Consider the following 57,671-nt stretch of genomic DNA (forward strand, 5'->3'; position numbering starts at 1 on the left):
TGACCCAACAAATAGTGGACGAGCACTTTTGCTTTTTGAACAGGCTGGTTTGATCACGCTTGAAGAAGGCTTAGGCGTGAATGCAACTGTAAATGACATCGCTGAAAATCCAAACAACTATGAGTTTATCGAACTTGACCCTGCACAAATCCCAAGACAACTTGGCGAAGTTGATGCAGCTGCAATCAATTCAAACTTTGCTCTTGAAGCTGGACTTGTTCCTGGAGAAGACACCATTTTCATTGAACAGGATTCCACATTCGTTAATCTGATTGCTGTACGGACTGAAAATAAAGATGATGAAATCGTTCAGCAATTTATTGACCTTTACCAATCCGATGAAGTAAAACAATTTATTGAAGAAAACTTTAATGGTTCTGTTGTACCCGGTTGGTAAAAATTAATTTAACTCAAGAAGAGAGCGGATTTCTAAGTGATCCGCTCTCTTCTATTTTTTATCCGTAATATACGCATTCGGTGCTTCACCGTTCTCGGAATTATAATTCTTATATGGGCTTTTTCTCCCGTTTCGCTGCTCGCCGGAGTTTCCATTCTCTTTAAACTGGTTGTTCTGCTTCTTATCCTTATTGCTCATCTGTTCGCCTCCTCATACCTTACTATCTTTAGTTTTATCGAAGCGAGTTGTTTTATTCGCTCTGAATAGAAATAGATACACAAAATCTCTCTAACCAGCTTACAAACGAAATTCTTTACCCCCGAATGCAAATTCATTTCGATACTATCTGTGAGGGGGTGGAAAAGTCGATATAGCCCACAAATAGGCTCATTGTACAAACCAATCCCCCTTAAACCATATATTATTTATCAGGAGGAGAACTACATGAAACTTTATTTGGATCCTGGTCATGGTGGTAATGACCCAGGTGCCTCGGGAAATGGTTTAAAGGAAAAAAATGTTGTTTTGGACATTGCCTTACGAATTCACGACATCATAACGGCAAACTACGAAGATGTAGATGTAAGGATGAGCCGAACAGGTGACAGCACAAAAAGTCTAAAGCAGCGGACAGATGGTGCTAACGTTTGGGGAGCAGACTATTTCTTGTCGATTCATTGCAATGCATTCAATGGTGCTGCAAATGGGTATGAAGACTTTATTCACAACAGCCTCTCTGACAATTCACAAACTGCAAGATACCAGGATATACTTCATGACGAAATCACGAAAGTAAATCAATTACGAAATCGCGGGCAAAAGAAAGCAAATTTCCATGTGCTTCGTGAATCCAACATGCCAGCATTTCTCTCTGAAAATGGATTTATCGATTACTCTGGTGACGCGGCTCTGATGAAACAGAATACATGGAAACAAAACGTTGCACAAGGTCATGTAAATGGATTGGCTAGAGCTTTTAACTTAAAACATAGAGAAAGTTCTTCCGTTTCCGGCAATATGTATCAGGTTATTGCGGGCTCCTTCAGTTCAAATAAAAATGCTGATGAACATGTGTTATTTATACAGTCAAAAGGAATAGATGCTTTCGTCGTAAGTGCGACTATTTCAGGACATTACTGGTATCGTGTTCAGGCTGGAGCATTCGAAAACCGTAAACGCGCAGATAGTCATGTTAGATCATTGAAAAACATCGGAGTAGATGCTTTTATAGTAGCTAATGAACAGCCCCAGTAATATTGGTGGAAAAAATATATACCGAAACAAAAGGTGTCGACATAAAAAACGCGACACCCTTAAAAATTTTCACCCTAATTTCTGTCGTTCATTCTTTTTTAGAAAATAGGAGCTTCTGTAAATCAGCCACCCATAATTATGTCATGAACGGTTCTGTTCTACGTTTGTTTCCTCTATCATGTATCGTTTAAGGACATGCAGGTAATTAAAAGTTGAGGCTCTTCTTTCAGCTATCCACGCAGCACAGAGATTATTTTTATACAAAGGAATTCCGCTCACTTCTGAAAAACAGTGCTTTTTCAGGGTGATCTGTAATAATTGTATTTACATTCAAATCCAAAAGTTGCTTGATCTCATCATTCTCATTTGCTGTCCAGACACGTAGCTGTTCAACTATATCTTTATACTGATGTGCGTGAATCAACAAAACGCCCTTATATAGATGCAATGCCTCCAGCTGAAGCGTTTCTAAATAGTCCTTCGGTTGAGGAATACACTGATTCAAAATCCAGGCAATTTTCGCCGACGAATTTAATGCTTTTATCTTTAAAATGCTCGGTAAATGAAAAGAGGAGTAGATTACTTTCCTCCCATTTCCATATTGTTCTACCACAGAAAGCACTTTCGCTTCCATTCCTTTATATGGATACATAAATGTCTTGAGTTCGATATTCAGTTCGGTATCATAGGGAGCAAGAAATTCAAGCACTTCCTGTAATGTTGGCACCCGTTCAGCTATCCATTGATTTCCATCATAGTTTGGAAAGGTGGAATAATTAATGCCAGCACTATATTTTTTAATTTCCGCTAGTGTAAGATCTCGAATGAGACCAGTTCCATCTGTTGTCCTGTCCAGAGCATCATCGTGAATGACAACAATTTCACCATCTTTTGTCATATGTACATCCAATTCCAGCCCATCCACACCAGCATTAATCGCCTCTTTGAATCCGAGAAGCGTGTTTTCGGGAAAACTCCCCATCCAGCCACGGTGTCCGAATACTTTCGTTGCCGACATCATAACACTCCCTTTATCTTCATTATAAAATTTATCCCCACGTTCTCATTTAAGCATATTTTTTTATAAAGATTTAGATATTTACTGAAAGCTTACATTGAATTTAAGAGAAATTCATACATTTAATATTTTTGTAATATTCAGTCACGAAGTAAGGCTATCATGTTGATCGAATTCTGTTGCTGCATGAAAGTTAGCAATAGGTAACACATTTGATGCGATACAGAGGGGTTCGTGCTTCAACTAATACAACCTTAAAAACCACTTACTTGGAACTAGAATATCCATAGTGAAAACATGAAACAGGACTAATTTCCTTTCTTATTCTAGCTTCTAAGCCAAATGTTCTGATTTTTCAATTTTTGAAGGAGAACAACGTGAGTAAAGCGAATGTTACACCATGGACTAAAATTTAACTTAATTCAGAAAGGAGTTATTAACAAAACGACCAAGAGGAGGATTTAAATTTCAAGAGTTGTTCGTAGCTTGCTTAAAACACTTTACTAGGAGGAAAAGAATGAAAAAAATTTTTAAGCAGTCGGTCATCGCATTTATTGTCCTGTTACTCGTCATTGGAACTCTTCCGGCAAGTGGTTTTGCAAAGAATTATGAAACAGATTATGAAAAGTATGATTTAGTTGCAACAGCGAATGGGGGTATGGTCTCTACATCACATGCCCTGGCCTCCCAGGTTGGAGCCGATATATTGGAAAAAGGGGGGAATGCCATCGATGCAGCGATTGCCATTCAATTCGCATTAACTGTTACGGAACCGATGATGTCCGGAATTGGTGGTGGTGGTTTTATGATGGTTTACGATGGGGAAACGGCGGAAACTACCATTGTTAATAGCCGCGAGCGGGCTCCAGCAGGGGCAACACCCGATATGTTTTTAGATGAAAACGGAAATCCCATCCCGTTTAGTGAGCGGGTAAGACATGGAACCTCCGTCGGCGTACCTGGTACTTTAAAAGGACTGGAACAAGCACATGAAATGTGGGGTTCACGTCCGATGCCGCAATTAATTGGTCCTGCTGTCAATCTTGCACAAAAAGGCTTTCCAGTGAATAAAAATTTAGCAGATTCCATTGCATCCAATCGGGACAAACTGTTGCAAACTGCTGCTGGAGATATATTTGTACCTAATGGGGAAGCCCTTCAGGAGGGTGACATGCTCGTCCAGGAAGACTTAGCAAAAACATTAAAACTTATCCGTTCCCATGGGGCTGATGTATTCTATAACGGGGAAATTGCCGATGCATTTGCTGCGACAGTCCAGGATTTTGGAGGGTCGATGACACCTGAAGATTTGGCAAATTATGATGTCACCATCGATGAACCTATCTGGGGAGAGTTCAATGGCTATGACATTGCCAGCATGCCACCACCAAGCTCAGGAGGGGTATTCCTTTTGCAAATGCTAGGAATACTGGATGGATTTAATTTATCTCAATATGACTCTCGATCCGTTGAAAAATATCATTTATTGGCAGAGGCGATGCATTTAGCATATGCAGATCGTGCTGCTTATGCAGGCGATCCAGAGTTTGTCGATGTTCCTGTACAAGGATTGCTGCATCCGGATTACATTTCAGAAAGACAAGCATTAATTGATTTGAACGTTGTAAATGGTAATCCAAACGCTGGAGATCCATGGCAATATGAAGATGTCGAACCTGATTACGAGGCGACTGTCCAGCCGAATGACCGGCAGGATGGTGAAACAACTCACTTCTCTGTAACTGATAAATGGGGAAATGTTGTATCCTATACAACAACGATTGAACAAGTTTTCGGTAGTGGCATTATGGTACCAGGATACGGATTTATGCTGAACAATGAGTTAACTGACTTCGATGCTGTTCCAGGTGGCGCAAATGAAGTACAGCCTAATAAGAGACCATTAAGCAGTATGACACCAACAATCGTATTCCAAGATGGAAAACCAGTATTAACGGTCGGGTCGCCAGGGGGGGCAACCATTATTACAACCGTGCTTCAAATCATTATTCACACACTTGAATACAATATGGACCTCGAGGATGCGATATCAGAACCTCGCATCTATACGAACAATCTCAATTCCTATCGCTATGAAGAGGATATTCCTCCAAGTGTACGAGCTGCATTGAATGCAATGGGGCACTCATTTGGAGCAAATCCGACAACAATTGGTAATGTACAAAGCATTCAGATTGACCATGAGAATGGAATCTTCACTGGTGTTGCCGATGACAGCAGAAATGGCGCTTCGATTGGGGTTGATTTGAAGGGAAAAAAATAAACAACAAAAGAAAACAATGCGGACTTGTTGTTCCGCATTGTTTTTCTGTTACATATCCAGCTCTTGTGGTGGTTCCCCTTTTTTATTCATTAACCGCACTTGAAGTGGCTCTATTTCCAAAATCAAGTATTCGGGATCGTCCGGACCATCAAAATAAAGCTTCATATCATCATTCCAAAATTCCTTTTTAAGTTCTTCCGAATGATTGAAGGAGACTTTTCCCTGGTATTCCACATATTCATCTCCAAATCCCTCTCCTTCGTAACCGATCAGAATATGCGTATATGGGTTCTCTTCAATTTCTTCCGTCTTATCCGTATCTTTATTCGTAGCAGTGTACAGTTTCAATCCCCTATGGAAAAACAGCATATATCGCGAATGAGGCTTATTTCCTTTCACTGTTGCCATTGTACCAACCGGACTTTCTTTAAAAATCTTCTCAACGGTCGATTTCATTTTTTCCTGACTCAAAATAACACACTCCTTTTTTTCATATGTTTTTATTATTCCTTTTCCGTGTAATATTAAACAAATAGGTAGGAATTGACTTTCATTAGTGCTTTCCGAGCGGAGGCTTTTCGACTGGGGATAGGGATTTTAGCTACCGTATTGACGGGGTGCGCTCTCTCGTTTGGACCGGGTCCTCTCCCGTTTGGACGGGGGGCTCTCCCGTTTGGACCGGGGGCTCTCCCGTTTGGACGGGGGACTCTCCCGTTTGGACCGGGTCCTCTCCCATCCTGCAGGGGTGATCGTATACAGTGTATAGATATAAATAATAATTTGTCGAAATAAAAGGATTTCACTATTCTTTTCTCGAATCTTATAAGTAATACACCCAAGGAGTGAGCTTTATGATTCTATATCAGATACCATTACTCATTTTGACAATGGGGCTTGTTTATATTTTCATTGCTCCATCAGAACCTTATATTTTTAGTCTGTTCTTTAAACTCGTACCAATGTTTTTAATTCTTATCTATGCTTTTAAGCGGTTACCAAGGAAAAAATCTAACATACATTGGTTGCTTATTTCGGGACTAATTTTCGGTATCGTTGGTCATGTTACAGCTCATTGGTTTTTAGTCGGGCTCTCTGCTTTTTTTGTTGGGCATCTTTTTTATATGGCTGGATTTTTATCGGTGTGGAAGTTTGGTAAGGTGCGTTTTGCTATGATTCTGCCTATTTCGGTATACGGCTTTTTTATGGGAAATGAATTGTTAGTGGCTTTAAATACAAGTGGCAATGAGGTATTAATCATCCCTATAATCCTATATTTGATTGTTACTTTACTAATGCTCTGGTCCGCAATAATGACTGGAAACAGATGGGCAATCTTAGGCAGTTTATTATTTGTCATCTCAGACTCGATCCTCTCATTGAATATATTTATCGCATCTGTGCCTAATTCTGAAGCACTTATTATGTCTGCTTATTACGCAGCACAGTTCTTCATTATCCATAGTCTCGGGACGATAGTAGGAGAGAATAAACGGATTGTTTGGTGATGAGTCTGATTTACATAATAGAGGCGTGAAGCAAAAATCCTAGCTAAATTTGAATAAAACCCCGAAACCAATAAAGGGTTTCGGGGGATTTATTTGCAGGTAAGAAATTATAAAATTTACCTAGCTTTAGGGTGCTTGAGCTTCTATACTAACAAAACTGATCTGATTTTTTCGGGTTCATCATACCAAATAAAGGTCTTATAAACAAGGCCAGGCCAGTGCCAAGCAGTGCCATGATAGCCCAGACCCATCCATGAAGGCTGAATGATGCAATTCCACCAAAATAGGCGCCAATATTACAGCCGAAAGCTAGACGGGATCCATACCCCATCAGAAGTCCTCCAACGATAGCTGCTCCGGCAACACCTGGTTTGAATTTTTTCGGTCTGAATGTCCCTTGTGCGGTTGCGGCAATAAACGCTCCAAGTATAATACCAAAATTCATCACACTTGTTGAATCGGCCAACACGGTTTGGGATAATGCATCTCCAGTCGCACCTGCAAAATAACCCCAAGAAGAAACATCCACACCGATTGCTTGCAGCGTTTTACCACCCCATAAAGCAAATGCAGAGGTGATTCCCCATGGTTGACCTCTTACTGTCAGCGTTAAAGCATTTAAAATTGCCAGTATGATCGCTGCTGTAAATAATGGCCATGAGCCTCTAAAGATTTTCTTCCAGCCACTTGTAGTTGGTAGTGGTTTCATGGATGGAGGATTTTTTCTTTTTGCAATTTTAATGGTTATCCCATAGATTAGAGCAAATAAAGCCATTTGAACGAACCATGCTCCAAAAAAGCCCAGTCCTGTTGATTCCGCCAATGATATCGGCGGTAATGAAGGGGTGTCCATCCAAAAGGAAAAATGATACGCACCAATGGTTGAACCGATAATAAAGGCAATCAGCGTTAAAACCATGGAAGAGGCACCACCACCAAAATTATATAGTGTACCGGACGCACAACCATTACCAAGCTGCATCCCTATACCAAAGATAAACGAACCAAAAATTACACTGACTCCAACCGGAGAAACATAACCTGCAGGTGTGACTCCTGTAAAACTAAAACCGGTGCTTAATATAATTGCAAACAATGTTGTAGCTACTGCAAACATGACCATATGCGCCTGAAGCCCCTGAACATTCCCCACTGAAGCGAGTCTGCGAAAAGCTGACGTGAAGCCAAATCTAGCATGAAGCAGTGTAACTCCTAAAGCCAAACCTATCATATATAAAATACCTTGCACCCAACCGGATGTCATCACAACGGATATCAATAAAGCAATAGCTCCAATGATTCCCAATGTCATGAGTGGTTTTTGCATTGGATTGAGTTCTGAAATAATTGTTGTTGCCGGTTTGAGATGAAATCTTTTTTCCGTCATAACAGATTGTTCCACTAATAAAACCCCCTTATCATATTAACTTAGTAGGAATTAAATAATAGTAAATCATTATGCACAAAATGTAAATAGGAAGTTCGGCATATGCCACCAAACTCATATAGTAAGTTGCATTTTTTAGCCGATCAATGGTAAGAATAAATGTATTAGCTGATCAAGGAGGTGCAGACGTGGACAGGACAAGTGATTTTGTAAAGAAGTTTAATGACACGAAAGAGAAAGACCAACAGAACAAAAAGCGCCAAGGTCACGGAGACCCAGCTAAAAAGTTACCTAACAAGCGACATTGATATAATTGCAGGTAGTTGGCCTTGAGAAGAAGCTTATAACAACATCCATGGAGGTTTACTTATATGAATATACAAAGAGCAGAAGAAATTGTAGAATCACCAGAATTAGTTAATGTCACTTATAACGGGAAAATGATTTACATTCAACATGTTGATGAAAACAACCAGATTGCACGCATTTATCCACTCGATGACCCTCAAAACGAATTCGATGTTCAACTTGATCAGCTTCATGAAGAATAGATATAGAAGTATGTTAAATTAATTCGAATAAAAAAGGATGTCGATGTCGACATCCTTTTTTAGTGGTATTATCTTAATGAATTAAATGCTCCTGTCCAGGAAATAACCTGGTCAAGCATTTGATTTGCATTGGCTTCATGGTAATCAGCAGGTTTGAATTCGCTCATGTTCACGAAGTCAGTCATCAGTGAGAATGTTACTGCTGTCTGAACGTCAGCAACCTGAAGTTCACCTAAGATAAGGCGTAGATTTTCGTGTGCACGTGTACCACCTAGGCTACCATAACCAACGAATCCAGCCACTTTATTAGCTACTTCCGGTTTTAAGAAGTCTAGAGCATTTTTAAGTGCTCCACCTGCTGCATGATTGTATTCTGGCGTTACAAAGATGTAACCATCAAAAGAAGCCATTTTATCAGACCATGCTTTTATAGCTGTTTCTGAACCGACTTGATTTGCTTCCGTCAATTCTTCACCTAGCAATGGCAGATCGTATTTCGCAAGATCGACAATTTCATAATCTACATTATCATTGCGTTTTGTTGCGAAATCGTACATCCAATTAGCAACAGCTTCCCCATTGCGTCCTTCACGTACACTACCCTGAATGATAGCTATTTTTAAGTTATCAACTTTTACAACCGCATCTTCTTCTTTTTTATTTGATTTACCAAATAATTTATCTAAAAAACCCATTTTAGCACCACCTGTTCTTATTTTAGTTAAATGATAGTAAAAAGACAGCTACCCCAATAACAACCATGCATAGGCGCAATTGTCACCCAGGGTAAACTGCCCTTTTTATCCCCAGAAAAAGCATATGAACCATATGATTTCTTAGGACTTTTTCTAAGGTTATTTTAAAAGTGATCCTCGTCTTAAGGCATCACTATTTACTCGAAAGATAATGTTCTTATCGAATTGTTTTTAATGCTTTACTCCATGCAACTACTTGATCAAGCATACCGTTAGCATTTGCTTCATGGTAATCAGCAGGTTTGAATTCGCTCATGTTAACGAAATCAGTCATCAATGAGAATGTAAGCGCTGTTTGAACATCAGCAACTTGCAATTCACCTAAGATTAGACGCATGTTTTCATGTGCACGAGTACCACCTAAGCTACCGTATCCAACGAATCCAGCTGCTTTGTTAGCTACTTCTGGTTTTAAGAAGTCTAATGCATTTTTAAGTGCTCCACCTACAGCATGGTTGTATTCTGGTGTTACGAAAACATAGCCATCAAAAGAAGCCATTTTTTCAGACCATGCTTTGATTGCTGTTTCAGCTTCTGCTTGTCTGTCTTCCGGAAGTGCTTGACCAAGGAATGGCAATTTATATTCAGCCAAGTCCACAATTTCGTATTCTACACCGTCATTACGTTTTGTTGCAAAATCATATGTCCAATTTGTTACAGCTTCTGCATTACGTCCTTGACGAACACTACCTAAAACAATACCTATTTTTAACATGTATAATTCCTCCTATGTTCTCTTCTCAATTGTTATTAATTAAATATACTTTAATTACTTATAATATAACATGGTTTTATCGCTATTGCAACACATTTGATTCTTTTTTATTATATGCTTATAAATAGTAACTAACAAGTAATATGACTCCTATGCAAAACAAAACTTCTTATTTCCTACCTGAGCCGGGGAAAACCCCATAGCCTATGCTTGGGGTTTTTGAATTTCAAATGTTTCTATAACGTTAATACTACCTTTTACTGATTGGACCATAGAGCAGTTTTTTGTTGAGAGTTCAAGTGCTTTTTCCACTTTGTTTCCATCGATGTCATTTCCGATAAGCGTAAAATGCAATTTAATTTCTTCGACACGGTTAGCCTCTTCCGGAACTCTTTTCACATCGGCAGCAATTCTAATGTCATCATAATCGATGCGCATTTTAGTAAGAACTTTCTTCAATACACCCCCGCTGCATCCAGCTACGGACGATACTAATAAAGCATACGGTCTAAATCCAAATTCGTCATTACCGGAAATGGTTAGCTTGCCAAAATCAAATTCAGATTCGAAGCCATTTTCATGCATGGTAAATTCCATTATAATCACCCAACTCCTTTTTTTACTCTTATTATAGAGAAAAATCGTTTGAATGAATAAACATACGCTTCAGATCAAATTTCACATTCTTTCTACATCCGTCATATTGAAAAATTGATACATCTCCAAATTAACATGGCCTGTCGTACTGACTGCGATTCCTTCATCTTCCAGGCGTAGTTTCTGTTCCATCCACGTTTCGCTATCTTTTATCGCAATGCGACCTTTGGCATTAAGTACACGATGCCAAGGCAGGCTGTGCTTTCGGCTCATGGAATGTAGAATTCTGACGACCTGTCTTGCTGCTCTCGGACTTCCTGCCGCTCTGGCAATTTGCCCGTATGTCATGACTTTTCCTGCCGGGATATTTTTTATTATATAGATTACTTCTGCAGTAAATGGTTTCATTTTACACCTTTTCAATTCAGATTAGCGAGGATACAAGAGACCATACTCGCGCACGTTTAACCTGGTAGCTATTCAGCTGGTTATTATTGATGAATTCCGTTCGAGTAATTTTTGTTGCTTTAAAAGCCTTCATTTTCTGTGAACTACGAAGTAACTTAATTAATTACAATTAGATTTAATATAAGCTGTGACGCGGGATTAAGCAGCTTCGACTATCGCTTTGGGAAATACACTGCGAGAATAGTACATCTCCAAGCCTCCTGTAAAAATCAAAAGCCTAAAGTGTTTTCGACTGGTGAAACTGATGTTTATGAATGTTGTCAATTCCACTTTGCTAAGTCTTTAGTTATTATTGATTAAACTATGTAAAATTTACTTTGTATATCCTCCTATAGTAATACAGAAAATAGTTCTACAGCCACTTATAAAGAAGGAGGGGCTTCATGGATAAACAGCGGGCACAGGAGATTATGGATTCCATCGCGATGATTAATGTGAACTACCATGGAATTCCAGTTTATATCCAATCATTGGACCCAAATAGTGAGACAGCAACTGTTTTTCCACTGGATAATATGAAACATGAGCAATCCGTAGAATTGGCTGGATTGAATGAAGTACCGTTAGGAGAATAATCATATTTTTTTGCATGGATTTGCATTGTTATACTTTAGCCAAAAGATGTGTACTCAAAGATTTCGCCTGAAACCAGTCCATGCAAACGATAGAAAAGAATGCTCTATTCTTAGAGCATTCTTCTTTATAACCGTTCACGATATATATAAACCCTTGGAACACGTTTACCTATTAAACATGCTGCTTCGTAGTGAATTGTATTCATTTGGTCAGCCACAATACCAAGTGAAATAAAACCATCTTCTGGGTCGCCGAAAAGTGTAATCACTTCATGCTTGTCCAACGAATCGAGGGACGATACATCAATCATTGTCTGGTCCATGCAGATTCGCCCAACAATTGGGACATCCTTACCTTTTACAGTGACATTTCCATTATTCGAAAGCTGTCTGGAAAATCCATCCGCATAACCAACAGGCAGGGTGGCAATGGTGGATTGTCCTTTGGCAATATACGTACATCCATAACTGATTGGTTGGCCTGCATCCAATTTTTTTATCATAACTGGCTTCGTTTTAAAGCTCATTGCTTGTTTTAATTTTATTTTATCGTGCAGTTGATCACTTGGGTAGAGCCCATATAAGCTAATACCGACACGAACCATGTCCAGGTGCATATCTGGAAAGGCGATGGTTCCGGCGCTATTACAGCAATGCTTTATTTGGATGTTTACATCATGTTTTTCCAAATAGCTAATGACTGCGGTAAAATTCTCAAATTGCTTATATGTATAGGTTGAATCCAGATTATCTGCGTCAGCAAAGTGCGTGAAAATGCCTTCCAGAAGTATTTCTGGGGAATATAAAGTTTGGCAAATCCTTAACGCTTCTTCTGTATCCTGAATGCCTATCCTATTCATTCCACTGTCTATTTTCAAATGAACTTTTGCTGTTTTTTGGAAATCATTAGCCGCTTTTTTTAATTCTGGAACACTTTCATCTGTGTATATAGTGACGGTAATATCATGTTTGACGGCTTCCCGAACAGCAGCCGGCGATGTATAACCCAAGATCAAAATGGGAGTCGTAATCCCTGCCTCCCGTAATTTCAGGGCCTCATCCAAAAAGGCAACTCCCAGATAATCCGCACCTGTTTCAATGGCAGTACTTGCCACCTCTACCGCTCCATGACCATAGCCATCAGCTTTTACAACTGCCATTAATTTTGTCTCTTTCCGGATATGATTCTTAAAGGATATTACATTGGATTTAATGGCATCCAAGGATACTTCTACCCATGTATCTCGATAGCTATCCTGATTCATGAAGTTTTCCTCCTTAACAAATAGAATTAGAAAGCGTGGCTGTCAGCTAGTTTTCGGTGCCAGCCTTGATTGCAATGTTGCATATAGGAAAGCTATCCTTCTTATATGCCAATAGAATCATTTTACCACTCAAAAACATCAAATTACAGATATTATGATATAATATTTACATTTCCTTCTCACATATAGCCCCATGCAAGTATCCAAAACCATTCATATAGATAAAGTGCGATATTATTCGATATACTTACTTAAGACACGCATCTTTGAAAGGAGACAATCAGACATCATGAAGAAAATTTTTCAACTGGGAAGTGCATTCGTCGGTGTTATTGTCGGCGCTGGTTTCGCCTCCGGACAGGAAATACTGCAATACTTTACGAGTTTTGGGTTGTTAGGGACAGTTGGAGCTGTAATTGCTACCGTGCTTTTTGCCTATCTTGGAATGGTCATTATGCGACTTGGCAGCCGGATGAGGACAACCTCCCATAAAGAAGTTATTTATAAGATCAGCGGTAGATTTCTCGGAACCATTATTGACTATGTTATCATCTTCACTCTATTTGGAGTTGGCGTGGTGATGATTGCAGGTGCAGGGTCCAATCTGAATCAGCAACTCGGACTCCCTTACTTTGTTGGAACAAGTATCATGTTTGTGCTCGTCCTTCTCATAGGGATGCTGAATATCAATCATGTTGTCAATATTGTTGGGAGTATTACACCTTTTTTGATTCTTATAGTCATCATTATCTCGATATATAGCTTGGTCACGATGGATGGTTCACTTACAGCCCTTGACAGTATCGCGAAAGAACAACCAACAACGTTACCAAACTGGATTGTAGCTACCATAAATTATGTCTCCTTTAATATAGCAGTGGGGGCCTCGATGGCACTGGTTATGGGTGGTTCGGAGGAAAACGAAAAAACAGCGGCTCTCGGCGGATTGACCGGTGGACTTGGGATAGGGATTCTTATCTTGTTAAGCCACCTCGCTATATTCTCAACGATTGATAAGGTGCAAGGCTATGACATGCCAATGCTCCAATTAGCCAATATCATATCTCCATTTATTGGTATTGTGATGGCTATCGTACTGTTTACGATGATTTTTAACACAGCGGCAAGCATGTTTTTTTCATTCAGTGCACGGTTTACAGAGTTGGGAACCGGAAAGTTTAAACTGTTCCTCCTTATTTCATTAGTTGTAGCATATGCATTGAGTTTCTTAGGCTTTACAGAACTTGTCAGCTATTTCTATCCACTTATAGGTTATCTTGGTCTAGTTCTCATAGGAGTGCTAATTTTCACTTCTTTTCGAATGAAGAAGTTAGAACGACAAACAGAAAAACAGTAATTTTTAAGGCGATACAGCATTGGAAACTGTATCGCCTTTTCTATTTGCTGCTCTTTTCCGCTTCCTTTTTTTTGGGTGTTCGTAAATGGTTTGTCTTCAGCTGGTCAGATCCGGAAATCAGGCTCAGAATATAGGATGATGTCTGCTCTATTTTTTCGGACAAATAATTCGTTCGTTCAAATACAAGACTTCGGAAATAATCCATCTGTCTAACGAGCTTTTCCATCAAAGCTTCTTGATTGTCCAGGCGCTTTGTTACTTCATCATTAGAGGTATCCTGTGCAGCCATTTGTTCAGATAGTTGCTTTTGCTGATTCGTCTGCTCCTCTATTTTCAAATCAAGTTGTTCATTTGTACGAGAAATATCCTCCAGAATTCCCCTGAATATCTCCTGGGAAGCTGTTAACTGAGATAATTTTTCCATTGCTTTTTCACCAGATAACCGATCTTCATCAAAAATTAAATCCAGTCGTTGATAATCTGCATCGAGTTTCTTTAATTGGCTGGAAACTTGATTTTCCATCACTTCATGCTGTTCATTCATTTTCCGAAGTTCTGCTAATTGGCTGCCAATTTTTTCCCATCTGGACGTATTTTTATATTCCTGCTGTTCATACCGCTGTGAAATTTCGTGAAGAGAACGCTGCAATAATTTATTAATTTGTTGTTGTTCATGAATCATTTCGGATAGATGGTTCTTTACGAAATAGCCTTGATTTGGCTCCTTTATTTTTCCATCATTCTTATAAAGGTTCTGATGAATTGAATCATTCATATATAATCCCATCGGTTTGCCTCCTTACCTATTGATGTATTATCCTATGCAGTTTGTAAAAGCCGGGGACTAATGACCATAGAGAAAAAGCACAGCCATCCATTTCCGGCTATGCTTTTAAATCTTTTTAATTCAATTTTGTTGTTTTTTATTCTCCTTGTTGATGTAAAGTGCTACGTTAAATTTTAACTTTGGGCTGCGGTTGCCCTGGAAACATTCTTCCATAACCAGCGCTACAGATTTTGCCATAGATAAAATTTACGTCGCACTTAACATATTTTGTGAGGGGTAGCAAGGTGACTATTCGTAATAGATATTATAAGTTAAAAACAGTTGCCTTTTCGACTTATTGTAATGGTAAAAGAAATTGCATAGAAAGTTACGTTAGACTTAAAAATGAAGACTATTCGCTGAAAAACGAATAAGAAATACAACTATTACTGTCGCCCTTGCTTATGGATGATGGAATAGCTATCAGTAGATGGTTTTGTGCGTTGCTTACACGCCTCTCTCACTGTGTGGCAGTGTTTTACGATATTCCTTGAATGCCTCGACAAAAGCTTCGGGAGAGGTTTTTACTATATAGGAATAGACCCCATAATTCGTATGTAAATATAGTAATCCACCATCTCCTCCTATAAAACGATAAGATACATCCAACACATCATCGATGGAAAATTCTCTATGCTTTGTCACGATTTTTTCCTCATATAAATACATCTTTCGTTTGTGTTCCACATCAATTTGCTCAATGCTGCTTACTTCACGCACAATCTTTATGTACGGCTGTTCTGCTATCAGATTCATCTAAACCCTCCACTACATGACAGCTTATTATTTCACTTCCCCTTGAGATTCCTAGCTTTCTGCGAGACTGAGATGATTTGATCTCCATTGCAGCCATTGATATTCCCGGGTCTTTCTTGGAAGGAACTGACGAATATCATCTTCATGATAGCCAACCTGAAGCCTTTTTTCATCAACCATTATCGGACTTCTTAACAGCCTAGGATATTCTTGAATTAATTCCATCAGCTCTTGTAATGGCAAAGCTTCAATATCCAGATTCAAATCTTTATAAACTTTTGATCTTGTAGAGATTATTTCATCTGTTCCCTCAACTGTCATTCTTAAAATACTTTGCAGTTCATGAACTGTCAATGCATCCTTCATCACATTTCTTTCCACATAATCAATGCCATGCTTTGTTAACCATTGTTTTGCTTTTCTTGTGGACGAACAGGCAGCCCCATAAATTGTTACTGTCATTTATCATACCCCATTTTCATATTTATAATTTACTTACTTAGTCCTTTCCTTAACAGGTTCATCTCAATCATAAAGTTTTCCAATGCTTCTTCATCGGAAATATCCCTTGAATACTTATCCACCAGATTTCTGAATGTTACGGATGTCAGGATTTGCATAATATGAAAGAACTCTTTCTCATCCGAAATATTTAATTTTTCTTTATCGATCATATTTCTAATTTCAATAAGCGAACTTTTGCCTGAATCCTTTATCGTGAAAATTTTTGTAAACACATCCTCTATCTCATGTGTCACATTCATTAGTGCATTTTTTAAAAAGTTAAGATTATCCTCTTCACCAAGTTCCTTCAGCATCAGACAAAACAAATCCTCAATTGCCGCAAGGATATCGCCATTATTTTTTTGAAGGGAAATAATAAAGAATTCTTTCCTTTTGTTCGTTTGCGCTTCCAAAAGATAATAAAAAGCATCTTCTTTATTCTCAAAGTATTGATAGAAGCTTCCTCTTGGTATTCCAGCTGCCTTTACAATATTTGCAATGGATGCCTGTGATAATGGAACCCTCGAAAATTCCTCTTCTGCCGATTCTATCAATTTTTCCCTTTTATTATCTGGCAGGTTAAAAAATGTTTTTTTAGGCATTTTCTCCCTCCATATTCCCCGTAAATGACACCATGTCATGTGTCTACTTCCATAATAAGTGACACAATGTCATAAGTCAATAATTTTTAATGACATTGTGTCACTTTTCAATAGGAAATTTGTCTATTTTATGAATGCAACCTATATGTTCATAAAACTAGTAATTCCTTTTTTATCATTATCATGTATAATTATTTGGAATATTAATGGATTGAGACGCCATTTATTCAAGGTTTAAGCAGGAATTAGCATGATTTAATTGCCAGTTACTGTATTCCCTGTTTTTCATACTTTAATCCACACAAAGTATTAAATTTATTCATAAGATATTTATTTATAAAGGAGATTGCTATGACTACTTCCGCTATTATTCAATTTAATAATGTCACCAAAAATTATGATAATAATCCCCCAATTCTAGATGAGGTCAGCTTCAAAATAGAACGTGGCAAATTCTACACATTATTGGGACCCTCTGGTTGCGGGAAAACGACCATCCTCCGATTGATTGCCGGTTTTACGGAAGCAACCTCAGGAGAAATTTATTTTAATGGCAAAAAGATAAATCATATACCAGCCAATAAACGTCAAGTAAATACCGTTTTTCAGGACTATGCATTGTTCCCTCACCTGAATGTCTATGAAAATGTTGCATTTGGATTGCGTATTAAAAAGATGAAGAAACAAGCCATTGATGCAAAGGTTAAAGAAGCACTCAGCTTTGTTAACCTTCATGGCTATGAAGAACGGGAAATAAAAAATATGTCCGGTGGGCAGCGCCAGCGTGTGGCAATCGCCCGAGCAATCGTTAATGAACCAGAAGTCATTCTTTTGGATGAGCCGTTATCAGCGCTTGATCTGAAGCTCCGTTACCAAATGCAGTATGAGCTAAGGGAATTGCAGCGCCGACTCGGCATTACATTTATCTTTGTCACCCATGACCAGGAGGAAGCGCTAGCAATGTCCGATGAAATATTTGTTATCAATAAAGGGAAAATTCAGCAAAGCGGAACTCCAAACGATATCTATGATGAGCCAATCAACCGTTTTGTGGCTGATTTTATCGGTGAGTCCAATATTGTTAAAGGAACAATGATAGCCGATAATCTCGTTGAATTTGGCGGAAAAAGATTTGCATGTGTGGATCGCGGGATGGACCCAAATGAGCCTGTAGAAGTCGTGATCCGCCCGGAAGATATGGAAATAACAACAGAGGAAAATGGCATGTTGAATGTGACGGTGGATTCCCAGTTATTCCGTGGCGTTCATTATGAGATTGGTGGTCGTGATCAGGAAGGAAATGAATGGCTTGTCCAATCCACTAAAAAATCAGTCGTTGGTGAAAAAATAGGTTTGCGATTTGACCCGGAATCGATTCACGTGATGCGTTTCAATGAGACCGAGGAAGATTTTGACCGCCGATTGGATTCGTACTCGGAGGAGGAAGCTAATGGAAAATAAATTATCGCGCAATTTGTTTATGATTCCTTATGCGCTATGGATTATTTTATTTGTTGTTTCTCCCATTCTTCTCGTCGTTTATTTTTCATTCTTTGATATCGAAGGTAATTTTTCATTCATTAACTATAAGAATTTCTTTACCCCTGTTTATATGCAAATGACGTTCAGTTCGTTCTGGTATGCATTTCTGATTACCGTATTATCCTTACTGGTTGCCTATCCAACAGCATACTTGGTGACACGAACAAAGCATAAGCATTTATGGCTGTTACTGATTATCGTACCATCGTGGATTAATTTATTATTGAAAGCATATGCTTTCATCGGTATTTTTGGCACGTATGGTGCAGCGAATAGCTTCCTGGAATTTATTGGTATTGGTTCAAGACAGCTCTTATTTACAGATTTCAGCTTTGTCTTTGTTGCCGTATATATTTTCATTCCATTTATGATTCTGCCCATTTTTAATGCGTTGGATAATTTGAATCCCTCGTTCGTTTATGCCGCCAAAGATTTGGGCGCATCCAAATGGGTTACATTCAGAAGAATCATTCTTCCACTCACGATGGATGGAATAAAAGCTGGATGTCAGGTTGTTTTTATTCCTGCATTATCCCTTTTCATGCTCACTCGTTTGATTGCGGGAAATCAGGTAATTACCTTGGGGACAGCAATCGAACAGCATTTCCTTGTGACACAGGACTGGGGGATGGGTTCAACCATTGCCGTGTTCCTCATCTTCATTATGTTTATTATTATCGGTCTGACCGGTTTTAGAAAGCGGGGTGCTTAAAGTGGAAAAAAAATCATCTCCGATAGCAAATCTATTTTTGATGATTATCTTTTTCATCCTGTATGCACCAATATTTTATTTGATTTTCTATTCCTTCAACAGTGGTGGTACGATGAATAACTTTGAAGGATTTACATTGGAATGGTATAGGGAGCTTTTCCATGATACAAGGCTGTTGATCATTGTTCTGAACACATTGGTCATTGCCTTATTGTCTGCGCTCATTGCAACGATTATTGGCGTACTTGGCGCTATCAGCATCGGTAACTATAAAAAAAGACATTCTCAAAATGCGTTGCTTGCCGTAAACAATGTATTAATTGTAAGTCCGGATGTCATCATTGGTGCATCATTCCTGATTTTGTTTACGATGGCAGGAATTCAGCTCGGATTTTACTCTGTTCTGCTGTCTCATATTGCATTCAGCATTCCGATTGTCGTATTGATGGTGCTTCCGAAGCTGCTGGAAATGAGTCCTACATTAATCGATGCGGCGCGTGATCTCGGAGCAAGTCGCTGGGATGTACTGACAAAAGTAATTTTGCCGTATATCTCCCCTGGAATCGTTGCCGGGTTCTTTATGGCATTGACCTATTCACTTGATGATTTTGCAGTTACTTTTTTCGTAACCGGTAATGGATTTTCCACACTTTCCGTTGAAATCTATTCCCTTGCACGACGAGGCATTTCGTTAAATATTAACGCACTGTCGACAATTATGTTCCTTGTGACAATCATGATGGTCATTATCTATTACTATCTTACTCAGCGCAGTGGCACGAAAGGAGTTGGCTTTAGAAGATGAAGAATCTCATGAGAGCATTCCTTAGCGTGTTATTTGTTTGCCTGATTCTTATTGTCGTAATCAATCGTCTAAACACTGTGGCAGGATTTTCTGGCGGAAATACGTTGACCGTTTTTAATTGGGGAGATTATATTGACGAAGAGCTGATCGACCTTTTTGAAGAAGAAACGGGAATAACGATTGTTTACGAAACGTTTGACTCCAATGAAGCGATGATGACAAAAATTCAGCAGGGCGGTACGACGTATGATGTTGCCGTTCCATCTGAATATATGGTCGAAAAAATGGTGGAAGAGGACCTGCTAATCGAATTGGATCATTCCAAACTGCCGAACATGCAGTATATGGACGAGAGATTTATGGACCTTCCATTTGATCAAGGAAATACCTATTCTGTTCCCTATTTTTGGGGCACCGTCGGAATCATTTTCAATCCGACATTATTACCTGAAGGCGAAGTAATTTCTGGATGGAATGATTTATGGGACCCAGCGCTTGAAAATCAGATACTTCTTATCGATGGGGCACGGGAAATTATCGGAATGGGCCTAAACAGCCTTGGATATTCCTTGAATGACACGGACCCACAGCATTTGCAGCAAGCATTGGCAAAGCTTAAAGAGTTAACACCTAATGTAAAGGCCATTGTCGGCGATGAAAATAAGATGCTGATGGCGAATAATGAAGCTGCCATTGCAGTCGGATGGTCCGGTGATGCAGCAGATATCATGTGGGAAAATGAAGCTATTGACTACGTTGTTCCTGAAGAAGGTTCTAACTTATGGTTTGATAATTTTGTCATTCCAAAAACCGCACGAAATGTCGATGCCGCACATGTGTTCATTAACTTCTTGATGGACCCTGAAGTTGCAGCACAGAACACGGAATATGTGAGCTATTCCACACCAAACAAAGAAGCACTCAAGTATATGCCAGAAGATATGGTTCATGATGAACGATTCTATCCTGAACCGGAACTGACGGAAAGGCTTGAGGTTTACGAAAATCTCGGCCAGCGGAATCTGGCACATTACAATGAATTGTTTCTGCAGTTTAAAATGCATTGATAATCAGAAAGCTAAAAATCCCCTTGCCAGAATAATATAGTCAAGGGGATTTTTAAAACTTTATTAAACCATTACTTTACAAATATCATTCGTAAATTCGATAGGATCGTTGATTGGCAGTCCTTCGATAAGAAGTGCCTGGTTGTACAGCAAGTTTGTGTACAGTTTTAGTTTATCTTCATCCTGACTTTGAGCATTTTTAAGTGTCTCGAATATTTCATGGTTGACGTTGATTTCGAGAACTTTATCAGCTTTTATATTTTGATCGTCCGGCATTGCATTGATGATTTTCTCCATTTCAAGAGAGATTTCACCGTCAGCAGTCAGGACTACCGGATGTGATTTCAGTCGTTTGGATGCTCGTACATCTTTAACTTTATCTGACAAGATGCCCTTCATTGCTTCGAACAGATCTTTGTTTTCCTTTGCTTCTTCCTCTGTAGAATCTTTATCGTCATCCTCAATTCCCAAGTCACCGCTTGAAACGGATTTGAATTGCTTTTCTTTATAGTTCATCAGCATTTTGATTGCAAATTCGTCAATCTCATCTGTGAAATACAGGATTTCATAGCCTTTATCTGCAACAAGTTCTGTTTGCGGAAGCTTTTCTATTCTTTCATTGGAGTCACCGGAAGCATAGTAAATATACTTTTGGTCCTCTGGCATTCTGGAGACATATTCCTCGAGTGTTACGAGTTTCTTTTCTTTGGATGAATAGAACAGCAACAGGTCTTGCAGCAGTTCTTTGTTTTGGCCGTAATCACTGTAGACGCCATACTTCAATTGTTGGCCAAAGGATTTATAAAATGTTTCATATTTTTCTCTTTCATCACGCAGGAGACTGAGCAATTGTGTTTTTATCTTTTTGTTGATATTTTTGGCAATAAGCTTCAGTTGTCTGTCATGCTGCAGCATTTCTCTGGAAATATTGAGAGAAAGATCCTCAGAGTCTACCATCCCTTTTACAAAGCTGAAATAGTCAGGGAGCAGGTCAGCACTTTTTTCCATAATTAAAACGCCGTTGGAATAAAGCTCGAGCCCTTTTTCATATTCTCTCGTATAGTAATTATGTGGAGCATTCTCAGGAATATAAAGGATCGCATTATATCGTATCGTTCCATCAACATTAATATGAATATGCTTTAATGGTTTATCAAAACCATAATGTTTTTCGTTGTAGAAGTTTTCGTAATCCTCATCTGTAAGCTCGCTTTTATTCTTTTTCCAAATTGGTACCATCGTATTTAGCGTCTGTTCTTCAATCACATCTTCGTATTCATCTTCGCTGTCTTCTTTCGGCTTGCTTTCGACAATGTCCATCTTAATTGGGTAGCGGATAAAGTCGGAGTACTTTTTGATAATCTGTTTCAGGCGATACTGCTCCAGAAACTCGTCGTAGTTCTCATTCTCGCCATTTTCTTTAATATCAAGGATGATTTCCGTTCCTACATCGCTCTTTTCTGCAGGTGTAATCGTATAGCCATCAGAACCTTTTGATACCCATTTAAATGCTTCATCACTATCGATTGATTTACTGATAACTGTTACTTTTTCAGCCACCATGAAGGCAGCATAAAAACCAACACCAAATTGACCAATAATATCATGGCCATCCTTGATTTCATTTTCAGATTTAAATGTGTGTGATCCACTTTTTGCAATGACACCAAGATTACTTTCCAGATCCTCTTTCGTCATTCCGATACCGGTGTCTATAACCTTCAACGTTCTGGTATCTTTGTTTGCATCGATTTTTATGTAGTAGTCATCTTTATTGAACGTCAGATTATCGTCAGTCAATGCTTTATAATAGATTTTATCAATGGCATCGCTGGCATTGGAAATAAGCTCTCTAAGGAATACTTCCCGCTGCGAATAAATGGAGTTGATCACCATATCCAATAATTTTTGGGACTCTGCTTTAAATTTTCTCTTACCCATTTTTTACTCTCCTCCGTAATATTAGTTAATCTTTTAGCACTCTCACACTAAGAGTGCTAATCCCTATATTCTTAATAACATATCCACTTTTTCATGTCAATAATAATAGCTGTGTAAACGGGTATCATTGTATAATAAAACCAATCAACAGCTGCGGAGGGAATACCATGTTGAAAAAATATCTAAATGAAGCGCATTATACCGTTGTCTTTACCGGAGCAGGGATGTCGACGGAGAGTGGACTACCTGATTTCCGTTCTTCCAACAATGGTTTATGGAAGAAAAAGGACCCGAGTAAAATTGCCAGTACAGATGCATTGAACAACAATGTAAAGGAGTTTACGGCGTTTTATCGCGAACGTGTCCTTGGCGTGAAGGAATACAAGCCACATAAAGGACATTTTATTTTGGCTGAGTGGGAAAAGCAGGGGATCATACAGTCCATCATCACCCAAAATGTAGACGGCTTTCACCAGTTGGCAGGCAGTAAACGGGTAGCAGAGCTCCATGGCACATTGCAAAAACTGCATTGCCAAACATGTGGAAAGGTTTTTGACAGTAAGGAATATATTAAAAATGAATATCATTGTGATTGCGGCGGTATCCTGCGTCCATCCATCGTATTATTTGGAGAAACATTACCTGAGGACGCTTTCCAGGCTGCATTTGAGGAGTCACAACGAGCCGATTTGTTTATCGTCTTCGGTTCGTCCTTAAGCGTTACTCCAGCGAATCAATTTCCGCTGATTGCAAAGGAAAATGGTGCCCGTTTAGTAATTGTAAATCAGGAAAAAACGGGAATGGACTTGTATGCAGATTACGTCGTCAATGACGAAAAGATTGGAGATTTGTTAGAGGAATTGGATAGATAGATGAGTGGGCTCTACTGTGGGAGTGGGTGGGTCTCCCGAGTTTGGAGATGGGCTCTCCCGTTTGATGGGGCGTGTCTCCCGTTTGATGGGGCGTGTCTCCCGTTTGATGGGGCGTGTCTCCCGTTTGATGGGGGCTCTCCTTGTGAGAGCCCCCAAACTCGTTATTTTAAGCCATCCACTTCGGTGGAGTATTCTTTTCCCAAAAGATTTCTCCAAGATTGTAATGTTCTTTAAACCCGTCGTTGCTTAGATGATAATGAAAGTTAAAGTAATAGCCTTCCAATGGTCGATTATCGCGGCGCACGTGGAATTTTGCTACATCTTCATCTTTCTTGTTATCATACACATTAAAAATACGTTCCCCATAACCTTTCGCGGGTTCCTCTGTGATTGCAAAATAAGTATAGTCATCGGAAGCATTCTCTTCCACAATCGTTTGCAGTACGGATTCGATATTTGGAAGAATGATAGAAGTAAATTCATCTTCCACTCGATCAGCAATTTTGGGTCCAAATTTCGTAATGGTTTGTTCTTTCGCTTTTTCAGTAAGCTGATTGACAACATAATCTCTGCTGGCAATCTCTTCATGAGCTATATTAAAATCAATCTGCTCTGCTTCCGAAGACTCGGACACAGTTTCATTAACATCCGCATTTGAGGAAAAAGTATCCTCACTTTCATCCGTATTCATTTCCAGCAGGGCGGTCGGTGTATAAATGCCCAATGTAGCAATGGTAATAAGGACAACTGCTATTTTTCTCATCCAGAACTTCATAGAAACCCCACCTTCCTTGCTATCTCTCTATATAAATTTTACCATGAACGAAAAATAAGTCTATTATATTTTAAACTTTTACTTAAGTTTTACACAATTTCGTTCTATCTTCCTATCTTCTTGGAAGTTCATATAAAGTTATTGATTACGCTTAAAACATGAACAAGCGACCCGTTTCATTTAAATGGTAATAAAGTAAAAGAAGTATCTCTAAAAAAAGGAAATTGAACTATTTCATAGAATTAATAAATAGATATCATCTATAAAAGGAGTGTCTCTAATGAATCGGTTAAATTTAATTACGTTAGGTGTCAAAGATTTGGTTGAATCTATTCAATTTTATCGTGATGGTCTAGGGTTTGATGTTGTGGTCTACGGAGATGAAACAAATCCCGATTTCGTTTTCTTTAACAATGGTGGATCGAAAATATCACTTTTTCAAATGGATGAGCTGGCGAAGGATATCAACGCAGAGGAACCACCTGTCATTACCGAAGGATTCGGTGGCATTACACTTGCCTATAATGGGAAATCAAAGGAAGAAGTCGATGAAGTGTTTGCATTGGCTGAAAAGGCCGGGGCTAAAATTGTGAAACATCCCCAGACCGTCTTCTGGGGTGGATATAGCGGTTATTTTCAGGATCCGAATGGTTTCTATTGGGAAGCCGCGTATGGGGAAATGTGGGAATTCGATGAGAATGATATGCTGATTATTAAATAAATGTATTTGTAAAAGTGGGGCAGTTTCTGCTGACGGGCCCTGTTTTCAAGTGGAAAATAAAGGCGCTACAAACAAAAAGAAAATGTTGTGAATAAAAAAAGAAAGTCTACAAAGGCCAGTGACCAGCAACCTTTGTAGACTTTTCCCTATTCTAATAAAACTATTAAATAATAACTTTAATTATGCTTTAACAGTTAACTCTACTAAACGTTGTGCAGAAGCTTTTACTTCTTCCATTCCTGCAGCGATAATTTCTTGCACTTGATCAGGCTTCGCAGCGTGACCTTCGATAATCACTTCATCAATGATTTGCATACCGAAGACTCCACCGAATACGTTGCGCATATAGTTAACTGCCATTTCCATTGGAGCTGCTTCTGGTGCGGAGTAAGCCCCGCCACGAGCGTTTAGGAAAATAGCTTTTTTATCAGTCATTAATTGAATTGCGTTGCCCTCAGCGTCATATTTAAACGCAAATCCTGCAGCATAAATATAATCGATAAATGTTTGTAATTTAGCTGGAATGGTTAAATTCCATAATGGGAATGCAAATACGACTACGTCTGCAGCTGTGATTGCATCCATTGCTTTTTGTTTTGCAGCTAAAAGACGTGATTCAATGTCTGTTAACTCGCCACCATTTTCTACTTTTCCGAAAGCGTTAAAAAGATCTTGTCCAAGGTAAGGTGTGTCTTCTTCAAACACATCGTAAGTTGTTACATTTACGTCTTTACCTTCTAATTCAGTGATAAACGTTTCGTACATTTTACTAGAAATTCCCTCTGTTGACGGGCGGTTATTTGCTTTTACTACTAATATATTCATATTTAAAAAATCTCCTTTTTTATGCCTAGTATCTTCTCGTTGACTCCTAGCACCTAATATTAAATCAATAATCTTCATTTAGAAATATATGATTTAATTGTATTTTAATACATTAAAAATTATTATCAACTAATATGCTTCAACCATTTTCTTTTTCACTCATCAATAGGATTCAGAGTTCCTTCAATCTCTTTACGACGTTCTTCTAAAAATGGTGGTAAATCAAGCTTCTCTCCCAAATGTTCCACCTCTCCATCGATCGTAAAACCTGGTCCATCGGTGGCAATTTCAAAAAGAATACCATTCGATTCACGGAAGTATAAGCTCTTAAAGTAAAATCGGTCGACAATTCCTGATGAACTGAATCCATGTTGCTTCACTTTTTCTTCCCAATAGAGTAACTCACTCTCGTTTTGAACCCGTATAGCTAAATGATGAATACTTCCGCGCCCTGGTCTTTCTGTTGGACCGTCTAAATACCTTACAACGATTTCACCAAAAACCTCTCCTTTGATGGATTGAAAAATCGCTTCATGATTCTTTCGACTTATTTCTGTATAGCCAAACATGTCTGTAAGGGTGCTGGCAAGTTTATCGAGTCTTCTTACTGTTATTTCCACGGAACCCATTCCTTGAATTTGATGTTCGGCAGGCACCTCAGATTTTTCCCATGTTTCCCAATGTGCAGCTTTTTCACCGTTAGAAACAAGTAGTACCATCTGTAAACCTTCTGTATCTTCAAATTTTAGAGCTGGATGATTAGCATAAGATGTAATCTCCCCATGTTGTACACCATGCTTCTCAAAACGTGCTTTCCAGAATAATAGGCTTGCCTCTGACGGAACAAGTAATCCGATTCTCGTTATCGCATTTGTACCGCGATATGTCTTTCCTACTAGTGGCATTTCAAAAAAGGATAGTTCCGTACCTGGGCTGCCAATTTTATCCCCATAAAATAAGTGATACATCGATGGGTCATCTTGGTTCACCGTCATTTTCACCCGGCGTAAACCAAGTACATGACGGTAAAAGTAATTATTTTGACTTGCATTTTTTGTAATCATTGAAATGTGATGATGTCCTGGAATTTGATACATTGATAACTCCTCCTTCATCTTACTAGTCAAGTGATAGTTTAAAAAAATAATAGAATGTCATTTGTGATTCAAACGTTTAACTTTCTATTTTATTTTCTGTATTTTTTTGTAATTTACTCATGAGCATATAAAGTGTTTTCTGCTCTTCTTTTGTCAAGCACTCATTGACAATAGTCGTTTGGAAATTAAGTTGGTGTTCAAAAACTTCTTGTATTTTTGCTTCTCCCTTTGAAGTAAGGGTAATCCATTTGGTTTTCCAGTCCTGTTTACGCTGAATATATCCCTCTTGCTCAAGTCGAGTGAGCATACGTGAAATCCCGCCCTCTGACACCGTTACCTTCACGGCAAGTTGACTTTGCGTAATCGGCTGATACGTAGAGATTTGGATTAATACATCAAACTGTGCAGCCGTAATATCAAACTGTTTCAAGAAATGATTCGATAGTAAATTACTTTGATGCGTAAATCGAGTGATACGTAGCCAAATTAGGGAACCGAGTGTATTTTTTTTCAAGTAATGCTCACTTCCTTTCGTTACTATCACTTTACACCTCAATTGAAGAAAATGCAAGAAAAATTATCTTTAATTAAATATATCCTTTATAAATCTCTAATTTTCATGCGGACCTATTCTTCTTTTTAACCCTAAAAAATCAACTTATATCGGGATTTCCAGAGGTCTCTGTCAACCATTAACGCACTGTCTAAAGTAAGGACTAAAAATAAGCGTTTTAATAAATCTTGATGTAACACCAAAAAGAAAGAGTCTGATACTTCGATTATATGTTTTAAATGGAGAAGTCCATTCTTGCAGAAAACTATGATGCTGACCCCGAATAAACTATAAATTATTTCGCGACCTAAGTATATTGGTTTAATTTCATAAAAAAGGAAAGAGTCAAAAATCTTTCATCAAAAGAATGATAAGTAGTCCTGCGACATATTTACTCTTTGAACAAAAGCCAACACAGCCGCGGGGGCCGATGTTGGCTTTTCCTATGGGATCATCAATGACGTTGCTTATTTCCATACTTTTGCATATTTCTTTTGATACTTCGGATCTTGCTCTATCTGTATCAATTCGTGGGCGACTTGTTTTATTTCTTCCTTCTCCGTCGCATCATACAGGTTTCTTAGTCCTTGAATAATGTCAAATCGAATCAGTGTATGATTTTTTTCATCCTGGCAATTTTTGAATCGGTCAGAAACATGCTGAATCACCATTTCTTGTTGTTCATCACCAGCCAGTCCAACCTTCCATATGGATTGCAATGCGTGCCTTGCAGTAACGAATTTCTCATCCTTAGTAACTTGCCAAAGAGCTGGAAAATCTGACATAATCCGTTTATCAGGATCGCTTTTAGCCAGTCCAGCCAAAAACTGTGCACATCGTGATCGCTTATGGTTGTCCGATGAACGAAGACCTTTTACAAGCTCATCCCACACTTCATAAGCCCATTCAACCTTATGGTCAATTTCTTTCATAATATGGTTGTACGCTTCATATTGTATGTTTTTATCTTTTACTTCAAGATTGTCGAAATCGTTCTGTATGTTATTATCCATAATAGATACATCTCCTTTTTGCATATCATTTAACCCCTTACGTACGCATAGTATTCTATCTAAAATCATACCATATGTTCGTATGGCCGGCATTTTAGTTCATTAGTTTTAAAAAAATGCGCAGAATAGAAATAAAATATCCTCATAATTACTGACAGAAATACATTTTTCGGATAATATATATAATCTATTGGTTTGAAAACTTAGCTAATCCCTTAGCTGCACTTATGCAACTAAGAACACAAAAAATCCTCTCTCTTCATAAGTAAATCACATATTTCAGGAGGTATACGTATGGTTAAAAATCTTATGGTTATCATTGGTTCACTTATTATTGCATTCGCGTTTAATTTTTTCCTTGTACCTTTTGAAATATTAAGCAGTGGTATTAGCGGGGTCGCGATTTTGATTGGGATCCTTACCCCATTTAATATAGGTATATTGAATTTCATTCTGAATATACCATTACTTATATTAGGCTACTACAAGCTTGGACGAGAAATTACGATCAATACATTGGTCTGTGTCATTACACTTTCGTTCTTCTTATATATCCTGCCAGTAGTCTACTTAACAGACAATATTTTGCTGGCAGCAATTTTCGGTGGGGTAATTAGCGGAATCGGTATTGGTATGATTTTGAAGTATTCGGGTACATCAGGTGGATTGGACATTATCGCTATTATTATTTCACGTACTAGTAATGTCAGCGTTGGCCTGCTTCTAACGGCAATGAATGGTGTTATTGTGCTCATTTCCGGTTATGTTTTTGGATGGGATATCGCATTATATACGCTATTGTCTATCTATTTAACCGGACGGATGATTGATAAACTCCATACCAACCATATTAAATTGACCATGCAGATTGTAACGACAGAAGGGGAAGCCATCCGTGAAGAACTTTTACATTCCATCTATCGGGGGATTACCATTACAGAAGGGTATGGCGGCTACACGAAAGAGTCAAAACAAATCCTAATGATGGTAGTGACCCGCTACGAAACATTGCAAATTAAACAAATTGTTCGCTCACATGATCCGAAAGCATTTATAAATGTATTCGAAACGGTGGAAGTTGACGGTGAATTTGCCAGGAATTAAAAGAGAGAGAATCCAAATGTTGATGGATTCTCTCTTTTCTATGTTCACTTAAATTTTAAACTGGCGAACCAATCCATTCAGTTCTACTGCCATTTTAGATAGATGCGCAGTACATCATGCTATTGCATCCATGGAATTATTTGCTGTTCTGTAGATGCAGCAATTTCCTGTACACCTGCAGCCGCTTCTTTTGAAACAGAGGCAATTTCTTCAATTGCTCCACTCATTTGCTTGAGAGTTTGTCTATTGAATAGTCGTTCAACTTTTTCGGTCTTTTTGTAGACTCCAGGTTCCATCAACTTTTTTACTTATTGGCCTCATAGACTTTCAGCTGCTTCCCTTTTACGGTTGTCGTTTTCATCATCTTCAACACGAGTGGGCCTTTACCATTTAGTATTTCCACATAGGAATTTGTATCCATAATCGTAATGATACCAATATCATCAGCAGTCACACCATCAATCTTAGCAATTGTTCCGACGAAATCGACCGCTCTAAGTTTCTTTTTCTTGCCGCCATTAAAATATAATTTCATAATTTGTTTATTTAATTGATCAATTTTTGACTTTTTAACTGCTTGATACAGGTTCATCTTTTCCTGAAAGGCAGATCGTTTTCGAGTTACTTCCTCTTTTGATGGAGGTGCGACTTTCGGTATTCCGAAACCAATATAGTCTTCAATTTCTTTCAAAAACCGGTCCTCAAATGGGGTAACAAGTGTGATTGCTTTTCCCTTCTGACCTGCACGTCCTGTCCTCCCGGTACGATGGACATAACTTTCTTTTTCTAAAGGCAGGTCATAATTGATCACATGTGTAATCGAATCGATATCAATCCCTCTGGCAGCTACGTCTGTTGCAACTAAATAGCGAAATTCACCTTTTCGAAAGCCATTCATGACAACAAGTCGCTCATCCTGTTCCATTCCGCCATGGATTTTATTACAGCTGTAGCCTTTTCGTTTCAACTGATCTGACACCGTGTCCACCCGATCTTTGGTACGGCAGAAAATGATACAGCTATCCGGATTTTCCACGATGGTTACGTCTGTCAGTATCTTGAATTTATCCACTTCTGGAACCTCATACAGGGTATGCTCTATTTTTTCTGTTGTAAGTCCAGTTGCTTTAATCGCAATATCGGTAGGTATTTTCATATACTTATGGGCTAATTCCTTCACGGCCTCCGGAAGTGTTGCCGAAAATAGCATGGTCACGCGGTTTTTTGGCAGCTCTTTTATAATTGCTTCGACTTGTTCGATGAAGCCCATGTTAAGCATTTCATCCGCTTCATCAATAACCAGATAGCTAATTTCATCCAACAGTAAGGTACCTCTTTCAATGTGGTCGGAAACACGTCCCGGAGTCCCAACGACGACATGTGTTTTTTGTTTTAATTCCGTCTTTTGAATGGCAATCGGTTGTTTCCCATAGAGTGCTGTGGCCTTAATCCGTTTGAACCTTCCAATATTGGTGAAGTCCTCCTTCACTTGAATAGCAAGCTCTCGTGTCGGTGTTAAAATCAATGCCTGTGGTTTATTCTCTTTCCAATCGACCAATTCACAAATTGGAATGCCATAGGATGCGGTCTTTCCACTTCCAGTTTGTGATTTTACAACAAGGTCTTTCCTATTTAATGCAAGTGGAATGACTCTCGTCTGTACCTCTGTCGGTGTATTGTATTCTAATCCTTGTAATGCTTTTATTATTTCTTCACTTAATGGATAATCTGTAAAAATTGGTTCGCTCATATTTTTGCCTCATTCTTTAACGTATTTTCCTTATTATTCACAGTGATATTGTTTCATTATACAAGTTAGAATGAACTGGTAACCATTCTTTTATCCAAAAATTAACCATTACTAAATACGCAGGGAGTTTAAATAAAATATACAACCTTGCATGTCTACTGCACTTTAAAGAAGCTTTCACTACATCTAATTCCCATCATAATCTTTTCTGCGCAATACTTCTTTAGGAACTTCAATTCCTTTGGCTCCTCTTACATCGATATCCAGTTCTTCTCTTGGATAGAAAATGATGAAACTCTCCGGTTTGATTACCGCTAATTGCTTCGGTAATTCTTCCAGCTTCGGATGCCAGGCAACCGTTCCTCTTCTGGCACTTAATATGATGACGAGATCATCTTCCTTCAAGTCACCTGAATAGTTCTCCTGCAATGCTGTCCAGCCCTCCACTCGTTGTACAATCGTTGGGGGGTTCGGCTTAACTTCCTTTAAATGCCGTTCGTAAATAGATTCCGAGCCTTTAATAACGTATACCAGTAAAGTGGCACTGAGTTTGGTTGTAAGCATTTTAATTCTTCGGAGTGCTTCTTTAAATCCCGGTTTATGGTCCGCACCAAAAGGAATAATTAAAACTACTCGGCTAGTCATATTCAATGGGTGATCAAGCTTCGTTACCAAGATCGTGTGGTTTGTCTGTTCAATTAGCCGATCAAGAACACTTCCAAATAGTTTGTTGGAACTCCTTTCAGCGTTCCAGCCCATAACAATCGTATTAATACGCTCTTCTGCAATGGCTCTGATAATTCCATCTGTTACATTATTGTCTACTTTCGTTACTAACCTGACCGGAATCTCAGCACTTGATGCGTGTGTTAACGCATGCTCAAGCATTTTTTCCGCCTTTGCAACTTCGGCTTCCACCGACTTCACATTTTTGGATACGACTGTTAAAGGATATAAGGGCTGATCTTCCCCATTTGGTTGTTTAATCATAAATGACAAACTCATTAACGACTGGGCAGTTTTCGGATTGGAAAGAGGGATTAAAATACGCTCAGGACCCTGTTTAACTTCAAATTCTTTTGTATCTTCTTTTAATGCAAGGTTACGGCCATGTTTTTCGACCAGGTATGGGCCAATAAAACAGGTTATCAGAATCATAATAATAACACCATTCACCGTTGCCTGATCAAGAAGGCCGACTTCAAAACCAACCAATGTGGATGCCAGCGTCGCAGCCGCCTGCGGAATCGTGAGCCCGAAAACGACTTCTCTTTCCGTTTGGGAATAGTTGTAAATCTTACTGATTAAAAAGGACGCCAACCATTTTCCGATAAATACCGAAAGCAATACACCTATCGTAACAAGCCACGCCTTTGGATTGGAAAATAATACGCTTAAGTCCATCAGCATACCGACAGATAATAGAAAGAACGGAATGAACAACGCGTTTCCAATGAAACGAATACGATTCATCAGTGTTCCATGATCAAGTACAAAACGGTTTAAAGCCAATCCGGCAAGAAACGCCCCTATAATCGGCTGCATATTGATCAGCACTGCGAAACAAGCTGAAATGAATAAAATCACCATGACAAATGTAAAGTTTGCAACCCCATCATTCAGAGAGTTACGGAAATACCACCTGGATATGATTGGTGTTCCCCAAAGTACAATAAACACAAACACCGTTAAAGAAATGATCATCTCGATCCAGAACTGATAGGATAACTGACCCTGCGCGGCACCGGTAATGACAGCCAACACCAATAAGGCAAACGTATCCGTCAATAATGTACCACCGACTGCGGTAGTTACTGCCTTATTTCTCGAAACGCCGAGTCTGCTTGCAATCGGGTAAGCTAACAACGTATGAGAGCCGACAATCGAACCGATGAGGATAGAGGCAAGTAAACTATACCCGAGCATCAGACTTACTGCTGTACCCAGGATGAGTGGAATATTGAAGGATAGTGACCCGAACAGGATGCTTCTATTTCGATATTTTTTAAAACCATCCAGGTCAAGTTCAAGCCCTGCAATGAAAATAATAAACAAAAGCCCTACCGTGCCTAATAAGACAATGGTTTGATCTCTTTCCAAAAGATTCAACCCATTCGGACCAATAATTACCCCAGCCAATATAGGACCGACAATTCCCGGAATTCGAAGTTTATTCATTAATAGAGGTGATAAGAAAAAGATTAACATTGCTATAGCAAAAATAATCACTGGCTCTTCAATTGGAAATTGGATCATACATGGTCCCCTTTCTCCTGTTTGCACAATATGTATTAGAGTTTAAACATTACCTTAATATTTTTCTATAATCAATAGTAAACTAAATTCCACGATTTTGCGCTCGACAAAATATTAAGATTGTATTAATTCATCTTCCGCGCCGATAGAATAAGTTCAAACAGGTAACTGGGCTGCGACAGTTGGAGAAGTAGTGTTCACATTTAATATGATTCTCCATTGATTGCTAACTATGAGCACAAAAAACCCTTCATCCAAAGATAGATGAAAGGTTCCATTTTATATTGATGCTGTTATGGTGACCAACAACTTATGAAGTAAGCAAGACAGGTTCTTTTTCAACTAGACTAAGTGTATCTTGGATAGATGCTTCTATTTCTTTATAAAGCGCTGGATTTTCAGAAAGCGCTACGCCATACGAAGGTATCATTTCTTTGACTTTTGGTTCCCAATCTTTCAGTTGTTCTGGGAAGCACTTTTCCATTACTTCGAGCATCACATGTACTGCAGTAGATGCTCCTGGAGACGCACCTAATAATGCAGCAATCGATCCATCTGCAGCACTTACAACCTCCGTACCAAATTGAAGTGTTCCTTTGCCGCCAGATTCTGTATCTTTGATTACTTGCACACGTTGACCGGCTACGACAATATCCCAGTCTTCACTTTTCGCATTTGGAATGAACTCCCGTAATTCGTCCATACGCTTTTCATTGGATAAAACAACTTGCTGAACGAGGTATTTCGTCAACGGTACCTCTTTCAAACCTGCTGAAAGCATGGTTAGGAGATTATTCGGTTTTACAGAAGTTGCTAAGTCAAGCAAGGAGCCGGTCTTTAAAAACTTCGGTGAGAAGCCTGCAAAGGGGCCAAATAGCAATGATTTTTTCCCGTCGATAAATCGTGTATCGAGATGCGGAACAGACATAGGTGGAGCACCTACTTTAGCTTTCCCGTAAACTTTGGCATGATGCTGTTCGATCACTTCCGGATTATTGCATACCATAAATAGTCCACTTACAGGGAATCCACCAATTTGTTTCGATTCCGGAATACCTGTTTTTTGAAGTAGATGTAGACTTCCTCCGCCACCACCGATAAAGACGAATTTGGAAGTATGGTATTCGATTTTTCCGTTCTGCCTATCATGGACTTTTACTTCCCATACCCCATCGCTGTTACGCTTGATATCCTCTACACTGTGCTTGTAATTCACATCCACACCTGTGCTCTGTAGGTGTTCAAACAGGATGCGTGTTAAAGCACCGAAGTTTACATCTGTTCCTGAGTCGATTTTAGTTGCAGCAATCGGTTCATCTGATGTACGGCCATTCATGATGAGTGGCATCCATTCCTTTAGTTTTTCCTCTTCATCGGAAAACTCCATCCCCTGGAATAATGGATTAGTTGATAGCGCTTTAAAACGGTTTTCTAAGAAACGAACATTTTTCTCTCCCTGCACCAAACTAATATGTGGCAAGGCTTTAATAAAGTCTTGTGGACTATGAATCAAGTTGCGGTTGACCAGATAAGACCAAAACTGTCTCGAAATCTGGAACTGTTCATTAATTTTTACAGCTTTAGAAATGTCGATAGATCCGTCCGGTTTTTCAGATGTATAGTTAAGCTCGCATAAAGCTGAATGACCCGTACCTGCATTATTCCATTCGTTAGAGCTTTCTTCTCCAGCTTTGCTTAGTTTCTCAAACACTCTGATTTCCCATTCTGGTGCTAATTCTTTCAGTAATGATCCTAATGTAGCACTCATCACTCCAGCGCCAATTAAGATAACGTCTGTTTGCGTGTGTTTATTACTCATTTTATCCTTCCTTATCCCCTAAATTTACGAAATGATTAAACCGTCTTGCTTCGGAGTTATCCAAAGACAAGTGTAAGAAAAATACATAACCCCTTATCTATTAATTATAAACCTATTGTGGAAATTTTTAAATATCAATAGAGTAAAAGCTACTATTTTGTTCTATAAACTAATGAGAGACGGATAAAACAGCAATTTCTTTAAGTATGAAAACAAATAAAAAGCAGAGCCTTCATTTTTTTGGTTTAACACGGGTAGTGGGATAATCATTGAGTCTGGGACAGGTTTACTGTCTCAGACAGTGTCCGGCCAACCTCCCCGTCCCTCCGTCCTCACGTCCCCACATCGCACTACAAATTCATTCGTACCCGTTCGATTGCACTTTGTGAAAAGCCGTTCGAAAATACGCCATCTACTCTTACTGCACTTCCAAAGTGATACTGCTCTGCACCTACCGATTGATGGATGTCGGCAATGTTTTCTGGTGATAGACCTGAGCCTGGCATGATACTCGGACCGTGTTCTACGTTAGATAATTTTACTAGTTTTGCCAGTTGCTCTTTGCCTTTTTCACAAGTTAGTTCTCCACCTGATGTTAATATCCTTCTTACATGCTGCTTGTATTTGAGCAATGTATGATATGCCGCTTCCTGTGATTGCACCTCATCAAACGCCCGGTGGAAGGTTATATCAATATATGGGAATTGCCGAATAATTTCCCTAAGCATGACCTCATTTACCGTACCATTCTTATGAAGTGCTCCGAAGACAATTCGTTTGCCACCAAGTTCCACAATCATCCGGATATCTTCACAAATCACCTGAAAATCGTCTTCTGAATAGCAGAAATGATAGCCATGGGGTCTGACCATGATTTGTACAGGGATTGTCACACTTTCTAGCACCTGTTTAATCGTTCCATAGCTTGGTGTGAGACCGCCCTCTTTCATTGCGGATACCAGTTCCAATCGGTCCGCTCCTAGTTTTTCTGCTTGAATCGCATCTTGCTTATTTTGAATGATCAATTCCAATTTCATATTCTTCATCAACCTCTTCCCAAAATTTTAGCTTAGCCATCGTACCGTTCCATCTTTTACAATGAGCAAAAGAGACAATCTCTTAAAATTGTCTCACATGTTGAAAAATAAGTTGCTTTCTAACGTTTCACAGATGCTGCCATTCTGACATAAGTATGCCGTCTCCCGCGAATAGCGATAGAATAGGTCATAATGTTTTCTGGGACCGCAATTCCGTAATAACCTGTATCTCCAATATGATAAATATCTGCACCAGCCATTTTACTATTAAGCGCAATTTGGCGTATCGTTGCCTCGTCTGCCCCTTCTTGGCTTGTGCCAATGGTGAGCATCGCCAGCGCACCTTTTGAATGAACAAAACGAACATATTTTTGGGCTGTATCCAGGGTGATTCCAGGTACTGTTCCAGGAGCAGGCATTAAGATAACATCAGCACCCGCTTCAACAAAACGAGCTAGAGCATCTTCTGAAACAATGCTACTCCCTGTTTCGTTTGCAACACCAGCACCATGCATCTTTCCAGCTATAATTAATCCTTCATCACCAAAAACCTCACGAGCCTTCCTAATGGCAACGACTGTTTCCTCATTGGTCACACCCGTTTTTGGATTCCCTGTTAAGCAAATAAAATCAAATCCTAATTTTTTAGCTTCTCTTAATGCTTCTTCCGTAGCCAATCTACCATTTGAAACTGCATCTAGCTGTTCAATTTGCTCAGCATTAAGGTCAACTGGTTCCAAATTTAGACCAACAGGGCGCCCAGTTAATTCTTTCATTTTTTGTATAATGGACTCATTCTCATTACATTCGTACCCCTCAACAGAAGGATGAAAAACGTCAAATACATTCAATAATAATAAATCAGCACCAAATGCAGCTGCAAGCTCAGCATTTGTGACACTAGGGATTAATGGTGCTACAGAAGTCATTGTCTCTGATAGCATGACCCTTCCTTCACATGCTCGGATTGATTGTTTTAAATCTTGACCATTCATTTTTTGAAAATCAGAAGCCTTACAATCTAATAGTCTTTTCACTAAGATTTCTCCTTTACACCACATATATGCTATTAACTCCATGATACTTCTAATTATAACACTTATTATTACAGCGCATATCCGTATAAACAGGGCAATATAATGCTAGGAATGACAGTCAACGTTTATAAAACTACTTTCGTATTTAAAAATTACATAAAGAAACCCGAGACAATAGTACTAGTTTTGTTGTCAGCTGATTCTGATTATCCATTTTATAGAATTGAATTGAAACTTTATACGGTGCTCATTCGTATATAAAATAGCAAAAATAATATGGGTATTGGGAAAGGGGGGGAGTTTAATGTACAAATGGTGAGAATGTAGAATAAAGCAGTCAATCAATTACTGTGATTAACGATAATTCAATATAGATCTTAAGGGGATGTGAGATAAATCGCATATAATGTAAGACCAGAAAGGCTGTCGATTCTTATCATTTTTTATCGGAGTCTTATGGCGTAAATTAGCAGATTATTGTGGAGGAACTTTATCTCTTTGATTTTATCTATTTTATTAGCAATAGGATAAAAACAGAATGAAGCGACAGACGTATCCAAAAAATGTACTTGGATAAAAGTTAACTATCATATAATATAAAAATAGGCTCATTTTTTTGAAAATTAAAACAGGGATGAATTTTTAGTGAGGGGGTTTGTTATGAATTTTATTAAACGTGGCTTTTTAAGTATTACTAGAAAGAAAGGGAAATCATTAATTTTACTTGCCGTTATTTTTATCTTAGGAAATTTAATATCAGGAGCAATTTCTATTCAACAAGCAACGGGTAATGTGGAAACGAATATTAAAGAAAGGCTAGGAGCCGCCACGACAGTTGAACTTGATTATGAAGCATTGGATGCTCTAAGCGAAGCAGATTGGGAAGGGTTCGAGATTCAAGACATAGGCGTGGATCTGATTAAACAAATTGGTGAGCTTTCCTATGTAAAATATTATGATTATAGTATGTCTACATACTTAGGATCAGAAGCAATCGACAGCTATCAGGGGGATATGGAGGAAGACTATATTCACCATGGACCAAGCATGGACTATATGTTGAAAGGAATTAACTATGCTCCAGTTCTTGATTTTGAAGAACAGAAGGGTAAATTAGTGGATGGTCGCGTTTTTACCCAAGAAGAAGTGGATAACGGTACCTCTGTTGCTATTATTTCAAAAAAATTAGCAGAGAAAAACAATCTTCATGTTGGAGATACCTTTACGTTAGCCAATGCGGTCTATACTTATGATAACGAGACAGGGGAAGAGGAATTAGTTACTTCGCGTGATGTCGTATTAGAAGTCATTGGATTATTTGAATCTCAATCAATTAGAGAAGATGCAGAGGTAGATCCAAGTCGTGGTATGTTTGATTTTATGGATATAGAATATCAAAATACCGTGTATGTGCCGAATGAGATTGTCATCAGTGAAACAGAATACCATTGGCAAGAGTACATGAAAGCGGATGAAGAACTTGCAGAAATGATGGAGGGGGAAGAGCAATCTTTCGAATATTACACCCCACTGTTTGTCTTAAATAGCCCTGAAGATAGTGACGCATTTGAGGAAGAGGTAATACCACTCTTGCCAGAACTCTATACAGTAGTCAGCGCTACGGATCAATATGATAGCATTGCTGGGCCGGTGGAATCGATGGCCAATCTATCAAAATATGTTTTGATAGCTGCAGTAATTGCAACGGTGCTGATTATTGGTTTAGTAGTTTTACTATTCCTCCGGGATCGAAAACGTGAATTGGGTATTTACTTATCCTTGGGAGAAAGCCGGAGCCGTGTTGTCGGGCAAATACTAATCGAAGTTATGGTCGTTGCGTTAATTGGTATTACTTTATCCTTATTTAGCGGAAACTTCTTAGCTGGACAAATATCTAATACGATGATGGAAGCAGATCATAATACGTCTTATGAAGAAGTTATGTATTATAGTCAAATTCAAACAGATGTGACAACAGCAGATGTCTTAGATTCTTATGAGGTAAAGCTTAATTCAAGCTATATTCTAGTCTTCTATGGAATCGGTCTGTTAACGATATTACTTTCAACGGCTATTCCGCTTATTTATATTGTAAGGCTAAATCCGAAGAAAATACTGATGTAATCGAAGTTGTACAAATAGAGAGGTGAGATGATGATATTAGAAGCGAAAGATTTAAATTATTATTATCAAGATGGCGAGGAGCGTCGTTATATTTTAAAAGATACATCTGTCTCTTTTGAGAAGGGTAAGTTTTATACGATTTTAGGGCAGTCCGGTTCAGGGAAAACCACCTTGTTATCATTACTTAGTGCCTTGGATTCGCCGCATAGTGGAACCGTTTTATTTAACGAGGAAGATATTAAGAAAATTGGCTATGAAAAATTTCGCCGTAATCATGTCGGGATTATTTTTCAAAGCTATAATTTAATCCCGACCTTTACAGCTGTGGAAAATGTACTGATTCCAATGTCGATTACGGAAAATGAAATTCCGGATGATGCAATGACAGTAGCTTATAATTTACTAGATTACATCGGGATTGTAAAAAACAAAGCAGATCGACCTGTTAATAAGCTTTCTGGGGGAGAGCAGCAGCGCGTGGCTATTGCCCGCGCGCTAGCAACCAATGTGGAATTAATTCTTGCCGATGAGCCGACAGGAAACCTTGATGAAGAGATGGAGCAGGAAATCATTAATATCTTTAAGAAATTGGCACATGAACACGGGAAATGTGTCATTGTGGTAACACACTCCAATGAGATTGCTTTGCAGTCTGATCAGGCTTTCCTTTTGAAGAAGGGTGTACTGTCTTCCCATGAGTGATTTTTTATCAAAATTTAATAAAGACAAGTACGAGGACCTGTTGAATGAACAAGAAGACAAAAAAATAAAAGATGGGAAAGATAAGAAAACGGAGAATCAAGAAGAAACAGAACCGCAGCAAAAGTTGGAAGAACAAGCTTCTGCTGCGGAACGGGAAGAAACAGTACCAGAGCGTGATATCCCGCATCATCCACAGTCTTCCTTTTCTAGAAACAGCCGACAACGGGATACGGAAGAAGAAGTAGAGATTGATCCGGAGTATCGAAGGAAAAAGCGACGTCAGCTATGGCTGATTATTTCAGGAGCTATCTTAGCTTGTATGTTGATTTTCTTCATTTACTATATGCTTGTCCATGTGAAGGTTGAAGATTTTGTGGGACAGCCTGTTGCAGAAGCTCGGGCTTGGGCGCAAGAAAATGATGTAGAGGTTGAATTAGTACAAGATTATCATATGGAACACGATGCAAATCAGATTATTTCACAAAGTGTATCTGCTGGAGACAAAATCAGAAAAGGGAAAACGCTCCAATTGATAAGCAGTTTAGGTGCTGACCCAGAAGAGATTATTCCACTTGCGAATTTTTCAGAAATGAGTCGAGTAGAAGCAGAGAATTGGATTGGTGAAAACAAGTTAGAAAACCTGCAGATGGTCACAGAGTATAGTGATGATATTGAAGAAGGTGCATTTATTAAGATTACTATCAGGGATAGTGGAATTAATGAATCAGAATACCAACGTAAACACAGTGCTGCCGTCTATTATTCAAAAGGGAAAGAAGTCTTCGAAAGGAATATCACGATACCTGAATTTACCGGCAATGCCAAGGAAGAAGTCGAAAAGTGGGCAGAAACCAATGAAATTGAGATGACGTATGAAGAGGCGGACTCTGACAGTATCGAAGCGGGATATATTATTAGTCAAAGTGAAACAGCAGATGGAAAAATCGCAAAAAGAGACAAGATGGAAGTTGTAGTATCTGTAGGTAAAGCGACAGTAGTTCCAAATTTTGGGGAACTGACTGCGGAGGAAGCTGCTACTGGTTACCCTGATTTAGACGTGACAGTGAAACAGGTATTCCACGCAGATGTTTCTTACGGAAGACTTATTTCACAATCTGTTGAGGCAGGTACAAAATTAACGGAAAAAGATGATCAGAATGTTACAGTTACTTATTCGCTAGGGAAGCCGTATTTAGGCGATTTTCGTGGACAATTAGAAGGTGAATTGCCAAGGTTATTTTTCGATCAATATCAATCAAAAGGTGCGGATATTAAATATATTGTTAAGTATGTCTATTCCCCGGAAGTAAAGGGGACAGTGATTGGCATGGGTAAATTTAATGAATTTGTACCATTGACTCATACAGTAGAGATTAGTGTTAGCAATAATGCTTCAGCACCTCCTAATCCACCAGCCTATGTCGAGGATGAACCAGACGGACCTATAGAAGAGGAAGATTTTGAAGACTATGTAAAATAAACATCATCGTGTGTTCAAAAAAGAATAAGTTCTGGTTAACCTTATAGTACAAACAGGTCCAAGTAGTTCTGTACTACGTTAAAAGGTTTACAAGAACTAAGTAAATTAGTAAATTATAGGTTAATGTCGAAATATAATATCATAGGGAAAGAGGGATTGAAAATGGATGTAAGATACCCAATTGGCAAATTACAAGTACCGGAAAAGGTAACACTTGAAAATATCCAAGAATGGTTAAAGCAAATCGAAACGTACACGATTCGATTAAGAGAAACGGTCGACTCATTAAGTAATGAGGAATTAAGCAAAACTTATCGTGACGGTAGTTGGACAGTTCGCGGGCTTGTTCATCACATTGCAGATTCTCAGTTGAATATGTTTCAACGTTTGAAATTAGCTTTAACAGATGAGAATCCAACAGTACCAAATTTCGATCAAGAAAAATGGGCTGTTCAACCAGATACAAAGCTTCCTATAGAAAGTTCTATTAAAATACTGGAAGGCATAAATGAGCGCATCGTATCTTTAGGAAATAGCTTAACTGAAGAACAATTAAATCGCATCTTTACTCACCAGATAAACGGTAAAATAACAGTTTCTACAAAGATTGCAAAATTAGCTTGGCATGAAGAGCATCACTTGGCTCATATAAAACTCGCATTATCAAAATAATATCGTTTTTTCAGGAATTGGCTTATCAAATATCGGTAAGCCAATTTTTTTATGTTCCTACGCTCCTGTTACTCCCTAAAACTAGATATTATATTATTTACATTAAGTAGTAGAAACCTTGTTGCCAACAAACCTTTCGGGTGACAACCTTAACCACAATGATGAAGCTTTTTTCAATTATTGTTTATTTATCAAGGATAATGGTTATATGTATACTATTATATTGATAGAAATAAGGTGAATGGTAAACATGGCTCCTCGTAAATCATTAGAGGTCCAAGTTGAGCAGTTGAGAAATAAGATGTACGAGGCATACAAAAATAATGAAAGCTATGACCGCATCATCAAGATTTCTCAAGAATTGGATAGATTGCTGAACAGACTGGAGACTCCCCGAGAATCGAAATAGACAATCGAAAAATAAGCGGCTTCCCTTGAGGAATGCAGCTTATTTTTTGTGTTAACAAAATGTAAATTTTTCCTTTTTTATTGTATTCCCTCTATAAATTGTAAATTTTTCATGTATAATATATCCAAAAGATATATATCATAATGATAGGTGATGCAGATGAAGAATAGTCATACGAAATACGCTATTATGGGCGTAATTACCGCCGGCTGTCGGACTGGATATTCGATTAAGCAGATGATGGACCAGAGCTTAACTCACTTTTGGAAAATCAGCTATGGCCAGATTTACCCAACATTAAAACAGCTCGTTGAAGAGAGGTTAGCTACTGTAGAAGACACGTTTCAGGATGGAAAACCGGATAAAAAGGAATACCGCTTAACGGAAAAAGGAGAAAGTGAGCTTCACGCGTGGCTGCAGGAACCGATAGAGGCATTGCATCAAGAGAAAAATGAGCTTTTGTTAAAACTGTTTTTCAGCGGAAGACAGAGCAAAGAAAGCACCCTTAACCATCTGACAGCCTACAAAGAGAAGCTGGAAGGAAGGCTGAACACGTATACCTCTATTGAAAATGGAATCCTGGCTAATGGTGAGGGTCTGGAGGATGCACCGTACTGGCTGTTTACGTTGGACTACGGAAAACGAGTGACACAGGCTGCGATGGATTGGTGTGACGATACAAGCAGCAAATTAAATCAATAATTGGAGGGGAAGAACGATGGGGAAGTTTGTTTTTCAAGGGAGACATACGACAGATAATGACAAGGATATGGTTGTATTTTTAATTGGCATGAGGATTAATAAACGACGCGCAATCAGCAAGTGGCTGCCCGTCATAATGGCAATGCCGCCAATGATCCGAGAACTTTATGAGAATAAAGAAGATCTTGGCTTCCTATCGACGGAAACTTACTTTGGCCTTCGAACGACCGTGATGATTCAGTATTGGCGTTCTGTGGATGATGTTCTTTCCTATGCCAAATCAGAAAAGCATTTACAAGCATGGAAGAATTTTAATAAACAGGTGAGGGGCAATGATGCTGTCGGTGTTTATCATGAAACCTATCAAGTAGAAAAAGGAAATTATGAAGCGATTTATGTCAATATGCCTTTATATGGCCTAGGAAAAGCAGCAATCCACCAACCGGTTACTCCAGAGACAAATTCAGCTAAGAAACGAATTTCATCGGAAAAAAATCTCTCCAAAAGCTAAAAGCTCCGTCCCCAGCTTTTTTGAAGAACGAAAGCCTTGGGGGACGGACCCTATTTTCCCATTTCCATCGTACTTGGCAAAAATACTTTTTATTTCACCTCATACGTTTCTCTAGCCGCTTCCTCAATAAATCTGCACGGCTCTCCGGGAGATATCATCGTCAGCGCATGCATTGCTCTTGTACATGCCGTATAGAAAAGCGTTCTGTCCGCTTCCTTGCCATAGTGCGTTCCGGAAACGTTAGGAATTATAACTGCGTCAAATTCGATTCCCTTTGCTAAATATACCGGAAGAATGAGGAGACCTTTTTCAAACGCATAGGTTTCTTCATTTATTTGATTAAATGCCACTTTCCCTTTAAGAATATCAGCTATTTCATCACTCTCACTAAGTGTTTTACAAATGATGGCCGTCGTTTCATAGCCTTCTTTCATAAATTCCTCCACACATGGAAGCAATGTTCCAGTTAGATCATCATCATGAATAAGTACAGGCTTACTCCCCTCCCGGTTAAATGGCTCAATCATATCTCCTCCAGGGGCAAAATACTTCGTAAACTCGACAATCTGTTTTGTCGAGCGATAGCTTTTCGTTAGTGTAATCCGTTCTTGTGTTACTTCCTTATCCGTTGGCATGAGTGGATTTTCCTTCGTTGTATTTGTATAAATCGCCTGATTAATATCACCAAGTAACGTCATTCGTGTATACGGGAAAATATGTCTCATGTAAGCAAACTGGAATGCAGAATAATCTTGTGCTTCATCGATAATCATCTGACGAACCGCACGATCCGCATTATCCCCGAGAATGCGCCCTTGAAAATATAAATACGGTGTTGCATTTTCCCATGTCAAATACCGTTCCTTTAGCTGTGCTGCAATGTGTTTAGAAATCTCCTGCCAATCCTGTGGAGCATTTCCTGAATCCCATTCCGTGAACAGCGCTTGATAGGTTGCAGGAATATGAACAAATTCAAGATTCCTTACACGTTTTTTCAATGGTGCAAAAACACGCTTGACCATGTTTGAACGCAGAATTTTTTCCTCATCCTGTACAGTCGTCCACGCTTCTCGATCCTCAGACTGGTGATAGGCATTCGTATAATCTTCCTTATCAAGCAATTCGACCTGTTCCATAACCCAGTCCTTCGTCAATTCTAACTTCTGCTGTGTCCGAATTTCCTCAAGTAGCCATTTGGAAACTAATTCCAACTTGTTTGGAATCGCAATTTCCTCACCAAGCGCATAAAAATAATCATAAATCTGCTGCTTGGAAACAATCGTTTTCCCCCGAAAAGCAATCTGTTTAAACTGGAGACCAGCTTCATTTATGCTTTCTACAAAATGGTCAACCCTATCTTTAAACGCCAGACTGGCCAAATAATCCATGCTTTTCATCCGTGTTGTATAGTCCTTGCTTTTTTCTTCAGTCAAAACGTACTCCATTTGCTCAAATGGAGACTCCACTGTAAAGTTGCCAACAATCCGTTCCTTTATAAAATCCAGAAAAGTCGTTTGTCTCACATTCGTCTCACCAAGCTCTGGCAATACATTCGAAATATAGCTGCTGAATAACGGGTTTGGCGAGAATAGCATCACATTATCCACATTCAAATCCTCGCGATAGCGGTACATTAAATAAGCAATTCGCTGCAGAGCCGCAGAGGTTTTCCCACTTCCGGCAACACCTTGCACAACAAGGAGACTACTGCGTTCATTACGAATAATCTGATTCTGCTCTTTTTGTATTGTAGCAACAATGCTTTTCATCGTCGTACTTGCATTATTACCAAGTGCCTGCTTCAGCATCTCATCGCCGATTGTAACCCCTGTGTCAAACATCCCTTCAATAAGACCATTCCTAATGATAAACTGCCTCTTCAGTGTCATTTCACCTGTAATTGTCGTTTCGTGGGTTCTATAGCTCGCTTTTCCAGGGGAGTAATCATAATAAAGACTTGAAATAGGGGCACGCCAGTCATAAACTAGAAATTCCTCATCATTCTTATCCATAAGTGAGGAAATACCGATGTAAATAGCTTCTATCTCTGGGTATAAATCCTCCATAAAATCAATCCGCCCAAAATAAGGGGAATTCTTAAGGCGATCCAGTGTTTTCAGCTTCTCTCCGATTTTTCCATGAAAACGTTCCTTTTCAGATAGAAGTGCCGCTTGCTGCTTAATGCTTTCCTGCGTCTCGATGATATCATCGGGTTCATCCACGTTAACTGTGATATCATCCCAAAACGTTTTCCGAAGCTCAATCACATTCTCTTTTAATCCCTTGGACTGGTTATATAATTTTTCTTCTTTGTTGTTAATCTCATTAATAATTTTATCGACCCGCTGCTGTTCCTCAACACGTTCACCCATTACCATCCACTCCAATGTTTCTTTTTTGACAACTGAGAACGTATAAACCTTCTCAGTTGCATACGTGCAACTAAGGCTGTCACCTAAAGGATTGGTAAGCAGCCAAGTTTTTTAATTGACATACGGCTTTGTTATGTAGTATAATATAATTGGATAGGTTTATTATAATTTAAATAAATCAGTGCTAACTAATATAGTTTAGCACTTTTAGTTGTTTCCATCAATAGATTTATTAAACATAGTCGTGTCATATATCACCCCTTCGTTTATATCCGGAAGGGGTTCTTTGTGAAGTTTGTTAAAACTTATGTAAAAGTGAGCGTCATATGAACCCGTTCATTCTGTCGAAAAAGGTAGAAAACACACTGGGGAAGAAATTTTCCCTTTCGCAATTCTTCCTGTTACTTAAATAGGGAAAATATTTTCATGCGTTATTGTTATTCGCTGTTGTTTCATTTCATCTACTTGATCATTGAATCTATTAACTACTTGACCAATTCTAAAATTAACATCCATCAGTAGGTTGGTATTCCAAACCTCTAATTGTTTTGTTTTCAGAATCATCTCATCCACTATTTCTCCCTTTTCCCCTTCATCAACGAAAATATTATTTATGAGCGAAAAAAAGTTTTTGTCACACTTTCCAATATGATCTGCGTATTTTCGTAACAAATCTTTTTTATATGAAAAATCTTCATATGGAAGCAGTTTTTCCGTAACCGAGATGGAACGCGTCTCATCCATTTTATACACCTCTCCTTAAATCAAACTGTGTAAGCACTACTTTCTCAGACATTGAACATCATTCACTTCCATCATTTACAAACGAAGAATCCACCAGAAATGAGCCAGGATGAATTGCCAGATGTAAGGACATTCGAGAATGAATTCACCAGTTGACAACCCCCTAGTAGAATGATTAATATGAATAAAATCAAATGTTTCCAATATTTAACAATAAAGCGCTTAATACATCCAATTAGCAATTGATAAAAAATTTAGTATCTTTAATAAGTATAATGTGGAAAGCAATAAATCGGAAGAACGAATTGGGCTTTTAATAAAAAGGGGGCTAAAGGTATGGTTCTTAAGAATTGCATTGTAGATGTATAGATGTTTTGAGAGGGATTTGTAAACGCATAAGACTATCTTTGAAAAATCTATTTATGTAGTACATGGGCCAGTCTCCCACTTCACTATCGCTTTAACGTGGCGGGGGACGGAGCTGATGGTGCCCCGTCCCCCTGTCCCGCTATCGGATCGCAGGAATTTTTATTTTTACCGTAAACTCCTGATCTCTATAGGTGAAATCCAATAATCCCTTGTATTCCTTTACCGTGTCATGAATAATTTTGGTACCGAGTCCTTCATGATGACCCGCTTTCGTTGTTTTCCCATACGTATGAAATAAGCTATCCAGCATGTCATTTGGGATTGGCAGTGTACTATTTTTACAGATTAATAGATATAATCCGCTCCGTTTGTAAAACTGAAGGGTAAGGGATGCCTGCTCCTTCCGTTCCTTTTGCCATTCTTCACAGGCATCGATACTATTCGATAACAGATTACCAACCAAATTAACCAAATCCGTATCCGATAAAGGCAGCGTGGATAGTGGCAGATCTAAATGGTAGACAGCTGATATTCCCGACGATTTGGCACGGTTATACATTTGGTGAAGCATGGCTGCGATACTGCCCCGCTCTCCTTTAATCGACAAATTCGTTTCTTCATACTCATCGACAATCTCATCCAAATAGGCTTTGGCTTCAGCATTTCCCCCTTTTTCGAGCATGAAATGAATCGCACTAACATGCTTTAAATAGTCATGCCTCTGTGCCCGGACAGTCCGAAATGTCTCATTCATTTGATCCCGTTCCTCCACCATTTCCTTTATCTGTTTTTCAGAAGCGAACAGCTTGGAGGAGAAAGCAATATGGATTGCCTCCGTCCAGATAAAAAGAATCAATGGCACGCTATAAACCCACGACGTTGGCACAAACAGATAGATTGCAGCGAGCAGGCACTGGACTGCAAAGAATAAACCATTCCAATACGTTCCTAATATAGAAATAGGAAGCAGTAATTTTTTATGTATCACATAAACGAGCCCAAAGACTATCAAACTGGTAATATAGATGGGAACTTCAACGGGCAAATTCGAAAACAGTGCCTGTAGATGGATAATTCCGAACAGCACGATAGCTCCCCAATATACTGGCGGTTTCACGATTGTTTCACCTCTAAAAATAATTCATTTGCAGGAAATCCACTTTTTCCTTTGTTATCATCGCTTGTTCCTCTATTCCATCAAAACTGACCATATAGGAGTTTTTTGCATAGAGTGAAAAGTTATTGACGTAATGAATGTTAATAATAAAGGAACGATGGGAGCGCAGAAAGTCTCTTTCCCGTAATTCCCCCTCCAATTCATTTAATGTCTGATATGTCTTTACCGGGCCAGATTTCGTGTGAATGGTCGTGGATCGTCCGGTTCGTTCAATAAATAGGATATCTTTCTTCTGGATAATATGGATATTACTTTTATGCTTAATATAGAGCCTTCCAGCAATATCCGTGCTTTTTGATTTTTCGATCAGGCGTTCAATCGACTTTACCAGCCGTTCTTTCGGATAGGGCTTCATAATATAGTCATGTACATGGATTTCAAAGGCATGCACAGCATAACCGCTATTTGCTGTTACAAAAATAACCGCGATATTAATTGCATGGGAATGGATGACATCTGCAAGTTCATATCCGGATAAATACGGCATCTCGATATCGGCAATCAGCAAATCAATGGATTCCTTTTTAATTTGCTCATATGCCTCCTCCGCCGATGTGGTGGAAAATATGACTTCCACATTTGGTAGATTTGCAACGATTCCATTTAATTTTTCCAAATCGATGACCCGATCATCGACAAGTCCAATTTTTATCATTCGTTTCACTTCCATTTTTATTTCCGTAACAGCAAGCTCGGCGCTTCCGCTTTTGTTTCATTATATCATTTACAAATGACGAAATGTCGTTTTTGTGACATGAAAAGGCATTTTCGCGACATAAGTGCAGAAATAGTCCAGCTTTGCTTGTAAAATGAAATCAGAATCAAACAGATGGGGTGAATCGAATGATTGAAATTCAGGAAGTGACCAAGAAATTTAAGGATAAAAAAGTATCGATAACGGCGTTAAAGCATGTTTCCTTCAGCATTGAAAAAGGCCAGACAGTTGGACTCCTAGGGGAGAATGGCGCAGGAAAAACAACACTGCTAAGGACCATTGCAACACTGCTGTCACCAACAGAAGGTTACATAACGGTGGATGGAATGGACACCGTGAAAAACCCAGATGCAATTAAAAAGAAGATTGGCGTATTATTCGGAGGAGAGACAGGTCTTTATGATCGACTAACGGCAAGAGAGAATTTGGACTTCTTTGCCACTTTATACGGCATGAGCAAACATGAAACAAAGGTCCGGATTGATGATTTGGCAAAAATGTTTGGCATGCGTGATTACCTGGATCGAAAAGTTGGCGGGTTTTCCAAGGGGATGCGGCAAAAGGTAGCAATCTCTAGGACTTTAATTCATAATCCGGATATTATCCTGTTTGACGAACCGACGACAGGGCTGGATATCACATCCTCCAATGTATTTCGCGAGCTCATCCACCAACTGAAACGAGAGGGTAAAACGATGCTATTTTCCAGTCATATTATGGAAGAGGTTTCGATGCTGTGTGATTCCGTGGCAATGATGCATAAAGGAGAACTTGTTTACCATGGCAATCTGGAGGAACTCTATCAATCTGAAAAAAGCAATGATCTTAATTATATCTTCATGAGTAAACTAGTGAGGGGAGAAACAGACTATGCTTCGTAATATTTATATCAAAGAAATGAAAGATTCGTTCCGTGACCGCAGAACATTGTTACTGACTGTATTTTTGCCAATTATCATGATGTCTGTTTTAACCATTTTTTATGAGAGTTTGATTTCTACGGACGAAGGGCAAACCTTCACATTAGCAATCGAATCATCGATTAGTGTGGAAGAAGAAAGCTTACTCACTGATTATGCCAATATTGAAATCGTGAAGGCCGATGATCCAGCAGCCATCGTGAGAGAAGGGGAGGCACAGGCAGCACTTCTTCTATCTCCGTCGTTTTTCACACGTATCGAAAATGGAGAAAACGCGTCTGTAACCCTTATTGGAGATTCCTTCAGCCAAAACTCATCCACGCTGATGGGTATCGTAACAAACATCCTTACTTCCTTTGAGAAGACCATTATTACCGAAAGACTAATTGCCCAAGGGACAGATCCAAGCATCATTGAGCCCTTTACGATTGAACAGCAGGAATCTTCCGGAGAAAATCCAAACGTGAATTTGCTTGCCATGTTAATTCCGTTGATTTTGGCATTGGCGATTGGGATTGGGGCCAGTCCCGCTGCAGCCGATTTATTTGCAGGTGAAAAAGAGAAGAAAACAATGGAAGCATTGCTGATGACACCTGTCAACCGCACAACCATGCTTTTTGCAAAGTGGTTAACCATTACTTCCATTGGTTCGATTATAGGAATCATCACATTGATTGTTGTTGCGCTAGAGATTGCGTTTTTCACCGAACATTTAAAGGCAGCTGTTTCATTTAATAATCAAGCAGGCATGATCATTGGTATTGCTGTAGCCATTTCGATTGTATATGCAATGTTTTGTGCTTCATTGCTGATGCTTACAAGTATCATCGGTAAAACAGTGAAAGAAGCCCAAAGCTACAGTACACCGGTCATGATGTTATCGATGTTTCCTGTCATGTTCTTATCATCCGTAGGTATTAATGAACTAGCCTTTGAGCATTTTGCCATTCCGATTTTAAACTTGTTTAGTCTCTTAAAGGAATTGCTCTTCGGCGTTGTCGATTACCAGCATGTGTTCATTACGATTGGAAGTAATCTGATTTGTATTATTATCATTTTTATTATTGGTAGAATCCTATTTAAGAAAGATAAGTGGGTGATGAATTAGGGGAGTGAGCACTTCCTCCCTGGTGCTGTTATGCACATGTAGCAAGACGATTGGCGGCGTATCGAGGGTAATTTTTACTTCAAATAAAAACATCACCCGGTATCCAATAATGCATACCGGGTGATTAGCCAATCATCGTTCGTTTATTGAATCGTTACATCTTTCAACTGATACAGTCCAGAAGCATCCGACCAGAAGCCTTTTACTTCTTCCCTATAACCCATTATACGATCTGGGTGATAAAGGAATGCCATTGGTGATTGTTCATTCAAGTAGTTTGCTGCTTCAACATACTTGTTCAAACGAACATCTTCATCCTGTTCAATTCGAGCTTCATGTAACATTTGGTCAAACTGTTCGTCGCGCATAAAGGTACGGTTTCCTGTAGTTCCTACGTTATCTGAATGGAAAAGCATATGCATTGGATAATCTGCATCACCTGTTCCAAGGGAGAGCCCAAGGATAAACATATCATGCTCTCCATTAGCTGTACTTTCCAAATATGCTCCCCATTCCACAACCTCAATCGCTACATCGACCCCGATTTCAGCCAATAAAGATTGTGTATATATCGCGATGTCCATACGTTCCTGGGAATCATTTGTCCAAATTGTTGTTGAGAAACCATCTGGATATCCAGCTTCTGCTAGTAATTCCTTGGCACCTTCCACGTCGTATTCAATTGCTTCAATCTCATCACTATAACCAAAGTTTGTATCGTTAACTGGACCTACCGCTACTTCACCAGCTCCATCCAAAATTCCATCTACCATTTCTTGCGTATTTAGGGCCATTGTAATAGCTCTTCGGACTTTTGGATCATCAAATGGTTCTTTATCCATATTGTATCCTAGGTATGTGATTGTAGCACCGTTTCGCTGGTAAACATTTGCTTCGGTACTTGCCTCTAATTGGTCAATATTGGTAGCTGTTAATGGATCGACAATATGTGCTTCTCCAGTTTCTACTTCTGCAACTCGAGTTAATGTTTCAGGCACAACTTTGAATGTTACAGTATCAACCTTTGCACCGTCACCCCAGTAATTTTCATTTCTTGTTAATGTAATCTCCGTACCTGGATTCCAGTTATCGTATTCAAAGATTCCAGTTCCGATTGGATTTTCATTCACATAGGAACCATAGTCATCTCCAGCAGCAACAGCTTCATAGTCCGCTTCAATCACCTCTGGACTAATAATACTTGATGCATAATGGGCAAAGTGTGCGGGAAGTGGTGCAAATGGAAATTCCGTTACAACTTGTACCGTATAATCATCGATTACTTCCACCTCTTCGATAAGGTCAAAAAGTACTCTTCTTGGTGAGGCAAGATCCTCATCCAGAATTCGTTCGACATTCAACTTTACTACTTCTGCATTAAATTCGGATCCGTCATGGAAGGTTACGCCTTCTTTCAGCTTAAACTCCCAAACATTATCCTCTACCGCTTCCCAGCTTTCAGCTAAAAGTGGCTCAAGCTCCATATTGTCGTTAAACTTTGTCAATGTTTCATAAATATTGATTTGAATATTACCTGAAGGCACATCACTGGAAATATGTGGGTCTAACATCGTTGCATCTGATCCTGTAGCAATAATTAGATCCCCTCCTGCAGCGCCTACTTCTTCACTTTCATTTCCTTCTGCTTCTGCGTTATTCGCTTCTTCACTGGAATCCGGTTCACTTGCACACGCGAATAGTGTAACGACCAACGCTAGAAGCAAAACTACTAGCTTCCATGCATGATTTTTCATCTTGTTTTCCCCCTTGTATTATGTATAATTCTAAATCAATTACTACCGCTATTATTAAAAATAGAAAAACTATATAATATGTAATTTTCTGATTTTAAAGCGGTTGCAAACTCTCACTATCATAACTGATATACTATTTTTTGTCACTCGAGATATCAAAATTGTTTTTTCCTAAATATGGTATCTACTAAAAGTAATTTATCAACTGCAGGAATGTTATTGATTATGGATTTATTACTTACCTATCAATGGGAAATCTTTATTACACTAGAAATCATTTCTGTACTTTCTCTTCTCATCTTTGGTGTTGTCTGCTACTTCTTCAGCAACCAAAAATTAAGCTTGTTATTTCTTCAATTATAATTCTAAATACCTATTGCCAAAATAGGGTACTTTTATCATTATAAAAGATAATACTAATATTTCAGTATTTTTAGATAACTATAAGAATCTATTATTAACAAAAAGAAACTTTAACACATAGGGGAGATAAGGGTGAAAAAGCTAATTATTTTTTATTAGTGGTCGCAATCATATTCATTGGTTTCAATATTTTTTCTACTGATGAAACATCAATGCTGGCAGACGGGTTACAGACCAATACTACTTATATGGATGAAGGTGCAGAGCTAGTTGCTGATATGACGATTGAGGGGAGTCTGCTCAAGGGCAAGACGATTGCTTTTCAAACACGCTTCCAGGAAGATAATACCATCGTAATAGAAAATTCTACTTCTAGCGGTATAAAAGTTATAATCTCTGATTCAAAAGGAAAAGAAATTTTATCAAAAGAAATGAAAGGAAATGAAGCACTCACATTTTCTGCATCTTCAGAAGAAGGAACCGTAGAATTAGTTTTGGACAGCGGGGATCATGATGTTGCAATTAAAATAAATGAAAGGGATTAGTAACATGAACAACAAATGGATGTTAGCAGAAACCAAAAAGATGAAGAATAATTTGACTCTCAGAATTAGTTTGGCACTTTCCTTTATATTTATGATTTATATTGTTTTTGATCCGTTTCCATATGCAGAACTACGGATACCTACATACATTAGCTCCGTTTTTCTATTATCATTAACCGTATTCGGAGCTGTTCCAATCATTGTATTGGGAGCTTTTTTAAGCCATCAAGAACATTCGTGGAATACCTTTCATCATTTATTAAATTCCTATTCACGTGTTCAGTCCTACATTTACAAATCTAGCTTTATTTTAATAGCAAGCTTTACTTTAACAGCAATAACAACCATTTTAGGCTTGTTGGTTCACCTTTTTATCGGTGCACCGGGAACGATGTTTAGCCTACAAATCATCTATCAATATTTTGCTGTCAGTATTTTTTGCTTCTTTTGGGGCCAATTAGCCTTTGTGGTTTCTTTAATGACTAAGAGCGCTATTTTTAGTATTGTAACTCTATTTCTAATCAGTTTTTTTGAACCTGCACTATATTTCTATATTAGTGATTATTTCCATAAATATTTAGTCATGTTTAATCAAAAAGGGATATTGGCACTTTCCTTCGCCAATTTAGTAGAAGGAAGCTATCTAATTGTTCCAGGACTACCTTATCCTTCTCTTTTATGGAGCACGTTGTATACATTACTTATGCTTATATTCATAAGTATCGTAGGTTTAATTTTCATGAAACGATCAACGGTTACAAGTTAGATAGTGACGAGTCTCATTTCTCACTAAGAAAACTGGGAGTGGACCTGGTTATGAGGTTTATTCCCCACTGAAATTAGAGGTTGGTTACAGTTCTTTTTATTTTTAACTATAAATAAGAGAACCTAAGTTGATGACTATCTGTCTTCTTAATTCGCTCGGCTAATTAACTTCTTCCGTTGATATGTAGAAAACACTACGCCACCCACTATCAATAGTGACCCTAAAATTTCTGCCCCAGTTATTAGTTTGTTTAGCAATATCAATCCCATTACCATTGCTACAAAAGGTTCTAAATTAGATAATATGGAAGCTTTTGAAGCATCAACATGCCTAATATTGTTGTTCCAAATTAATGTTGCAATACCGTGTACAACAATAGCAGTTCCAATTAGAAAGGACCAATCCGAAACTTTAGTGCTTATTTGTAATGGATTGTCCAATAAAAAAGCAAAAGGAACCGACACAATCAAGCCAACGACATTTGAATGTAGCGTAATGGTAAGTGGATCAATTCGATGAGAAAGATGCCTCGTCAAGATAATCATAATTGCGAATGTTATCATCGTGATCACAATCCAAAATAGCCCTTTATCGATATGAAAAGCAGTGGAATTCCCGTTTGTTACAACGAAATAAATACCTGTTATTGCCACAATAGACCCTAACAACATGCGAATCGTCAATTTTTCTTTTAGAAAAATGGCCGCTAATATGCTCGTTAAAATTGGGGCAGTTGCCAAAATCAATGCAGATGTTGTTGGATCAGCTGTTTGTAATCCCACAAAAAAAGACCATTGGTTTATAAAAACACCAATAATCCCTAGAAAGGAAATTGCGAGTAAATCTGATTTTTTAACTCGTCTAAAGTGCTTTTTATATAAAGATAATCCAATTAAAAATAGGACAATAAACAAAAGTCTGAGCATCGTTAACAGAGCTGGGGAAAAATCCTGAACTAACATCTTTCCAAACACAAAATTACTTCCCCACATCACTACACAAAATGTTAACCAAGCATATGCTTTTAACATATTTAACACCCTTACCATAACAGAATACTATCTGTCCTATTCTATACTTAATAGAATTGTGCGTATACATTTTTGTTTGGAGATGGGGTCATATGGAAATAAGTAATTACCATAAATTCCTTCTTTAAAAATTCATTTTCGCCAAGCGATTATATGGGGACACAGGGACAGGCACCTGTCCCTGTGATAAAATCCATAAAACCTATTACTTCTTATTTAAAATAAAAATAGCTCCACCATACCCCAACACACACCATATCAATAAGGTAATATAATTCCCTGCCGTCGCCTCAAAGGTAGAAGCAGCAAGGGATGCCCGCATAACTTCTGCCATCGAGTAAATTGGCAGTACTTCGTGAAGTGTTTGCAGCCATTCTGGCAGTCTCTCCATTGGAAAATTTACCGGTGAAAACATAAGTGCTCCGAATACAACGATTTGAGAAATAGCAAGTGATGTTGTTGGTGATAAGAGATAGGAAAATCCGTATCCAACACCAATTGAAGTTAAGGCTATCATCAGTAAAGCTGGGACTATCGTCCAAGAGATGTCGTATCCAGGATTAAACATAAAATGTGCGATAACAGAGGAGATGATAATACCAGGCATCGTGATAATCAGCCATATGGTTGTATCTGCTCCAAGAATGACACCACGATTAACTGGCCATGTACGCATAAATTCCATATATCCATCTGTTTTTGCAGTGCCAACCTGTTGCGGCAAAATGACTAACCCGGTAAAAATCAGAATGATGGTTGGGGCTCCTGTTGCTAAGAATAGAATGGTTGTCGCATCTGGATCTGGGATGAGATAGGTAAAGCCGATAACAATTCCGATCGATATCAATATTTGAATAAGAATCATAAATACGAAAAAGCCTGCGTTTCTAAGAAATTGCATTTGAAAGACATATTTGTAATGGCTTAGTAAATTCATTATAATCCCACCGCCTTTTTAGACGTTAATTCAATATAAGCATCCTCAATCGTAGTTGGCGACAGAGAATAGTCCATAATCAAACCGGTATCCACATGCCCCTTTGCCCATTCTATCGTTTGCGATACATCTTTGGGATTCATAGCGAAAATGAATCGAGAACCATTCTTATGGGAGGAAAGCGCCCAGTTAGGAAGCTCAAGCTCTGACTCACTAGCTAAACTTAGCTCCATACGCATTTGGTTACTTACAGAGCTTTTTACTTCGGAAGGCGTCCCCTGCTTGAGAATTTTCCCCTTATGGATGATTGCCACACGATCAACCGCCTTTTCCGCTTCTAGCACATTATGCGTCACTAAAATAACCGAAGTACCATCATTAGTTAGATTACGTATTACCTGCCATAGATAACGCCGGCGAACTGGATCAACATCGTTTGTAGGTTCATCCAATATCACTAATTTCCCAGGGGCAATTACTGCCATACAAAAAGCGGTTAGTCGCTTAGCACCACCCGATAATTTCTCA

Annotated in this window: 59 protein-coding genes (2 of these 59 cut by a window edge); 26 read left to right on the top strand and 33 right to left on the bottom strand. The window is 38.7% G+C overall.

What is annotated here, in order from left to right; genetic code table 11:
* Positions 1-397, top strand: partial view of a MetQ/NlpA family ABC transporter substrate-binding protein gene (locus MN204_RS02620; protein ID WP_249869509.1) — the end only. Its footprint begins 413 nt before the window's first position; the window shows 397 of its 810 coding nt (coding positions 414-810); its start codon lies off the left edge, out of view; the stop codon is at positions 395-397.
* A 51-nt stretch (positions 398-448) separates the two neighbouring features.
* On the opposite strand, the gene MN204_RS02625 is transcribed toward MN204_RS02620, so the two are convergent.
* On the bottom strand, positions 449-595 hold the full coding sequence (locus MN204_RS02625) for a hypothetical protein (protein ID WP_249869510.1): 147 nt from the start codon (positions 593-595) through the stop codon (positions 449-451).
* Positions 596-841: 246 nt separating this feature from the next.
* Here MN204_RS02625 and MN204_RS02630 point away from each other — a divergent pair, with 246 nt between their 5' ends.
* On the top strand, positions 842-1,651 hold the full coding sequence (locus tag MN204_RS02630) for an N-acetylmuramoyl-L-alanine amidase (RefSeq protein ID WP_249869511.1): 810 nt from the start codon (positions 842-844) through the stop codon (positions 1,649-1,651).
* Positions 1,652-1,907: 256 nt separating this feature from the next.
* Here the strand turns inward: MN204_RS02630 and MN204_RS02635 are convergent, their stop codons facing one another.
* Entirely contained in the window at positions 1,908-2,669 is a 762-nt protein-coding gene (locus tag MN204_RS02635) for a glycerophosphodiester phosphodiesterase (RefSeq protein ID WP_249869512.1), read from the bottom strand.
* Positions 2,670-3,186: 517 nt separating this feature from the next.
* On the opposite strand from MN204_RS02635, the gene ggt reads away from it, so the two are divergent.
* Positions 3,187-4,953 carry a gamma-glutamyltransferase gene (ggt, locus tag MN204_RS02640; protein ID WP_249869513.1) on the top strand — a complete coding sequence of 589 codons (1,767 nt, stop codon included), beginning with the start codon at positions 3,187-3,189 and terminating at the stop codon, positions 4,951-4,953.
* A gap of 48 nt (positions 4,954-5,001) precedes the next feature.
* Here the strand turns inward: ggt and MN204_RS02645 are convergent, their stop codons facing one another.
* Positions 5,002-5,424, bottom strand: a complete 423-nt coding sequence (locus MN204_RS02645) for a pyridoxamine 5'-phosphate oxidase family protein (RefSeq protein WP_249869514.1) — start codon at positions 5,422-5,424, stop codon at positions 5,002-5,004.
* Between the two features lie 380 nt (positions 5,425-5,804).
* On the opposite strand from MN204_RS02645, the gene MN204_RS02650 reads away from it, so the two are divergent.
* Complete coding sequence (locus MN204_RS02650) at positions 5,805-6,458, top strand: lysoplasmalogenase (RefSeq protein ID WP_249869515.1); 654 nt, start codon at positions 5,805-5,807, stop codon at positions 6,456-6,458.
* A gap of 148 nt (positions 6,459-6,606) precedes the next feature.
* Here the strand turns inward: MN204_RS02650 and MN204_RS02655 are convergent, their stop codons facing one another.
* Positions 6,607-7,845 (bottom strand): YeeE/YedE family protein, encoded by a 1,239-nt coding sequence (locus MN204_RS02655; RefSeq protein WP_249869624.1) that lies wholly within the window; start codon positions 7,843-7,845, stop codon positions 6,607-6,609.
* A gap of 188 nt (positions 7,846-8,033) precedes the next feature.
* On the opposite strand from MN204_RS02655, the gene MN204_RS02660 reads away from it, so the two are divergent.
* Together MN204_RS02660 and MN204_RS02665 are read left to right on the top strand one after the other, a co-directional pair.
* A complete protein-coding gene (locus MN204_RS02660) occupies positions 8,034-8,153 on the top strand; it encodes a DUF4023 domain-containing protein (RefSeq protein ID WP_249869516.1) in 120 nt (39 codons plus the stop codon).
* Positions 8,154-8,216: 63 nt separating this feature from the next.
* A complete protein-coding gene (locus MN204_RS02665; protein WP_249869517.1) occupies positions 8,217-8,396 on the top strand; it encodes a small acid-soluble spore protein H in 180 nt (59 codons plus the stop codon).
* A 68-nt stretch (positions 8,397-8,464) separates the two neighbouring features.
* On the opposite strand, the gene MN204_RS02670 is transcribed toward MN204_RS02665, so the two are convergent.
* The 4 genes from MN204_RS02670 to MN204_RS02685 form a co-directional block, all read right to left on the bottom strand.
* Complete coding sequence (locus tag MN204_RS02670) at positions 8,465-9,091, bottom strand: NADPH-dependent FMN reductase (protein ID WP_249869518.1); 627 nt, start codon at positions 9,089-9,091, stop codon at positions 8,465-8,467.
* 217 nt (positions 9,092-9,308) lie between these two features.
* Positions 9,309-9,866, bottom strand: coding sequence for an NADPH-dependent FMN reductase (locus tag MN204_RS02675; RefSeq protein ID WP_249869519.1), 558 nt, complete (start codon positions 9,864-9,866; stop codon positions 9,309-9,311).
* Between the two features lie 204 nt (positions 9,867-10,070).
* Entirely contained in the window at positions 10,071-10,463 is a 393-nt protein-coding gene (locus tag MN204_RS02680; protein WP_249869520.1) for an OsmC family protein, read from the bottom strand.
* A gap of 81 nt (positions 10,464-10,544) precedes the next feature.
* A complete protein-coding gene (locus MN204_RS02685; protein WP_249869521.1) occupies positions 10,545-10,871 on the bottom strand; it encodes an MGMT family protein in 327 nt (108 codons plus the stop codon).
* Between the two features lie 443 nt (positions 10,872-11,314).
* Here MN204_RS02685 and MN204_RS02690 point away from each other — a divergent pair, with 443 nt between their 5' ends.
* Positions 11,315-11,506: an H-type small acid-soluble spore protein gene (locus tag MN204_RS02690; RefSeq protein WP_249869522.1), complete on the top strand. Its 192-nt coding sequence runs from the start codon at positions 11,315-11,317 to the stop codon at positions 11,504-11,506.
* A gap of 125 nt (positions 11,507-11,631) precedes the next feature.
* Here MN204_RS02690 and alr read toward each other — a convergent pair whose 3' ends face one another.
* Positions 11,632-12,771, bottom strand: coding sequence for an alanine racemase (gene alr, locus MN204_RS02695; RefSeq protein ID WP_249869523.1), 1,140 nt, complete (start codon positions 12,769-12,771; stop codon positions 11,632-11,634).
* Positions 12,772-13,060: 289 nt separating this feature from the next.
* Between alr and MN204_RS02700 the strand changes: the two genes are divergently transcribed.
* On the top strand, positions 13,061-14,128 hold the full coding sequence (locus tag MN204_RS02700) for a YkvI family membrane protein (protein ID WP_249869524.1): 1,068 nt from the start codon (positions 13,061-13,063) through the stop codon (positions 14,126-14,128).
* Positions 14,129-14,168: 40 nt separating this feature from the next.
* On the opposite strand, the gene MN204_RS02705 is transcribed toward MN204_RS02700, so the two are convergent.
* The 4 genes from MN204_RS02705 to MN204_RS02720 all read right to left on the bottom strand — a co-directional run bounded on the left by MN204_RS02705 (position 14,169) and on the right by MN204_RS02720 (position 16,816).
* Positions 14,169-14,915, bottom strand: coding sequence for a hypothetical protein (locus MN204_RS02705; protein WP_249869525.1), 747 nt, complete (start codon positions 14,913-14,915; stop codon positions 14,169-14,171).
* Positions 14,916-15,401: 486 nt separating this feature from the next.
* Positions 15,402-15,710 carry a hypothetical protein gene (locus tag MN204_RS02710; RefSeq protein ID WP_249869526.1) on the bottom strand — a complete coding sequence of 103 codons (309 nt, stop codon included), beginning with the start codon at positions 15,708-15,710 and terminating at the stop codon, positions 15,402-15,404.
* Positions 15,711-15,761: 51 nt separating this feature from the next.
* The gene (gene spx / locus MN204_RS02715; protein WP_249869527.1) at positions 15,762-16,172 is read right to left on the bottom strand and encodes a transcriptional regulator Spx; all 411 of its coding nucleotides are present in this window, start codon (positions 16,170-16,172) and stop codon (positions 15,762-15,764) included.
* A gap of 29 nt (positions 16,173-16,201) precedes the next feature.
* The gene (locus MN204_RS02720) at positions 16,202-16,816 is read right to left on the bottom strand and encodes a TetR/AcrR family transcriptional regulator (RefSeq protein ID WP_249869528.1); all 615 of its coding nucleotides are present in this window, start codon (positions 16,814-16,816) and stop codon (positions 16,202-16,204) included.
* Positions 16,817-17,167: 351 nt separating this feature from the next.
* Between MN204_RS02720 and MN204_RS02725 the strand changes: the two genes are divergently transcribed.
* The 4 genes from MN204_RS02725 to MN204_RS02740 are packed head-to-tail and all read left to right on the top strand — an operon-like array spanning position 17,168 to position 20,942.
* Positions 17,168-18,277 (top strand): ABC transporter ATP-binding protein, encoded by a 1,110-nt coding sequence (locus MN204_RS02725; protein WP_249869529.1) that lies wholly within the window; start codon positions 17,168-17,170, stop codon positions 18,275-18,277.
* Positions 18,267-19,070 carry an ABC transporter permease gene (locus MN204_RS02730; RefSeq protein WP_249869530.1) on the top strand — a complete coding sequence of 268 codons (804 nt, stop codon included), beginning with the start codon at positions 18,267-18,269 and terminating at the stop codon, positions 19,068-19,070. The genes MN204_RS02725 and MN204_RS02730 overlap by 11 nt, the downstream gene beginning before the upstream one ends.
* Position 19,071: 1 nt before the next feature.
* Positions 19,072-19,875 carry an ABC transporter permease gene (locus MN204_RS02735; RefSeq protein WP_249869531.1) on the top strand — a complete coding sequence of 268 codons (804 nt, stop codon included), beginning with the start codon at positions 19,072-19,074 and terminating at the stop codon, positions 19,873-19,875.
* Entirely contained in the window at positions 19,872-20,942 is a 1,071-nt protein-coding gene (locus MN204_RS02740) for an ABC transporter substrate-binding protein (protein ID WP_249869532.1), read from the top strand. Before MN204_RS02735 ends, MN204_RS02740 begins: the two co-directional genes overlap by 4 nt.
* Before the next feature lie 63 nt (positions 20,943-21,005).
* Here MN204_RS02740 and htpG read toward each other — a convergent pair whose 3' ends face one another.
* The gene (gene htpG / locus MN204_RS02745) at positions 21,006-22,883 is read right to left on the bottom strand and encodes a molecular chaperone HtpG (protein ID WP_249869533.1); all 1,878 of its coding nucleotides are present in this window, start codon (positions 22,881-22,883) and stop codon (positions 21,006-21,008) included.
* A gap of 167 nt (positions 22,884-23,050) precedes the next feature.
* Here htpG and MN204_RS02750 point away from each other — a divergent pair, with 167 nt between their 5' ends.
* Positions 23,051-23,755, top strand: a complete 705-nt coding sequence (locus tag MN204_RS02750) for an NAD-dependent protein deacylase (protein WP_249869534.1) — start codon at positions 23,051-23,053, stop codon at positions 23,753-23,755.
* 166 nt (positions 23,756-23,921) lie between these two features.
* Here the strand turns inward: MN204_RS02750 and MN204_RS02755 are convergent, their stop codons facing one another.
* A complete protein-coding gene (locus tag MN204_RS02755) occupies positions 23,922-24,530 on the bottom strand; it encodes a YpjP family protein (protein WP_249869535.1) in 609 nt (202 codons plus the stop codon).
* 280 nt (positions 24,531-24,810) lie between these two features.
* On the opposite strand from MN204_RS02755, the gene MN204_RS02760 reads away from it, so the two are divergent.
* Positions 24,811-25,251: a VOC family protein gene (locus tag MN204_RS02760; RefSeq protein WP_249869536.1), complete on the top strand. Its 441-nt coding sequence runs from the start codon at positions 24,811-24,813 to the stop codon at positions 25,249-25,251.
* A gap of 180 nt (positions 25,252-25,431) precedes the next feature.
* Here the strand turns inward: MN204_RS02760 and MN204_RS02765 are convergent, their stop codons facing one another.
* From MN204_RS02765 to MN204_RS02780, 4 genes are all read right to left on the bottom strand, one after another.
* The gene (locus MN204_RS02765; protein WP_249869537.1) at positions 25,432-26,076 is read right to left on the bottom strand and encodes an FMN-dependent NADH-azoreductase; all 645 of its coding nucleotides are present in this window, start codon (positions 26,074-26,076) and stop codon (positions 25,432-25,434) included.
* Positions 26,077-26,231: 155 nt separating this feature from the next.
* Positions 26,232-27,173, bottom strand: a complete 942-nt coding sequence (locus tag MN204_RS02770) for a ring-cleaving dioxygenase (RefSeq protein WP_249869538.1) — start codon at positions 27,171-27,173, stop codon at positions 26,232-26,234.
* 76 nt (positions 27,174-27,249) lie between these two features.
* Positions 27,250-27,687, bottom strand: coding sequence for a MarR family winged helix-turn-helix transcriptional regulator (locus MN204_RS02775; RefSeq protein WP_249869539.1), 438 nt, complete (start codon positions 27,685-27,687; stop codon positions 27,250-27,252).
* Between the two features lie 506 nt (positions 27,688-28,193).
* Positions 28,194-28,739 carry a hypothetical protein gene (locus MN204_RS02780; protein WP_249869625.1) on the bottom strand — a complete coding sequence of 182 codons (546 nt, stop codon included), beginning with the start codon at positions 28,737-28,739 and terminating at the stop codon, positions 28,194-28,196.
* A 294-nt stretch (positions 28,740-29,033) separates the two neighbouring features.
* Here MN204_RS02780 and MN204_RS02785 point away from each other — a divergent pair, with 294 nt between their 5' ends.
* Complete coding sequence (locus MN204_RS02785; protein ID WP_249869540.1) at positions 29,034-29,843, top strand: YitT family protein; 810 nt, start codon at positions 29,034-29,036, stop codon at positions 29,841-29,843.
* Positions 29,844-29,962: 119 nt separating this feature from the next.
* Here the strand turns inward: MN204_RS02785 and MN204_RS02790 are convergent, their stop codons facing one another.
* From MN204_RS02790 to MN204_RS02815, 6 genes are all read right to left on the bottom strand, one after another.
* On the bottom strand, positions 29,963-30,142 hold the full coding sequence (locus tag MN204_RS02790) for a hypothetical protein (protein ID WP_249869541.1): 180 nt from the start codon (positions 30,140-30,142) through the stop codon (positions 29,963-29,965).
* A gap of 5 nt (positions 30,143-30,147) precedes the next feature.
* Positions 30,148-31,593 (bottom strand): DEAD/DEAH box helicase, encoded by a 1,446-nt coding sequence (locus MN204_RS02795; protein ID WP_249869542.1) that lies wholly within the window; start codon positions 31,591-31,593, stop codon positions 30,148-30,150.
* Positions 31,594-31,779: 186 nt separating this feature from the next.
* Positions 31,780-33,849: a cation:proton antiporter gene (locus MN204_RS02800; RefSeq protein ID WP_249869543.1), complete on the bottom strand. Its 2,070-nt coding sequence runs from the start codon at positions 33,847-33,849 to the stop codon at positions 31,780-31,782.
* Between the two features lie 310 nt (positions 33,850-34,159).
* Entirely contained in the window at positions 34,160-35,668 is a 1,509-nt protein-coding gene (locus tag MN204_RS02805; RefSeq protein WP_249869544.1) for a malate:quinone oxidoreductase, read from the bottom strand.
* A gap of 350 nt (positions 35,669-36,018) precedes the next feature.
* Entirely contained in the window at positions 36,019-36,714 is a 696-nt protein-coding gene (locus MN204_RS02810) for a copper homeostasis protein CutC (protein ID WP_306798554.1), read from the bottom strand.
* A 110-nt stretch (positions 36,715-36,824) separates the two neighbouring features.
* Complete coding sequence (locus MN204_RS02815) at positions 36,825-37,742, bottom strand: DUF7916 family protein (protein ID WP_249869545.1); 918 nt, start codon at positions 37,740-37,742, stop codon at positions 36,825-36,827.
* Between the two features lie 660 nt (positions 37,743-38,402).
* Between MN204_RS02815 and MN204_RS02820 the strand changes: the two genes are divergently transcribed.
* The 7 genes from MN204_RS02820 (at position 38,403) to MN204_RS02850 (ending at position 44,342) form a co-directional block, all read left to right on the top strand.
* The gene (locus MN204_RS02820) at positions 38,403-39,866 is read left to right on the top strand and encodes an ABC transporter permease (protein ID WP_249869546.1); all 1,464 of its coding nucleotides are present in this window, start codon (positions 38,403-38,405) and stop codon (positions 39,864-39,866) included.
* A 30-nt stretch (positions 39,867-39,896) separates the two neighbouring features.
* Positions 39,897-40,568, top strand: a complete 672-nt coding sequence (locus MN204_RS02825; protein ID WP_249869547.1) for an ABC transporter ATP-binding protein — start codon at positions 39,897-39,899, stop codon at positions 40,566-40,568.
* Entirely contained in the window at positions 40,561-42,048 is a 1,488-nt protein-coding gene (locus MN204_RS02830; RefSeq protein ID WP_249869548.1) for a PASTA domain-containing protein, read from the top strand. Before MN204_RS02825 ends, MN204_RS02830 begins: the two co-directional genes overlap by 8 nt.
* A gap of 162 nt (positions 42,049-42,210) precedes the next feature.
* The gene (locus MN204_RS02835; protein WP_249869549.1) at positions 42,211-42,720 is read left to right on the top strand and encodes a YfiT family bacillithiol transferase; all 510 of its coding nucleotides are present in this window, start codon (positions 42,211-42,213) and stop codon (positions 42,718-42,720) included.
* A gap of 250 nt (positions 42,721-42,970) precedes the next feature.
* Positions 42,971-43,129 (top strand): aspartyl-phosphate phosphatase Spo0E family protein, encoded by a 159-nt coding sequence (locus MN204_RS02840; protein WP_249869550.1) that lies wholly within the window; start codon positions 42,971-42,973, stop codon positions 43,127-43,129.
* Between the two features lie 159 nt (positions 43,130-43,288).
* Positions 43,289-43,831: a PadR family transcriptional regulator gene (locus MN204_RS02845; RefSeq protein WP_249869551.1), complete on the top strand. Its 543-nt coding sequence runs from the start codon at positions 43,289-43,291 to the stop codon at positions 43,829-43,831.
* Positions 43,832-43,847: 16 nt separating this feature from the next.
* On the top strand, positions 43,848-44,342 hold the full coding sequence (locus tag MN204_RS02850) for a DUF4188 domain-containing protein (RefSeq protein ID WP_249869552.1): 495 nt from the start codon (positions 43,848-43,850) through the stop codon (positions 44,340-44,342).
* A gap of 89 nt (positions 44,343-44,431) precedes the next feature.
* Here MN204_RS02850 and helD read toward each other — a convergent pair whose 3' ends face one another.
* The 4 genes from helD to MN204_RS02870 all read right to left on the bottom strand — a co-directional run bounded on the left by helD (position 44,432) and on the right by MN204_RS02870 (position 49,659).
* Positions 44,432-46,714 carry an RNA polymerase recycling motor HelD gene (gene helD / locus MN204_RS02855; RefSeq protein ID WP_249869553.1) on the bottom strand — a complete coding sequence of 761 codons (2,283 nt, stop codon included), beginning with the start codon at positions 46,712-46,714 and terminating at the stop codon, positions 44,432-44,434.
* A gap of 405 nt (positions 46,715-47,119) precedes the next feature.
* On the bottom strand, positions 47,120-47,458 hold the full coding sequence (locus MN204_RS02860; RefSeq protein WP_249869554.1) for a hypothetical protein: 339 nt from the start codon (positions 47,456-47,458) through the stop codon (positions 47,120-47,122).
* A gap of 508 nt (positions 47,459-47,966) precedes the next feature.
* The gene (locus MN204_RS02865) at positions 47,967-48,944 is read right to left on the bottom strand and encodes a sensor histidine kinase (protein ID WP_249869555.1); all 978 of its coding nucleotides are present in this window, start codon (positions 48,942-48,944) and stop codon (positions 47,967-47,969) included.
* 13 nt (positions 48,945-48,957) lie between these two features.
* A complete protein-coding gene (locus MN204_RS02870) occupies positions 48,958-49,659 on the bottom strand; it encodes a LytR/AlgR family response regulator transcription factor (protein WP_249869556.1) in 702 nt (233 codons plus the stop codon).
* A 188-nt stretch (positions 49,660-49,847) separates the two neighbouring features.
* Between MN204_RS02870 and MN204_RS02875 the strand changes: the two genes are divergently transcribed.
* A complete protein-coding gene (locus tag MN204_RS02875) occupies positions 49,848-50,600 on the top strand; it encodes an ABC transporter ATP-binding protein (RefSeq protein ID WP_249869557.1) in 753 nt (250 codons plus the stop codon).
* Positions 50,590-51,747, top strand: coding sequence for an ABC transporter permease (locus MN204_RS02880; protein WP_249869558.1), 1,158 nt, complete (start codon positions 50,590-50,592; stop codon positions 51,745-51,747). Before MN204_RS02875 ends, MN204_RS02880 begins: the two co-directional genes overlap by 11 nt.
* 143 nt (positions 51,748-51,890) lie before the next feature.
* Here MN204_RS02880 and MN204_RS02885 read toward each other — a convergent pair whose 3' ends face one another.
* Entirely contained in the window at positions 51,891-53,501 is a 1,611-nt protein-coding gene (locus MN204_RS02885; RefSeq protein ID WP_249869559.1) for a glutathione ABC transporter substrate-binding protein, read from the bottom strand.
* Between the two features lie 575 nt (positions 53,502-54,076).
* Here MN204_RS02885 and MN204_RS02890 point away from each other — a divergent pair.
* Both MN204_RS02890 and MN204_RS02895 read left to right on the top strand, forming a co-directional pair.
* On the top strand, positions 54,077-54,409 hold the full coding sequence (locus MN204_RS02890) for a hypothetical protein (protein ID WP_249869560.1): 333 nt from the start codon (positions 54,077-54,079) through the stop codon (positions 54,407-54,409).
* Positions 54,410-54,413: 4 nt separating this feature from the next.
* Positions 54,414-55,175, top strand: a complete 762-nt coding sequence (locus MN204_RS02895; protein ID WP_249869561.1) for a hypothetical protein — start codon at positions 54,414-54,416, stop codon at positions 55,173-55,175.
* Between the two features lie 146 nt (positions 55,176-55,321).
* Here the strand turns inward: MN204_RS02895 and MN204_RS02900 are convergent, their stop codons facing one another.
* The 3 genes from MN204_RS02900 to MN204_RS02910 all read right to left on the bottom strand — a co-directional run.
* Positions 55,322-56,206: a DMT family transporter gene (locus MN204_RS02900; RefSeq protein ID WP_249869562.1), complete on the bottom strand. Its 885-nt coding sequence runs from the start codon at positions 56,204-56,206 to the stop codon at positions 55,322-55,324.
* 205 nt (positions 56,207-56,411) lie between these two features.
* On the bottom strand, positions 56,412-57,143 hold the full coding sequence (locus MN204_RS02905) for an ABC transporter permease (RefSeq protein WP_249869563.1): 732 nt from the start codon (positions 57,141-57,143) through the stop codon (positions 56,412-56,414).
* On the bottom strand, positions 57,143-57,671 hold the 3' portion of the coding sequence (locus MN204_RS02910) for an ABC transporter ATP-binding protein (protein ID WP_249869564.1). It continues 404 nt past the right edge of the window; the window shows 529 of its 933 coding nt (coding positions 405-933); its start codon lies off the right edge, out of view; it ends in the stop codon at positions 57,143-57,145. The genes MN204_RS02905 and MN204_RS02910 overlap by 1 nt, the downstream gene beginning before the upstream one ends.

It is taken from the genome of Oceanobacillus saliphilus (genome assembly GCF_023522835.1).
GTDB lineage: Bacteria > Bacillota > Bacilli > Bacillales > Amphibacillaceae > Oceanobacillus > Oceanobacillus saliphilus.

Bases quoted from the DNA above. Each gene is read 5' to 3' on its own strand.
- MN204_RS02760 (WP_249869536.1), top strand. From the start codon at position 24,811: ATGAATCGGTTAAATTTAATTACGTTAGGTGTCAAAGATTTGGTTGAA.
- MN204_RS02805 (WP_249869544.1), bottom strand. From the start codon at position 35,668: ATGAGTAATAAACACACGCAAACAGACGTTATCTTAATTGGCGCTGGA.
- MN204_RS02850 (WP_249869552.1), top strand. From the start codon at position 43,848: ATGGGGAAGTTTGTTTTTCAAGGGAGACATACGACAGATAATGACAAG.
- MN204_RS02780 (WP_249869625.1), bottom strand. From the start codon at position 28,739: ATGGATAATAACATACAGAACGATTTCGACAATCTTGAAGTAAAAGAT.
- MN204_RS02655 (WP_249869624.1), bottom strand. From the start codon at position 7,845: ATGACGGAAAAAAGATTTCATCTCAAACCGGCAACAACAATTATTTCA.
- MN204_RS02905 (WP_249869563.1), bottom strand. From the start codon at position 57,143: ATGAATTTACTAAGCCATTACAAATATGTCTTTCAAATGCAATTTCTT.
- MN204_RS02895 (WP_249869561.1), top strand. From the start codon at position 54,414: ATGAACAACAAATGGATGTTAGCAGAAACCAAAAAGATGAAGAATAAT.
- MN204_RS02800 (WP_249869543.1), bottom strand. From the start codon at position 33,849: ATGATCCAATTTCCAATTGAAGAGCCAGTGATTATTTTTGCTATAGCA.
- MN204_RS02625 (WP_249869510.1), bottom strand. From the start codon at position 595: ATGAGCAATAAGGATAAGAAGCAGAACAACCAGTTTAAAGAGAATGGA.
- MN204_RS02765 (WP_249869537.1), bottom strand. From the start codon at position 26,076: ATGAATATATTAGTAGTAAAAGCAAATAACCGCCCGTCAACAGAGGGA.
- MN204_RS02665 (WP_249869517.1), top strand. From the start codon at position 8,217: ATGAATATACAAAGAGCAGAAGAAATTGTAGAATCACCAGAATTAGTT.
- MN204_RS02900 (WP_249869562.1), bottom strand. From the start codon at position 56,206: ATGTTAAAAGCATATGCTTGGTTAACATTTTGTGTAGTGATGTGGGGA.
- MN204_RS02845 (WP_249869551.1), top strand. From the start codon at position 43,289: ATGAAGAATAGTCATACGAAATACGCTATTATGGGCGTAATTACCGCC.
- MN204_RS02630 (WP_249869511.1), top strand. From the start codon at position 842: ATGAAACTTTATTTGGATCCTGGTCATGGTGGTAATGACCCAGGTGCC.
- MN204_RS02680 (WP_249869520.1), bottom strand. From the start codon at position 10,463: ATGGAATTTACCATGCATGAAAATGGCTTCGAATCTGAATTTGATTTT.
- MN204_RS02875 (WP_249869557.1), top strand. From the start codon at position 49,848: ATGATTGAAATTCAGGAAGTGACCAAGAAATTTAAGGATAAAAAAGTA.
- MN204_RS02750 (WP_249869534.1), top strand. From the start codon at position 23,051: ATGTTGAAAAAATATCTAAATGAAGCGCATTATACCGTTGTCTTTACC.
- MN204_RS02820 (WP_249869546.1), top strand. From the start codon at position 38,403: ATGAATTTTATTAAACGTGGCTTTTTAAGTATTACTAGAAAGAAAGGG.
- MN204_RS02650 (WP_249869515.1), top strand. From the start codon at position 5,805: ATGATTCTATATCAGATACCATTACTCATTTTGACAATGGGGCTTGTT.
- MN204_RS02675 (WP_249869519.1), bottom strand. From the start codon at position 9,866: ATGTTAAAAATAGGTATTGTTTTAGGTAGTGTTCGTCAAGGACGTAAT.
- htpG (WP_249869533.1), bottom strand. From the start codon at position 22,883: ATGGGTAAGAGAAAATTTAAAGCAGAGTCCCAAAAATTATTGGATATG.
- helD (WP_249869553.1), bottom strand. From the start codon at position 46,714: ATGGGTGAACGTGTTGAGGAACAGCAGCGGGTCGATAAAATTATTAAT.
- MN204_RS02785 (WP_249869540.1), top strand. From the start codon at position 29,034: ATGGTTAAAAATCTTATGGTTATCATTGGTTCACTTATTATTGCATTC.
- MN204_RS02885 (WP_249869559.1), bottom strand. From the start codon at position 53,501: ATGAAAAATCATGCATGGAAGCTAGTAGTTTTGCTTCTAGCGTTGGTC.
- MN204_RS02670 (WP_249869518.1), bottom strand. From the start codon at position 9,091: ATGGGTTTTTTAGATAAATTATTTGGTAAATCAAATAAAAAAGAAGAA.
- MN204_RS02795 (WP_249869542.1), bottom strand. From the start codon at position 31,593: ATGAGCGAACCAATTTTTACAGATTATCCATTAAGTGAAGAAATAATA.
- MN204_RS02860 (WP_249869554.1), bottom strand. From the start codon at position 47,458: ATGGATGAGACGCGTTCCATCTCGGTTACGGAAAAACTGCTTCCATAT.
- MN204_RS02830 (WP_249869548.1), top strand. From the start codon at position 40,561: ATGAGTGATTTTTTATCAAAATTTAATAAAGACAAGTACGAGGACCTG.
- MN204_RS02730 (WP_249869530.1), top strand. From the start codon at position 18,267: ATGGAAAATAAATTATCGCGCAATTTGTTTATGATTCCTTATGCGCTA.
- MN204_RS02870 (WP_249869556.1), bottom strand. From the start codon at position 49,659: ATGATAAAAATTGGACTTGTCGATGATCGGGTCATCGATTTGGAAAAA.
- ggt (WP_249869513.1), top strand. From the start codon at position 3,187: ATGAAAAAAATTTTTAAGCAGTCGGTCATCGCATTTATTGTCCTGTTA.
- MN204_RS02740 (WP_249869532.1), top strand. From the start codon at position 19,872: ATGAAGAATCTCATGAGAGCATTCCTTAGCGTGTTATTTGTTTGCCTG.
- alr (WP_249869523.1), bottom strand. From the start codon at position 12,771: ATGAATCAGGATAGCTATCGAGATACATGGGTAGAAGTATCCTTGGAT.
- MN204_RS02880 (WP_249869558.1), top strand. From the start codon at position 50,590: ATGCTTCGTAATATTTATATCAAAGAAATGAAAGATTCGTTCCGTGAC.
- MN204_RS02710 (WP_249869526.1), bottom strand. From the start codon at position 15,710: ATGAATCTGATAGCAGAACAGCCGTACATAAAGATTGTGCGTGAAGTA.
- MN204_RS02700 (WP_249869524.1), top strand. From the start codon at position 13,061: ATGAAGAAAATTTTTCAACTGGGAAGTGCATTCGTCGGTGTTATTGTC.
- MN204_RS02890 (WP_249869560.1), top strand. From the start codon at position 54,077: ATGCTGGCAGACGGGTTACAGACCAATACTACTTATATGGATGAAGGT.
- MN204_RS02725 (WP_249869529.1), top strand. From the start codon at position 17,168: ATGACTACTTCCGCTATTATTCAATTTAATAATGTCACCAAAAATTAT.
- MN204_RS02770 (WP_249869538.1), bottom strand. From the start codon at position 27,173: ATGTATCAAATTCCAGGACATCATCACATTTCAATGATTACAAAAAAT.
- spx (WP_249869527.1), bottom strand. From the start codon at position 16,172: ATGACAGTAACAATTTATGGGGCTGCCTGTTCGTCCACAAGAAAAGCA.
- MN204_RS02635 (WP_249869512.1), bottom strand. From the start codon at position 2,669: ATGTCGGCAACGAAAGTATTCGGACACCGTGGCTGGATGGGGAGTTTT.
- MN204_RS02825 (WP_249869547.1), top strand. From the start codon at position 39,897: ATGATATTAGAAGCGAAAGATTTAAATTATTATTATCAAGATGGCGAG.
- MN204_RS02810 (WP_306798554.1), bottom strand. From the start codon at position 36,714: ATGAAGAATATGAAATTGGAATTGATCATTCAAAATAAGCAAGATGCG.
- MN204_RS02835 (WP_249869549.1), top strand. From the start codon at position 42,211: ATGGATGTAAGATACCCAATTGGCAAATTACAAGTACCGGAAAAGGTA.
- MN204_RS02705 (WP_249869525.1), bottom strand. From the start codon at position 14,915: ATGGGATTATATATGAATGATTCAATTCATCAGAACCTTTATAAGAAT.
- MN204_RS02690 (WP_249869522.1), top strand. From the start codon at position 11,315: ATGGATAAACAGCGGGCACAGGAGATTATGGATTCCATCGCGATGATT.
- MN204_RS02720 (WP_249869528.1), bottom strand. From the start codon at position 16,816: ATGCCTAAAAAAACATTTTTTAACCTGCCAGATAATAAAAGGGAAAAA.
- MN204_RS02755 (WP_249869535.1), bottom strand. From the start codon at position 24,530: ATGAAGTTCTGGATGAGAAAAATAGCAGTTGTCCTTATTACCATTGCT.
- MN204_RS02840 (WP_249869550.1), top strand. From the start codon at position 42,971: ATGGCTCCTCGTAAATCATTAGAGGTCCAAGTTGAGCAGTTGAGAAAT.
- MN204_RS02685 (WP_249869521.1), bottom strand. From the start codon at position 10,871: ATGAAACCATTTACTGCAGAAGTAATCTATATAATAAAAAATATCCCG.